The 57,671-nt window shown below is 34.2% G+C and carries 42 protein-coding genes and 1 tRNA gene (2 of these 43 only partly in view); 15 read left to right on the top strand and 28 right to left on the bottom strand.

The annotated features are described in order from the left end of the window. The 9 genes from BMX24_RS09530 to BMX24_RS09580 all read right to left on the bottom strand — a co-directional run. Positions 1-764: the 5' portion of a hypothetical protein gene (locus tag BMX24_RS09530; RefSeq protein ID WP_139176808.1), read on the bottom strand. Its footprint begins 10 nt before the window's first position; 764 of the gene's 774 nt are visible here — the first part of the coding sequence; the start codon lies at positions 762-764; its stop codon lies beyond the left edge, outside the window. Positions 765-928: 164 nt separating this feature from the next. Continuing rightward, on the bottom strand, positions 929-1,564 hold the full coding sequence (locus BMX24_RS09535) for a response regulator transcription factor (RefSeq protein ID WP_089791928.1): 636 nt from the start codon (positions 1,562-1,564) through the stop codon (positions 929-931). Further along, positions 1,561-3,648 (bottom strand): ATP-binding protein, encoded by a 2,088-nt coding sequence (locus tag BMX24_RS09540; protein WP_170835680.1) that lies wholly within the window; start codon positions 3,646-3,648, stop codon positions 1,561-1,563. The genes BMX24_RS09535 and BMX24_RS09540 overlap by 4 nt, the downstream gene beginning before the upstream one ends. Positions 3,649-3,745: 97 nt before the next feature. Then, entirely contained in the window at positions 3,746-3,970 is a 225-nt protein-coding gene (locus BMX24_RS09545; RefSeq protein ID WP_089791933.1) for a hypothetical protein, read from the bottom strand. A 298-nt stretch (positions 3,971-4,268) separates the two neighbouring features. Further along, entirely contained in the window at positions 4,269-4,484 is a 216-nt protein-coding gene (locus BMX24_RS09550) for a hypothetical protein (protein WP_089791935.1), read from the bottom strand. A 600-nt stretch (positions 4,485-5,084) separates the two neighbouring features. After that, a complete protein-coding gene (locus tag BMX24_RS09560; protein ID WP_170835681.1) occupies positions 5,085-6,284 on the bottom strand; it encodes a GIY-YIG nuclease family protein in 1,200 nt (399 codons plus the stop codon). Continuing rightward, on the bottom strand, positions 6,277-8,226 hold the full coding sequence (locus BMX24_RS09565) for a DEAD/DEAH box helicase (RefSeq protein ID WP_228404774.1): 1,950 nt from the start codon (positions 8,224-8,226) through the stop codon (positions 6,277-6,279). Before BMX24_RS09565 ends, BMX24_RS09560 begins: the two co-directional genes overlap by 8 nt. Before the next feature lie 76 nt (positions 8,227-8,302). Further along, entirely contained in the window at positions 8,303-11,023 is a 2,721-nt protein-coding gene (locus BMX24_RS09570) for a class I SAM-dependent DNA methyltransferase (RefSeq protein ID WP_089791942.1), read from the bottom strand. A gap of 330 nt (positions 11,024-11,353) precedes the next feature. Then, the gene (locus tag BMX24_RS09580; protein ID WP_228404776.1) at positions 11,354-11,719 is read right to left on the bottom strand and encodes a hypothetical protein; all 366 of its coding nucleotides are present in this window, start codon (positions 11,717-11,719) and stop codon (positions 11,354-11,356) included. Positions 11,720-13,846: 2,127 nt separating this feature from the next. Here BMX24_RS09580 and BMX24_RS09585 point away from each other — a divergent pair. Both BMX24_RS09585 and BMX24_RS09590 read left to right on the top strand, forming a co-directional pair. Beyond that, positions 13,847-14,662: a helix-turn-helix domain-containing protein gene (locus tag BMX24_RS09585; RefSeq protein ID WP_089791948.1), complete on the top strand. Its 816-nt coding sequence runs from the start codon at positions 13,847-13,849 to the stop codon at positions 14,660-14,662. 518 nt (positions 14,663-15,180) lie between these two features. Continuing rightward, positions 15,181-15,498, top strand: a complete 318-nt coding sequence (locus tag BMX24_RS09590) for a hypothetical protein (RefSeq protein ID WP_089791950.1) — start codon at positions 15,181-15,183, stop codon at positions 15,496-15,498. Between the two features lie 3 nt (positions 15,499-15,501). On the opposite strand, the gene BMX24_RS09595 is transcribed toward BMX24_RS09590, so the two are convergent. After that, positions 15,502-16,872 (bottom strand): TlpA family protein disulfide reductase, encoded by a 1,371-nt coding sequence (locus tag BMX24_RS09595; RefSeq protein WP_089791952.1) that lies wholly within the window; start codon positions 16,870-16,872, stop codon positions 15,502-15,504. A 716-nt stretch (positions 16,873-17,588) separates the two neighbouring features. Here BMX24_RS09595 and BMX24_RS09600 point away from each other — a divergent pair. Next, complete coding sequence (locus tag BMX24_RS09600; RefSeq protein ID WP_228404811.1) at positions 17,589-17,753, top strand: helix-turn-helix domain-containing protein; 165 nt, start codon at positions 17,589-17,591, stop codon at positions 17,751-17,753. 42 nt (positions 17,754-17,795) lie between these two features. Here the strand turns inward: BMX24_RS09600 and BMX24_RS09605 are convergent, their stop codons facing one another. The 6 genes from BMX24_RS09605 to BMX24_RS09635 form a co-directional block, all read right to left on the bottom strand. After that, positions 17,796-18,476 (bottom strand): IS1 family transposase, encoded by a 681-nt coding sequence (locus BMX24_RS09605; protein ID WP_089791956.1) that lies wholly within the window; start codon positions 18,474-18,476, stop codon positions 17,796-17,798. Between the two features lie 257 nt (positions 18,477-18,733). Beyond that, positions 18,734-18,934, bottom strand: coding sequence for a hypothetical protein (locus BMX24_RS09610; RefSeq protein ID WP_089791958.1), 201 nt, complete (start codon positions 18,932-18,934; stop codon positions 18,734-18,736). A 789-nt stretch (positions 18,935-19,723) separates the two neighbouring features. Next, entirely contained in the window at positions 19,724-20,074 is a 351-nt protein-coding gene (locus tag BMX24_RS09620) for a hypothetical protein (protein ID WP_089791962.1), read from the bottom strand. Between the two features lie 17 nt (positions 20,075-20,091). Beyond that, positions 20,092-20,469, bottom strand: coding sequence for a hypothetical protein (locus BMX24_RS09625; RefSeq protein ID WP_089791964.1), 378 nt, complete (start codon positions 20,467-20,469; stop codon positions 20,092-20,094). Continuing rightward, positions 20,469-30,683 carry a SpvB/TcaC N-terminal domain-containing protein gene (locus BMX24_RS09630; protein WP_089791966.1) on the bottom strand — a complete coding sequence of 3,405 codons (10,215 nt, stop codon included), beginning with the start codon at positions 30,681-30,683 and terminating at the stop codon, positions 20,469-20,471. Before BMX24_RS09630 ends, BMX24_RS09625 begins: the two co-directional genes overlap by 1 nt. 7 nt (positions 30,684-30,690) lie before the next feature. After that, entirely contained in the window at positions 30,691-32,058 is a 1,368-nt protein-coding gene (locus BMX24_RS09635; protein ID WP_089791968.1) for a T9SS type A sorting domain-containing protein, read from the bottom strand. A 457-nt stretch (positions 32,059-32,515) separates the two neighbouring features. Between BMX24_RS09635 and BMX24_RS09640 the strand changes: the two genes are divergently transcribed. Then, positions 32,516-34,165, top strand: a complete 1,650-nt coding sequence (locus BMX24_RS09640; RefSeq protein ID WP_089791969.1) for an NUMOD4 domain-containing protein — start codon at positions 32,516-32,518, stop codon at positions 34,163-34,165. Positions 34,166-34,328: 163 nt separating this feature from the next. On the opposite strand, the gene BMX24_RS09645 is transcribed toward BMX24_RS09640, so the two are convergent. The 4 genes from BMX24_RS09645 to holA all read right to left on the bottom strand — a co-directional run bounded on the left by BMX24_RS09645 (position 34,329) and on the right by holA (position 38,289). After that, the gene (locus BMX24_RS09645; protein ID WP_089791971.1) at positions 34,329-35,561 is read right to left on the bottom strand and encodes a site-specific integrase; all 1,233 of its coding nucleotides are present in this window, start codon (positions 35,559-35,561) and stop codon (positions 34,329-34,331) included. A 240-nt stretch (positions 35,562-35,801) separates the two neighbouring features. Then, positions 35,802-35,886 (bottom strand) — tRNA-Ser (locus BMX24_RS09650). Between the two features lie 215 nt (positions 35,887-36,101). Beyond that, entirely contained in the window at positions 36,102-37,043 is a 942-nt protein-coding gene (gene trxB / locus BMX24_RS09655; protein ID WP_089791973.1) for a thioredoxin-disulfide reductase, read from the bottom strand. Positions 37,044-37,251: 208 nt separating this feature from the next. Continuing rightward, on the bottom strand, positions 37,252-38,289 hold the full coding sequence (gene holA / locus BMX24_RS09660; RefSeq protein ID WP_089791975.1) for a DNA polymerase III subunit delta: 1,038 nt from the start codon (positions 38,287-38,289) through the stop codon (positions 37,252-37,254). A 10-nt stretch (positions 38,290-38,299) separates the two neighbouring features. Between holA and BMX24_RS09665 the strand changes: the two genes are divergently transcribed. The 3 genes from BMX24_RS09665 to BMX24_RS09675 all read left to right on the top strand — a co-directional run bounded on the left by BMX24_RS09665 (position 38,300) and on the right by BMX24_RS09675 (position 40,446). Continuing rightward, entirely contained in the window at positions 38,300-38,725 is a 426-nt protein-coding gene (locus BMX24_RS09665; protein WP_089791977.1) for a type I restriction enzyme HsdR N-terminal domain-containing protein, read from the top strand. A gap of 63 nt (positions 38,726-38,788) precedes the next feature. Further along, complete coding sequence (locus tag BMX24_RS09670) at positions 38,789-39,400, top strand: HAD family hydrolase (protein WP_089791979.1); 612 nt, start codon at positions 38,789-38,791, stop codon at positions 39,398-39,400. A gap of 302 nt (positions 39,401-39,702) precedes the next feature. Then, positions 39,703-40,446, top strand: coding sequence for a dienelactone hydrolase family protein (locus BMX24_RS09675; protein WP_089791981.1), 744 nt, complete (start codon positions 39,703-39,705; stop codon positions 40,444-40,446). 154 nt (positions 40,447-40,600) lie between these two features. On the opposite strand, the gene BMX24_RS09680 is transcribed toward BMX24_RS09675, so the two are convergent. The 5 genes from BMX24_RS09680 to BMX24_RS09700 all read right to left on the bottom strand — a co-directional run bounded on the left by BMX24_RS09680 (position 40,601) and on the right by BMX24_RS09700 (position 43,808). Then, positions 40,601-40,972, bottom strand: coding sequence for a cupin domain-containing protein (locus tag BMX24_RS09680; RefSeq protein ID WP_089791983.1), 372 nt, complete (start codon positions 40,970-40,972; stop codon positions 40,601-40,603). A gap of 236 nt (positions 40,973-41,208) precedes the next feature. Continuing rightward, positions 41,209-41,733 carry a GNAT family N-acetyltransferase gene (locus tag BMX24_RS09685; protein WP_089791985.1) on the bottom strand — a complete coding sequence of 175 codons (525 nt, stop codon included), beginning with the start codon at positions 41,731-41,733 and terminating at the stop codon, positions 41,209-41,211. Positions 41,734-41,736: 3 nt separating this feature from the next. Further along, positions 41,737-42,342, bottom strand: coding sequence for a DUF2911 domain-containing protein (locus BMX24_RS09690; RefSeq protein ID WP_089791987.1), 606 nt, complete (start codon positions 42,340-42,342; stop codon positions 41,737-41,739). Between the two features lie 28 nt (positions 42,343-42,370). Next, positions 42,371-42,880 carry a methylated-DNA--[protein]-cysteine S-methyltransferase gene (locus BMX24_RS09695; RefSeq protein ID WP_089791989.1) on the bottom strand — a complete coding sequence of 170 codons (510 nt, stop codon included), beginning with the start codon at positions 42,878-42,880 and terminating at the stop codon, positions 42,371-42,373. A 67-nt stretch (positions 42,881-42,947) separates the two neighbouring features. Further along, positions 42,948-43,808, bottom strand: a complete 861-nt coding sequence (locus BMX24_RS09700) for a hypothetical protein (RefSeq protein ID WP_089791990.1) — start codon at positions 43,806-43,808, stop codon at positions 42,948-42,950. 397 nt (positions 43,809-44,205) lie between these two features. Here BMX24_RS09700 and fucP point away from each other — a divergent pair, with 397 nt between their 5' ends. From fucP to BMX24_RS09740, 8 genes are all read left to right on the top strand, one after another. Then, positions 44,206-45,498 (top strand): L-fucose:H+ symporter permease, encoded by a 1,293-nt coding sequence (gene fucP, locus BMX24_RS09705; RefSeq protein WP_089791992.1) that lies wholly within the window; start codon positions 44,206-44,208, stop codon positions 45,496-45,498. Between the two features lies 1 nt (position 45,499). Further along, positions 45,500-47,140 carry a UxaA family hydrolase gene (locus tag BMX24_RS09710; RefSeq protein ID WP_089791994.1) on the top strand — a complete coding sequence of 547 codons (1,641 nt, stop codon included), beginning with the start codon at positions 45,500-45,502 and terminating at the stop codon, positions 47,138-47,140. A gap of 259 nt (positions 47,141-47,399) precedes the next feature. Beyond that, positions 47,400-48,164: an SDR family NAD(P)-dependent oxidoreductase gene (locus BMX24_RS09715; protein WP_089791996.1), complete on the top strand. Its 765-nt coding sequence runs from the start codon at positions 47,400-47,402 to the stop codon at positions 48,162-48,164. Between the two features lie 507 nt (positions 48,165-48,671). Continuing rightward, on the top strand, positions 48,672-49,523 hold the full coding sequence (locus BMX24_RS09720) for a fumarylacetoacetate hydrolase family protein (protein WP_089791997.1): 852 nt from the start codon (positions 48,672-48,674) through the stop codon (positions 49,521-49,523). Next, positions 49,520-49,849 carry an L-rhamnose mutarotase gene (locus BMX24_RS09725; protein ID WP_089791999.1) on the top strand — a complete coding sequence of 110 codons (330 nt, stop codon included), beginning with the start codon at positions 49,520-49,522 and terminating at the stop codon, positions 49,847-49,849. Before BMX24_RS09720 ends, BMX24_RS09725 begins: the two co-directional genes overlap by 4 nt. Positions 49,850-49,876: 27 nt before the next feature. Beyond that, the gene (locus BMX24_RS09730) at positions 49,877-50,701 is read left to right on the top strand and encodes an amidohydrolase family protein (protein WP_170835682.1); all 825 of its coding nucleotides are present in this window, start codon (positions 49,877-49,879) and stop codon (positions 50,699-50,701) included. Positions 50,702-50,918: 217 nt separating this feature from the next. Then, positions 50,919-51,701 (top strand): L-fucose dehydrogenase, encoded by a 783-nt coding sequence (locus tag BMX24_RS09735; RefSeq protein WP_089792001.1) that lies wholly within the window; start codon positions 50,919-50,921, stop codon positions 51,699-51,701. A 49-nt stretch (positions 51,702-51,750) separates the two neighbouring features. After that, positions 51,751-51,981 carry a hypothetical protein gene (locus BMX24_RS09740; RefSeq protein ID WP_089792004.1) on the top strand — a complete coding sequence of 77 codons (231 nt, stop codon included), beginning with the start codon at positions 51,751-51,753 and terminating at the stop codon, positions 51,979-51,981. Between the two features lie 822 nt (positions 51,982-52,803). Here BMX24_RS09740 and carB read toward each other — a convergent pair. From carB to BMX24_RS09755, 3 genes are all read right to left on the bottom strand, one after another. Then, positions 52,804-55,986, bottom strand: a complete 3,183-nt coding sequence (gene carB, locus BMX24_RS09745) for a carbamoyl-phosphate synthase large subunit (protein ID WP_089792006.1) — start codon at positions 55,984-55,986, stop codon at positions 52,804-52,806. Between the two features lie 252 nt (positions 55,987-56,238). Then, a complete protein-coding gene (locus BMX24_RS09750) occupies positions 56,239-57,324 on the bottom strand; it encodes a carbamoyl phosphate synthase small subunit (RefSeq protein ID WP_089792008.1) in 1,086 nt (361 codons plus the stop codon). Between the two features lie 235 nt (positions 57,325-57,559). Further along, positions 57,560-57,671, bottom strand: partial view of an aspartate carbamoyltransferase catalytic subunit gene (locus BMX24_RS09755; RefSeq protein WP_089792010.1) — the 3' end only. Its footprint extends 779 nt past the window's final position; 112 of the gene's 891 nt are visible here — the last part of the coding sequence; its start codon lies off the right edge, out of view — the gene reads right to left on this strand; the stop codon is at positions 57,560-57,562.

Raw genomic sequence — 57,671 nt, forward strand, 5'->3', positions numbered from 1 at the left:
AAACTATTAATATCAACAGGAGTAAGTCTCCCTTGAATCTGTTTGGGGTTTAAATTTCTATTGATAGCCTGAAAAATTTGTTTGTCAAACTTCATTAGTTCCATGAATATGCTTACATTATTTGACCAGTCTTTGATAAAAAAATCACCATTTTGACTTTTTATATTAAATTCAGCATCTGTTCCTATATTGGCTCCTGATGTTTTTATACCGTTAACATTTCCAGATAATGTTATTTCTGAATTTTTAGAACGTGATTGCATAATAAGAGCTTTTGAAGCGTAAGTCACCGAGGTAACTAAATAGGTATTCTCCCATATCAGCACTTGGCTTTTTGAAATAATTTCATTTTCAAGAGATGCGATATCATTAATTTGCGTCTTATAACAATCTAAAGCATGAAAATAAATCGAACCCTCTGAGGTAAACTGCAAAACAACTTCAATATCAGCATTAGGTAATGCATTTGATGAAAGTCCAACTTCAGAGTTTATAGACGAAGATCTACTTACCGAACTTTCACTTGAAAACTTGTAACTATGTTTCGCTTCCGGTTTGCTTTGAGTTGAATACTCAACATTTAAATTATTTAAAGAAGATATTTTAGTAAACACTCCTAACGGTGCTTCTTTAGAAAAAATCCCTCCTTTGCCGTTCGGAAATGTTATAATATCTCCAACCTCGATTAGTTCTCCTGGAAGATAAACGGCTACTTTTCCAAGCTCTTTTGCGATTTCTTTTGAATATTTAATTTGTAGTGACATTGTAAAAGAATTATAATGATAACCATTGGTGATCATATGATTGCAATGCAAATTTAGATAGGTTGTATAAGTTGTATTTCCTAGATTATAACGATTTTGTATCCTCAATTCTGAGGATATCTATAAAATAAAAGCAGTTAAATTGAAATTTAACTGCTTTTATTTTATAATGGCTTTGAATATCCATTTTGTATGGCAAATTTTATTAATGCCTTAGAATTTTTTACTCCTGTTTTTTCAAGAAGATTTCTCCTGTGGGTTTCTACTGTTGTTGATGCTATATTAAGCTTTTCGCTAATTTCTAATGTTGTGAGACCCTCTGCGATTAAATACAATACATCCTTTTCTCTATTGGTGAGCCGTATGTCACCCACAACATGATCAGATCTCAAATTAGCAATAATACTTTGAGTAACTTCATCCGAAAAATAATCCTTGCCGTCTAAAATTCTATAAATAGCAATCAGTAATTCTTCCTTACCCTTATTCTTCAAAATATATCCATTTGCCCTTGCTTGAATAATACTTCTTATAAAAGCAATTTCATCATGCATCGTGAGGATAAGAACCTTAATATTAGGATTCCTTTCCTTTAATAATTTTGTTGTTTCAATTCCATCCATAATTGGCATATTGATGTCTAATACAACAATATCAACCGGATAAGTATTTACTAAAGAAATTACTTCTTTACCATTAAACCCTCTTCCTACTATTTTTAAATTATCATCATTTTTTATGACAGATTCTAAACCTTCTAAAATCATCTCATGATCATCAGCAATTACAATATTTATCATATATATGAATTTATTGGGATTTCTATATTAACTGAAGTTCCACGACCTAGGGCTGAATCAATATCAATACTACCTGCCAGTGATTGTACTCTTGAATTAATATTATTAAGTCCAAGTCCCTTAGATCGTTTAGTTTTATCAAATCCTTCGCCATCATCTTCTACTTGTACATTTAAAATGGATGATAATTTAAGAATTTGAACTGTAACATTTTTTGCTTCAGAATATTTTAAAATGTTATTTAATAGTTCTTGAATAATTCTGTATACCTGAATTTCAACATTACTATCTAATCTATTTTCGATATCAGATGCAATGAATTCAACCTTCATTTTTTTTGTTTGTTGAATAACAATTAATAATTCCTCAACAGCGGCAATTAAACCAAACTTTGTAAGAACACCTGATGACATTTCATATGAAATTTTTCGAACTTCTTGGCAAGCTTCATCTAATAAAATGTTAGCTTTTTGAAATTGTTCAAAATCAAACTTTTTATTTTTTTTCATTTGCTCCTCTCCAGATTTATAATATACTTTTGCAACAGAAAGCATGCTCCCTAGTCGATCATGAAGATCCTGAGAAATTCTTTTTCTTTCTTCATCCTGAACTTTAATCATATCATTGATTGATTTAAGCTCTTGGTTTTTTATAAGTTCTTCCAATTTTTTTTCCTCAAGCTTTTTATCTTTCAATGCTAATTCAGCTTTTTGCTTTTCACCTTTCCACCGTAAAAAAATAAAAAATAATAATGCAGCAAGAGCAAAAATAGTAGATAAAGTATAAATTAGAATGTTTTTATTTTGATTTTCAAGAGATAACTTCTCAATATTTATTTTTGATATTTTCTGATTTTTAATTAAAAGTTCATTTTCTTTTTTCTTCTGTTCGTATTTTTGCTTTAAGTCAATAGCTTTTTTATAATCCGCATCAATATTGTTTCGTAAAGAATTATAATCTTTGTGATAGTACATTGCTGAATCATATTGCTTTTTATAGGAGTAAGATAAGTAAAGATTATATAAAGCATTTAAAGTCTCAATTCTATTCGGAGAGTTTTTTGATGTCTTAAGTGCCTTTTGGTAATATTTAATCGCACCATCATAATCTTGTTTTTGAAAAAACAAATTTCCTAAATTAATAGTTGCATCTTTTAGTTGATCTTTAGAAATATAGTTATTTTGAATACTTAAGCTTTTTTGAAAATTATTATTTGCTGTTTCAATGATACCTTTCCTATAATAAAATGCACCTAGATTATTGTAAATATCTGAATCAGTATTTTTTATACCAATTTTCTTTTTTAGTCCTAATGATTTTTCATAGTACCCTTTTGCTAAATTATCATTTCCGGTTTCAAAAAATATAACTCCTAAATTGTTATATATTTTAGAAAGTTCATAATCGTCCCGATATTTTATAAATATTTTTTCACTTTTAAAAAGATAGGTTTTTGCATTCTCATAATTTTTCATAGTTAGGTAAAGGACTCCAAGATTCATATAACTGTAACCACAATTGTTTTCTTCACCAAGTTTTTCTCTAATATCTAGACTTTGCAAAAGATACTTTGTCGCAATTTCATAAGAACCGATATTTTGATATATCAATCCTAAATTATTTAATATTAACGCCACAAGGGAAGACTTATTAAGCTCTTTAAAGATAATTAGTGCTCTAGTAGCATAGGATATGGCTTTTTTAAAATTCTTTTTATTCCTATAAATTTCGCTAAGCTGATTACTTGCTCTTCCTATACCGTATTTATTCCCAATTTTTGTTTCTAATTTTAAAACTTTTAGATATATATTTTCCGCTTGAGAATACTGTTTATTAAAAATATAAACAGTGCCAAGCCTGTTTAGACTTGTTATAAGCCCCGGTAAGTAATTACACTTCTGGCTTAGTACGTATGCTTCAAGAGCATATTTTTTAGCTAGTGTAAAATTCGTTTTTCGAAACTCCCATGCAAGTTCGTTATTTGCATTGATTTTTATCGTATCCGCTGATGTTGCAGATTGACTGACTAAAACAAGGCTGTCTATAATTTTGTGTTGAGCAGTCAAAACAGAAAAAAAAGACATTAATGGGAACAATATAAAGATCCTAATCATAATATAATAGACAAGGGTTTTACTATATAAATATAGTAAAACCCTATTTTAATTTTAGTTTAAAAAATTACCTTTTTTTAGGATTTTTTTCAATTCTTTCTGTAGGTTTAATAATTTCTCCTGCACCTTGTGGTGACGTTGTGGGAGGAGGATCTACAGGCGCTGTTGGTGTGGAACCATTATTTGAGATCAAATTTTCTGTTGATCCATTAGCATTTATTGGTTCATTAGTGTTTAAATCACCTTCCTGTGTTTGAACAGGTTCATTTGTTACATTGTCTTGTTCTTCCATTTTTTAATGTTTAATGTGAGAACAAAGTTCAAATATTATGATAACAAAAAAATCAACACAATACAGTATTTTCTTATCCTTACTTTTGAGGAGATTTCAAGAAGAATTAAAACAAGGTTATTTTCTTTTCTTACGTTTTACTTATTTTTTCTAACTTTTAAACAAATTTAAATTTTCAATCATTATACTTTCATTTTTCATTGTGAAAGTTTTTAGTTTTAGCGAAATTACAATTAATTTTTATTCTGATCAGAATATTGTATTTGTTATAAAATCTAGTGGTGAAATTTCAACTGAATCAAACATCATAATCTCTTCCTACGAAATACCCTAACATGAAGAAATCCAAAGGATTTATAGACTTTCCATCTTTTTTTGAAAATTCAATTGTTGAATCATAATATCCACGATTAATTTTTATATTATACAATTCACGAATTCCTCTACCTGTTAAAGATGTTTTCAAAGCAGAGATAATATGTAATATAAGTGAGTTTTGATGATGTATTTTCATATTACAAAAATTAGTAATTATTTATACATTTCAATATGGGAAACCGTAAATGATTAAAATAGTGAAAAGAGATATATAATGTTTTATCAATAGACCCAAATGATCCTTTCATAGGGCTTAAAAGTACTCTTTAGCAATTAATGAATAAATTTTTGTAAAGATTTCGTTTTGCTGTTCTTTCAGCTCAATAACTGTTTTCAAGTTTTTCATTAAAACCTTTCAAATCTTCGCTATAAATTTTTGAGTGTTGACTATTTTTGCTATTTGATTGATATTGCTTTCAATCTTTGCAAAAAGATTATCCTGCTTTTCAAGGAACGTCAGTACTTTTCTCCTTTCATCATCAAAAATTCTATTCTCTACGAATCTATAATTAAACTGCTCAAAGAAATTTGCCTTTTGGAACAGAGTTTCTTCCAATTCTCTTTCTTCTGTTTTTAAATCCTTATGAAAATACTATCCTCTTTTTCCATGCTTTTCATTTGCGCTTAGTAATTGGGTTGGAAATATTAGTACTAAAATAACAGCAAGTCAATAGTAATGAGTATGCTTAGCTCAAATAAGAGTATTCTTGAATTATATAGAATTTCCAAATATTATTTACTTCAAAGTTAACTTTTCATTATGAATATCATACTCATAATTAATAATTGATCCTATCATAAAAAGATTAATAGCTTCATCTAAGACACTTAAGGGAACAATAAACCATTCTCGTGGTGCTATTCTTATTCCACTGGTACTATATAAATCAATATTTAAACAAGATGCAGCAAAAAGCCGATGCAAAAGTTTTTCTAAATAATGGGTATTTATATTGTAACACCTATATTTTGCAACGATTTCAACATCACTATATAAATAAGTTGCTTCCTTTACTGCATTTTTTATTCTTTTTTCAACGGGAATAGTAGAAAAACCAATTTTAAACAGATTACCCATGTCTTTGATCTCTGGTCTTTGAGACTTTGACTTCAAAATATAAATCCATCCACTTTCAATATCTTCTTCTTTCATCATCCCTGCATTTACGGCTAAATCTTTCTCAATATCATCTAATGGTTGAGTAATTAACTTTCCACTTTTCTGAATAGCTTTTCCTAACGAACGAAAAAGCAGATTAGAAACTGTTCCGTTTTCAAAAATAGTTGTGGTAGGTCCATCTAAACGTATTCTATCACCAGTCTTATTCTCTTTAAGAGTTTTTTCTGCGTCAGATAATTCCAAATAAGCTAAAAGACCATCTACCAAATAGAAATTACCTTGCTTAAGATTAGTTTCAGCATCATTAAAAGGAAGCATCTTTCTTCTACCAGACTTTAAATCACGATGTACATTCTGAAACATCATTTCGTATTTTGCAAATTCCTCATCAGACAATGATTTTCTTTGTGCAATTGATTCTGCTTTCGCTCTTTTATCTATTTGAGGAGTATGCTTAAATTCGAAAATTGAGTTATCTCCATCGGAATCCAACAATCCTAATTTATCATCATTTAAAATTTCATCAATAGAAGGTATTTCATATTTTACTTCTCCGAGCAAATTAAACCTATCAAAGGGTTTTACAATTTTTATCTTATTTTCATTACTCCTAAATTCCTTTAGTCTAGCCAATAAAGAATACTCAGCAATTGATGCGGTTGATGGTTCTCTTTTATTTTTTTCGAAGAAACTATTGATTTCTTCAAAAGATTCTATGAGACGATCTTCATCAGTTTTGATGACAGATTTTTTTTCATTGGAATCTAATAATCCAAAGTCATCTTCATTAAATATATCATCTAAAGTTTTAGCCATTTTGCATCTTTTTTCTTTTAGCATCTTGAATAAACAGAAGTGCCTGTGCTAATCTCTGCTCAATCGGATTAGTAGACTGAATATTTGGTTTTTCACCAGTTTCTTTAACCCAAGCATTAATTTTAGGCCATAGAATAATGGCTTCCTGCTCTGTCATTTCAATCTTAGTGATATTGATTGTGTCTTGTATTGCTCTTAACACAGAAGTAGTGACACTTTTGGAAAGAATTTCAAAAGCTTTCTGGAAAGGATTTACACGATCAATTAATTCAATATTAATATCATCAATATTCACAAAACTTCCGGCCATTTTTATAAATTTCTTAGAACCTTGCTCTTCAACAGTGCTATTTTTTATTACCGAATCTACAACAACATATTGCCTTACGGCTTCTACATCATCTTCTGACAAATCTGGGTAAACTTCTCTGATTATTTTTGGAATCAAAACTGTATTGATAACTTCGGGTTCTAAATTTCCGGGCAATGCTTTCAGCATTGTATCATCTTGTAAAATACGTGCTTTTAAATCATTTAAATCACTTTCTATGATATCTTTTGCACGTTGAGAAGTGGGTGTTTTAAATCCTCTTATTTTGATAGTTGCTTTGTCATCTTCTTCTTCATTATCCAAATCATCATTGTCATTATCCATTGGCTTGAATTTGAAGTTAGGAGCAAGCACCTGTTCCATAAGTAATGATGCTGTAATGGCTTTCAGCATATTGTTTACTGCCAATTTTACATCATCATCTACCGCATCTGGCTGTGCAATCAAATTGGTAAATTGAGCATGTTTTTTGTTACTACTATCACGGGTTGCACGACCGATAATCTGAATAATTTCAGTTAACGAGCCTCTGTAACCTATTGTAAGTGCGTGTTGGCAAAAAGGCCAGTCAAAGCCTTCTTTAGCCATTCCTAACGCAATAATCATATCAATATCATCAGGCGAACTTACGCCACGCAGATAGGCTACAATCTTTTCTCTTTCTTTTTGATTGTCGTTTACCAGATCAGCAATTTTAAGAATCCTTCTGCTTCGTTTGCTTTTTACAAATAAAACGCCGGTCTCTGAATCCTGATATTCTAAATCGCCAATACAATCAATAACGTGATTTACTTCTTCATATTTTTCTTTAGATGATTCTGCCGAGTTGACGCTTGGAATATGGATAATCGTTTTTAAATCTTCATCCAAAATTTCTTCTAATGCAGACATATTACGCTCCGGCTGAACTTTGTAATATCTTCCCTGATAGAAATGATAACCAATTCCAAGAGACTTCAAATATTCGTAGCCATTAAGCTGGTCATAATAGTTATATGTAACTTTTACAAATTTCTCTTCGTCTTCAGGTAAAAGAACAGGAACACTATCGCCACGGAAATATGAACCCGTCATTGCCACAATATGAGCATTAGAATTAGCCATAATATTGCGCATTACATTTCCTAATTTGTTATCACCATCTGCGGAAACGTGGTGAAACTCGTCAATGGTTATCAAACAATCATTCAATTTTTTTTCATCTAATCCCTCAAATGCAAAACGCAATGTAGCGTGAGTACAAATCAAAACCTTTTCATCACTTTGCAGAAACTGATGAAATGCTTTCACTTTACCAGCGTCACTTCCCGGCGTGCAAAGATTGTATTTCTGATTAGGTTCCCAATTGGCATAAAACCCATATTTCTTCAATTCTGTAGGACTGAACGAATTTCCGATGGAACGTTCTGGAACCGCTACAATGACTTTTTTAATGCCTTGATTGATTAATTTATCTAAAGCAATAAACATCAAAGCCCGAGATTTTCCCGATGCTGGTGGTGCTTTTAACAAAAGGTACTTTGCCGTTCTCGCTTCATACACCTTTGCCTGCATTTCACGCATTCCCATTTCATTGGTCTTTTTGCTTTGCCCTGTTTGTGCGTACTCCACTTTTACCAAGTTGATGGGCTTTATGTAATCGCTATTGTTTTCTTTTTCCATTTTGTTCTCTGTTTATCTATATCAATTAAGATAAATCTGATTTTTTCTTTCTCGTTTTCTTTTGCTTGGCAAAAAGCGTGTCTTTTTTGGTCATTTCATCATAGCGTTTAAACAAATGTTCCAGACGTTCTGCATCAGAAGTAAAAGGATTTCCCATTCTGTAGATTTCTTCTATAGCTCTATCCAGATTTTGATGTGCATGTTTCAAATCTTTGGGCATCGTTTCAGGATTATAGAGCCAAGCCATTGTTTTTTCCGGATATTTTGCACGTTCATCTAAAATAGCAAATACATATTCATTGATGGTCAGTTTTTGTTTTTCGCTGACGTCAGGAAATGGAAAAGTATTGTAACACAATTTTGCTGAATATCTATATCTTGTTTCCAATTTTCCGCCTACTGCATCAACCCAAACCATATGCATTTTAGAATGTAGAATACCGAAGAGCCAAGGTTGAGCATCATATACAGCCATTGCCGAATCTAAAATGATTGAGTCTTTATCAAGAAAACCTAAAGGAATATAGCTTCTTCTTTCAGAAGAGACCCGAGGAACTATTATTGAATTTTCAAATGCTTCATTTCTATCTCTAAATTGATGAGGCCTAGTTGCTAACTTGTTTGTTCCCTTATCTCTACTATTCAGTCTATGAGTTTTACTTATTTCAATTTTGTTCTTAATAATTTCAAACTTTAAAGCATCTTCTAATTCTTCATCATCAATCCATAAACAATATCTATTAATACCATTTATAAATTCGGTAGAGCCTACCAGCTTACGAACAAATTTTATACTTAAAGGTAAATTAGAAATCAAATTGTTTCTTTCTTCTTCGCTTAAAATTAATCCACCTCCATCATTTGCCATATTACCAAAATTCATTTTTTTGAATCCGGATATTGAAGTCATTCGTTCTGGAATTATGATATTAGACGCATCTAATAGATAGGCATTAATATTTTTAGCAGGTTTTGAAACTCCATCAGTAAAAATATATTTCTGTTTATTAGTTACATTTCTTAAGCCAACAATAATTACTGTTACACCAGCATTTCCTTTTGCATTATTATTCCATTTAAATGATGTATGAGCAAACGAAATTTCTATGTTATTTCTTAAAATTTTGTCCCACAATAGAGCTATTTGTTGTCCTTGTGAAATTGAATTTGTTGAAACAAATGCTAACTGAGCATTATAACCATCAATGTATTTAGAGCCTTTATAAAACCAAATTGATATATAATCTAAGTCTTTATATTTTGTAAATGAATTAAAAATAAAATCCATATCGGATTTTTGTTCTTCGTCTTGAATTCTTGCGCCTAAATATGGTGGATTCCCAATAATATAAATTTCATCACCCTCATTTTTGGAGCAAACTTCTTCCCAATTTATGCGGGCTGCATTTCCTGATACAATATTTCCTGCTTCTTTTAATGGTAAAATTGGTTCAGATTTGCCAAAGCCTTCTAACTTTTCATCAAAGTACAAGTTCATCTGATGTTCTGCCAACCATAGAGAAAGAATTGCCATTTCGTGTGCAAAATCTTTTATTTCTATTCCATAGAATTGTGAAAGTTTGATATTGCTTACAAAGCTTTGTCCTCCAAATAAATTAGCTTTTTCTAAAGCAATAATTTGTTGGATGATTTTAATTTCTAAATTCCGTATTTCTTTGTAAGTAATAATGAGGAAATTACCACTTCCACAGGCGGGGTCAAAGAATTTGATTTTAGAAATTCTGTCAATCAATTTTCTTAACCCTTTTGGATTATCCATATTCTTATCAAACTCGTCTTCGAGCTCATCTAAAAATAAAGGCTTAATCAATTTCAAAATATTCTCAACAGAAGTATAATGCATTCCCAAATTGCTTCTTTGTTCAGGGTCTGCAACAGCCTGAATCATCGAACCAAAAATATCCGGATTGATTTCACTCCAATTCAGTTCGCCAGATTCTACCAATATATTTCTCGCCTTCTTACTGAACTTCGGACTTATGATATCATCTTTGAAAAGCCCGCCATTTACATACGGAAACGAATTTAGATATTCGGGAAAATCACCTGTTTTGCTATTTAGTTTTCTGAATAATGTATTTAAAAATTGGTCTACATCAGAACCATCTTCATTGGTATTGTTAACCAATGTTTCAGTAAAAATATTTTTAACGCTAAATATATCTGTATCTTCGGCAAAAAAGCAGAATAATAATCTTGAAAGAAATATATTGAGTTGATGGCTTCCTGCAGCAACCCAATCTGGATTATCTTGCACTAATATATCATAAAGCTGTCCTAATTTGTAAGCAGCATTTCTATCAGCTTCATTATTGGTAGAAACTTTGTAAATTTCTGCACCAGAAAGTGGAAGAAAAAAATCAGCTTGATCTGGTAACTCGGAAAAAGAAAAGCGCTTATTTATTTTTAGCTTAACATCAATAGCCACAATAGTTTCATAATCTGAAACTAATATGAAACGAGGATTATGCTTTAAAATTTTATCATCTTTTGCTGCTTCATCTATTACGTCTAAGAGATTCCCAGAGAATTCTTCTTTAAAAAATATCTTATTTTTATAGAGTAGTTCTCCCTCTTTTTTAGATAGATTTGAATCTCCTTTTTTCAATCTCGTAATTATATTCTTAGAGATACCAAAGGAAATTAGAAAATCAAAAATGAAATTCTCTTTATTAAAATTTTTGGTTAGGACTGTGAGTTTCTCTTTTAATTCCTGGATTTTCATTTACTAGTTTTCCAATTTTTTTTGATTTATTTTTTATCCCAAAACTCTCAATAACTTTAATAAGTATTTGATATATAATATTAGTATTTTCTTTTTTCCAAACAATTCTTATAATGTTTAGGAAATTTTTCCTTTTTCCAGTGAAAGAAAAAAATATTGTTCTCAAATTATTTAATAATTTAGAAATATGAATTTCTAATAAAAATTACATTTGAATTAACAAATGTAACTTAAAAAGTAATGATAGTCAAGATTTATCTGTTGCCTAGAAAATATTATCTTTATTATTAACTTCAATTAGGTAATATTTTTTTATAATAATTGATGCCGTTACCTAAATTGATTATCATTAGCAATTAACGAATAAATTTTTGTAAAGATCCCGTTTTGTTGTTCTTTCAGTTCAGTAATTGTTTTTAGTTTTTCATTAAAACCTTTCAAAGCTTCGATATTCATAAGTTTTTGAGTATTTACTATTCTTGCTACTTGATTGATATTATTTTCAATCCTTACAAAAATATTATCCTGTTTTTCAATGAATGCGAGTATTTTTCTCCTTTCATCATCAAAAACTCTATTCTCCACGGAGTCAATAATTAAGCTGCTCAAAGAAATTTGTTTTTTGAAACAGAGCTTTTTCCAGCTTTCTTTCCTGTATTTTTGAATCCTTATGAAAATACGTTCCTCTTTTTCCATGTTCCTCATTTGTATTTAGTAATTGGTTAAAATTCTGACCAAAATTAGTATTAAAAACACCAATAAGTCAATAGTAATGAGTATGTTTAGCTCATATAAGAATAATCTAGAATCATAAAGAATTTCCAAAGATTAAAAAAGAATATACTGGGCTAATTTGAATCCTTTTTAAGATTTCAAAAAACAAAAACTGAGTCCCGAAGTTTTTCACCCTTTTTGCAAAAAAGGCAAGAGAGTCTTTGTAGGTACAACTTGAAAAGTTTGTACGTACAAAGACACATCTTGCGTTACGAGCTTTCCATTTTTTCAGAGCTCTGAAAAACTGAGCTACAATAATTTAAAACAATGATAACCAGTATATTATATTTAATATGATTTTTTTTACTGTTGAAAGAAAAATGAGTCAATTGGCAGGCGAAGAAAAAATAGGCTGACCTGTATTTATTTTACTCACGTTAGAGCATAACCTGTATCTATTTTACGCACCCTTCACACGTAGGGTGCGTAAAATAGATACAGGTCAGAAGAAAACCTGCGTAATTTTTACGCAGGCTATGATTTTTCCATTCTGTTTTTAGTTTATTTCTGTTAAGGTTAACTTTTCCGATCAAATTGATTCGGTTTCGAGGACACTCGACTTTTTCTTTTCCTTTACAATTGTAAAGCAGAACTTTTTATTGATGAGTTTCTGATTAAGTTAGAGTAATTTTGATTGAATTGATTCGTATGACTGAGGTTCCGGCTTTTTCTTTGCCCATGACCATAGTACAGTATCAGCACGTAAAACCGGAATGGAAAGCATTGAAATGAGGGCTTGAAATCTTTTTGTCCGCAGGATTCAGGAGTTTCTGAAAAAATTATTGAAACCTAGTGGAAAGAATTTTTTGAGATACCCAAAAAGATTTTTTTATGTGCCTGATGCTGTACCAAATTTGCAAAAGTAAAAAGTAACAACAGTTAGAAAAAAAATTAAATAGTTTTACTTATTATTCAAAGCAAATCACAATACAGATTTCTAAAAATGAAACTACAAGCCAAAACAGTCTACAGAACTGCAAAACAAAATAATAGCACACTTTAAAACAAGAATTCTGTTGTCTTATCCAATGCTTATGGTGAAAGAAAAAAATATCCGGTTTATGCTTTAAGTACCCTCGAAAAGTCAATAAAGTATGAAAGACTTAAAAATCAAGATCTCAAAAGAGAGGCTTCAAAAAAACACTTTTATGAAGTGAATCCTTATTTGTAAAAAACAGCTTAGGAAAATAAAATTTCATTTTCAACTTTGAAAAAGTTTTTAAGAACAAAGAAAAGAATCAGTTTCCATTTTCTTTGTTAAAAGAGACACTCAAAGAACAAAATATTGGATATTTTCCAAGAAGAAAACCAACAAAAAAGCTGAAAAAGAGGGTCTGGGTAAGGGATGAAAACTAAAAAAAAGAAAACGAGTCTTGTAAAAACTTAAAATCCTTGTGAATAACGATTAACACGCTCTTTAGACGATATTTTTTGTTGATACGATTTATAAATTTTTAGGAGCATATTTATAAATCGTATCAACAACTATTTTTTTTATGCATGTATTCCTTATAGTTTTGAAAAGAAATCAAAAGAATTTAAAAAAATTATAAATCATGAAAAAGACAATTTTAAACAAATGTTTATTTTTCATCATGTTTTTGTCACCTCTGTACTGTTTTGGACAAAATATATTATGGGTGTATATATTATAAAATTCATAAAACTTTACAGAATGAAAATTAAAAAAAGAAAACGAGCCTTGTAAAAAAAAATAAATTTCTGTAAACGACTATTAACACACGCTTAGAAGAGATCTTTTAGTGGATCCTATTTATAAATAGGATCCTAAAAATTTATAAATAGGATCCACAAGTATTTTTTTTATGTATGTATTCCTTATAGTTTTGAAACAGAAATCAAGAACTTAAAAAAACTCATTAAAAGAAGTTAAATCCTTGTAAACAAGCTATTGACAGGAACTTATAATGTGCTTTTTATTGTCATTTTTCCTGAAAAAAGACGTCTTTTTTCGGGGAATTACACCCGGTAGTACTATTTTGTTTTCCATCCTCTTTCTATTTCTGAAAAGAATTGATTCATCATATTATGCATATTTTTTTAGTTTCACTTATTGACAAAAAAGTTCAGGAGGCTATGGTAAAATTTTCCAATCTTCCTATCCAGACATCGGTCTTAACGATAAGATCGCTCGAAGAGCTTTTGTATCATAGTGGAATTATGTTGAAGACTTATATAAAACTTCTTAAAACACTACATATCTTATCAAAAGACTACGATCATTATTATCGAAGACCATTACTTATAAAACATACATTAAATACTGTCGTTATAGAAAATAGTTCGGCAATTAATAAAGATTACCTTCAGGCAATCCAAAATAGGGTGCTGCCTTATTTACAGGATGACACCTCTGATCAGCCTACCATTATTCCGCTCCATATACATTTTACCACTATGAGGGAAACTTTTCTGTTTTCCGGAATTAGCATATGTAAAAGAGATAAGACTGTTGCATACAGCCTGCTCCATGAAACAGCTATGCCCAATTCTCAAATACAAGGCTACAATATTCCGAAATATTTAGAAGAACTATGGGATACTTACCTGCAAAACCCTTCTATCTCTCTTCGTGCTTTGTGTTCCCTGCATCGTAAAAGTTATACGGGTTTTCAAAAAGACAGCAAACATTATCTGGGAACTACCTTTTATCATTTCTATCAGCAATACAAAATGCTGGAAGTTCTGGATGATCTTATGCTTACAGATTTAAGTATCAAAGAAATTGCTTATAAGCATGAGTTTACAGATTATAGTCTGCTCTATAAGCTTTTTCACAGGAAATACAGTTTTCCTTTTAAAGATATTCCCAGGCTTGTTGTAGAAAATATTATGCTGCGTTAAGTACTATTTGCAATATTTTTGTAACTATTTGCACTGTTTTTATCACTATTTGCAATCTATTTAACCGATTTTATTTCAGAATTTTACATAACCAATCTCAAAATACTAATATCATGAAGAACTCAATTCAGTATCCGAAAGATCAGTAATAAGGACGTAGTGAAGGATGCGTTACTACAATAAAAGTCCATTCGGAAATTTTTCATATATCAATATATAAAAGAGTGTACACTTAGAAACAGTACCATAGCTTTATGATCATAGGCTATGGAAGAAGAGAATTTGCCTTAAGTATTCATTGTTTAACCCTAACATCAGACTGCCAATAGCATCTGAACCCTTTAATCTAGAGAGGATCAGAAATAAATTTCATATCAGAACCCTCTTTAAAGAGTTTTATCAAATGTATTTTTTTAACCAAAATTCGGCAGGAATATTTTTTATATTCTAAAAACCTAAGCTGCCGGATACTAAAGTTTTTAAGGTAATCTTTTTTGATCAAAAAAAAGACCAGTAAAATGAAAATCAAACAATTTTTAAAAACCAATGTAATGGCTATCGCTGCACTCGTATTATTTACAGGGAGTATTATGTCGTTTACATTAATGGAAAAGAAATCTGTTCTGGCGACAACCTATTTCTATAACAGTGCTGATATTTCAGCGGGAGCTTTCGCCAATCCTAGTCATTGGAACACGACCAATGCTTCGGATTGTGAGACCGATGGAGAGAGACCTTGTAGTATTGTGGTTCCTGACGGGCAGACACTGGGAAGTGTGCTTGCAGGAAAAACCAATGCTCAGGTACTATCCATGAGCCCTAACCGTAAACCTTAACGTTTAGTTGCTGGAAAAATTAGTTAATGGGAGGTCTGGCCAATGGCCAGACCTTTTCTTTGTATTCACCGTAGATTCTGCGGCATACTTATCCCTAATAACAAGCATATTAAGTCCCCGTTCTGCTTCCACAAGGTCAAGGTCATATTTTGAAAGTTCTTTTCTAATGGAGGCTGCATTTGAAATTGCTCCTATTTTTAAATCAATGTTTCCTGTGTATCCTGTTTCATCGATGATCGGTAATGAAACTGAAGGAATGGCATTTAAGCTGTTGACCAGTGCATATACCGATGTATTCTGCACATCTGTTTTGGATAAAGAAAATAAAAAGGTCATTTCAGAACCTTTGGTCTTTAACTTATCTACAGTCGATGTTCTTTTTAAAACCAGACACTTTACCTTTCTTTTTTCTATGTTTGCGCTATACTCGGCGAACTGGCTCAGGTTCTTCAGCATTAAAGGATAAAGGGAATCCGCCTTAGCCAAAGGGACAATATACTCGTAGTTATAAAGGTTATGGTCTTCTACACCTCCTTCAGCATTCTTGATATAATCTAAAGCCGCAGGATTTTTAACTTCAATCATTCTTCGTTTTTCACTAAAGGATTCTTTCTGTTTTTGGAAAATCTCATCGGCTAGAGTGGAAAAAATCTCTAAAAGGGAAAGATTGGTAAACTGTCTTCCATAGATGGTTTTTCCTTCTCTGTGAAAACCTGAACCAAAGCCCATCCCTCTTATTCGTCCTTTAGCAAAAAGAGAGTAATTCATCATGGATAATCCTTTCTCACGATCAAAGTCTTCCGAGAGCATAAGTGGTCTTTCTCTTCCTATTTGGACCACGGTTTGAAGGGAAGAATTTCCTCCGCCTAAAACTTCACCTATGGTCTTTTCACTCACCTGAGCGCCATCGGTGGTATTAAGCAGCTTTCCGTCTTTGATCCATATGATATAAGGAACACCTTTATGAGGAAATAGCCCATGAAACAGTTTGTCTCCTGTTACCGATACCACACCTTTATACCGCTGACCATTTTTAGTGGTAAAGAATTTTTCAAGAGTGGCACGATCCTGATTGCTGACCGCGAGTATCTTAATTTTGTCTCCGAATTTTTTCTGAAGTTCTTCCATTTTTGGGAATCCTTTAAGACAGGCACTGCACCATGTATTCCAAAAATCCAGAAGGATGAGCTTGTTTTTATCTGTGGACAGGTTTAAGGTATTCTCAGGGTGATTCACTACTTCCAGCGGTTTTGTCCATACTGATGAAGGAACGGGATCACCAATTTTTAGTTTCCTTTGTTGGCTAAAAGCAGGAAGAGTGAGCATAAGGGTAAAAACAAGGGACAGGAGTCCCCTGTAAAAGATATTTTTCATATTTTTACTTTGATTTTAAATGATAAACTATTTATAATCAGCTCTTCCGTGTGTAAAGTAAATTCGACAGTACTATAATACAGGAAGGGCTTTTCTTTTAATGCATAAACCGTGTTGGTAAATGATTAATAGTAATTTTCAATTCCTAAGTCCAATGTCCTGACTTTTGCTATAGCCAAGGAAAATATATCTCATAACTATATTCCCCTTTGCTACATGCAAAAAATTTGATTGATAAGGATGAGAAAAATTTCACGTGTAAGGATTGCTCCCGCAATGGTTGTACACCCATTGTAACCGTCATACAATGCGATACAATAATTAATTTGAAATAGCTTAGAAATTATATAGAGTATACGGACAGCATAGAAATAAAACGGCATGGGAAACTCTACAATATCTAACTTGAGGCACTGGTATACCTATGGAACAGATAAGAGAGAAACCCACGCCTAGGTCGTGAGCCTCATTACTTATCATCTCGTTCCATTAAAAATTACCAGTTTTCAAGTTGAGATTCTAAGCAATAGCTTCTATTTTTTCGTTGAAGTATCGCAAAATTACATTTTTATGTAACTTATTCTGCAAATATAATGAAAAAAATCAATATTCGGATTTAAATCCGAATATTTTTCATCATTAACCTTTTATTTTGTTTTATGAATCAAGTAAATAGGAGAATTGTTGAATATATCAGGGATGAATGGGTTATTCCTATGAATAACAATAGTCGCTTTGCAATTGAACATGATATTGATGAAAAAACCGTCCGCAGAATTCGTGAAGATGAAACTTATCAAATAAGTCTCAATACTATTATGAAAATTTGTGATACAAAAAATATTAAACTATCGGATTTTTTTAAAATGGTTGGGATATAGGTCTTAAATCTAAGTATTTTAGAATTATCGTAATTTAACCAGTTAATATTTCCAAAAATATATTTTTAAAATTGAGTTTAAAATTAAAAGGCTTCTACTAAAACAAATTGTCTTTCTGTTCAATCTTTTTAAATGAGTTCTGAGATTCAAGTTTTTTCTTTCAATTCCATTTGTTCCGAATCTTTTGGTGCTGTGAATTTCTTTTGGAATGAGATATTGATAGTTTCTAAGTCTATCGGTGTATATTATTCTAGCTTTGGAATTGAGTAAAGTTTTAACAACAGCATTTAGAGTTTTGTTGTTTCTTTTGCCAATATAAAATCCTGCAACATGCTTGGTCGTTTTATTAATGGCATATACCAACCACATCGGATTGGATTTCTTTCTTACAAAAAGTTTAAACTCATCTAGTTCGTAAGATTGATAATAACGAATAGCAGGTTGGAAAATATTGTTAGCAATTACAATAATCCTTTTAAGCAAAGTTGTTGCTGAGATTTTTAATATTCTGGCTGTACTGCGAATACCTAACCCTTCTTTGGTAAGTAAAATAATTTTTTGATTAATATCTTTTCTATAGGCATTATATCTATACTCAAAAACACTGGTTATTTTACAGGATTTACATTGATAACGCTGTTTCCCATAACTTGTTTTGCCATACTTTATTAGTCTCGAACTCATCCCAACACATCTGGAACACGAATAAACTTTTACTTGCATAAAGACTTTAAATTTCGATTAAAAATAAATAGAGCGATCAAAAGACCGCTCTATTTTATAAAGTTATTTATTAGCTATTCTTCGTTGAAGTTCATGAATAAAGAAAACCAACATGTCTGGAACATTACCGGATCTGCTGCTCTGCAAAGGTTTATCTACTATTATTTCAAGTTAAAACTCTCTTTTATCTTTTTAAAAAATATAGCACTAATTTCAGTGCTATATTTTGTTATTAACATGTTTGATATACAATCATATTATCCTACAATTTCGATACCAAGCAAAACACCATCTTCATTAAAATCTAAATATATAGGAACTCCTTCGTAATCAATAACATCTGATAAATTAATCGTTTTTTTTACTTTTTTCTTCTCCTCATCTAATTCATTCGGTAAATATACATATCCCACAGATTCATCATCTTCGCTTATTTTGACAATTATTTTATTTTGCATTTAAAACTGTTTTTAATTTAACTGTTCCATTTTTTCCTACTTGATATGCCGCTTTTCCGTTATTCCCAATTGGTACTAAAACTCTATCAGCATAGCTTGGATCTTTAATTGATCCACTTGGAAAATCTTTATTCTTAGTTATCCAATCTGAAGTTTCTTTTAAAGCTGTAGTAGCTTCTTGTTCAGTCTTAAAAATTCCTCTTTCTACAGCTCTTTCTACAGCATGTGGTAAATTAGAATTAACTGCCTTTGTTATTTTAAAACCAAAACAATCGTTGTGAACAAGAACTTGTTTATAAGATACATAATAATTATGGCAAGTCTATCAAAAACTTTATTCATAGGCTCTAATACAATTGCATTAAACCTTTTTAGCACTACAGCTTTAGTATCTTCCTTCAATCTACCATTCCTCGGTTGTATGAACAGGAAAAGGGGTATATATATTTCTCCTTTCTTTTAGACAACAATTGGTATTCCCGGTCTATAACCTTTAGTTGCTGAAGCTCTTGTTTGCTTACCATCAGGATCAATATATCAAATAGGGGTTTGATATTTATAAATATGATGATTTAAATTACCATGATAATATACTCCGGAATACTTTTACTATCAAATTTTCTACTTCCTTTTTTAAAAAAAATATAGCACTGGTTTTCAGTGCTATAATTTATTACCAGCATGTTTGATACATGATCTCTATTTGTAACACCTTGATGCAAAATTGTACCTTCACTTTCATCGATCCACATTTGATACTGTTACCCATGACCAAACAAAATCTGTTTTTCAGGTAATACTAAAAATTTCAGAATTTTTTTTGTCATCCTTATTTTGTTCTATAAATTCTTTTAGCTCACTCTTTAGTATGCTAAGAGACATTTGATCATCAGAAGATGAGCTAAACCTAATTATTGTTACCCAATTAGGACAATTTGTATGTTCATTATATTTTAGACCGTAAGCGTTGTTTTCAATTAAAAACTTATCGAACTTCACTCTAAAATGGAAATAGTCTAATTGTTTTCCCAAACAATAACTTTCTAAAAACAACCGATATTCTTCAACATTTCTAATTTGAAAAATTTCTGGTCTATTTAAAAAAAATACTGGTGGGCTAATTTTATTTGGTTCAATCATAATTATTTACAATAGCATTAACATTCATCAGCACCTAAAGGAGCAATATCTGAAGATAATTTCTTTAATTCAGCAACATCAATAAATTGCCAAAACTCCATTGTCTTAATTTCTTCACTATTTAGAAAATAATACATTTCATCTTTCAAAAAATCTAGTGTTACATCATCATAAACAGACATTGATTTAATGATTAAATTATATCGTGTCCCATCTTTGAAACCATATTTTCTTGATAAGTATTTTGAAAATTCATCCATGAAAACACCATATTCCTCTTTTTCTTTCCCAGCAATATAACCACTGATCATGAAGTAAAAGTCATCTACCTCTTGGATAAAAAACATCTTAGGTCTTCTTAAAAGATGAACAATAAAATTTACAAGCTCTATCATTATTTTATTTTTTTAGCATTTTTTAAAAGTTCTGCCCCCGAAATTGGTCTTCCTGGCGCATGAGCACCTTCCAGCATTTGTTCATATTCACTCTTTAAAACTCCTTTAGGGTTAATGTTATCAAATATATAAGATTCTCCATCAACAACTTTTTCGACAACTCTATGCATACCAGTTTGCGTAATTGGAATTTCTTTTCCATCCTTAATTAAACTCATATAGTTCGCTTTGATTTCCAATACTGTACCACCATAAGCTTTTTTAAATGCGCTTGCAAATTCCACACACATTCCATACTTAGCATACTTTGAGAGGTTAAACCCTGCTAATGCTGTTCCAGGAACAGCTGGTGATTTTCCTTTCATTAAAGCTAGAAGGCTTAAAGTAACTACAGTTTTATCCTTTAAAGAGCCATTTGTATAAATTTCTTTAATATTTGCAGGAGCATTTTTTAAATTATTCCAAGCTTCACCAAGAGTTTTAGGATCACTTGCAGTTGCTGGTCTAACCGGGGCAATATTATGTGCCACCTGCCCTAAAACGTCTCCTGCATCATTTGCAAACTCTTTAGCTTGATTCCAATATTTCTGCCAATCAACTTGCTTCCCATTTGGATCAATATATTTAACAGGATTCTGATACGTATAGATATAAGGATTTAAATTACCATGATAATATACACCGGCGTTATGGTCACCATCTCCGTAGAATTCATTTTCCATTACAGGATTCCAGATTGCGATAGGGTCGACACCGTACCAAATACTTAATCTAGGATTGAAGTATCTCGCACCATAATAGTATAAACTTGTCTCGCTGTCTAATTCTTTAGCATTAAACTTATATGGGTTCTCATACTTGCCCTGGATCTGCTGCTCTGCAAAGGTTTCCCCGAACGGTAAATTTAAGAAAAATTGCGTAGGTACAGCATTATCATCCGTAACAAATGAAGTTGTTCCCAAATGATCTCCGTGAAGATAATACAACCCGTTCTGGGCACTACTTTTGGCAAACTCTGTTTCTATTCCTTTAGCATCTACTCCCGCTTTTTCCAGATAATTTTTAAAATCAACTTGTGGATCAACAGTATTCTTTGTCGGCGCCACACCTTGTTTAAAAAATATACCCGGGTTATCACCTAATCGGCTCGCAAATCTTTTGCTTCCTTCATAATAATGCTTGGTGTATTTACCATCAGAGGTAATAACATTGTATGGGTTAGGATATACTTTATAACTTGTCATCAGCATAGATCCCGGATCTATTATTGTTCCGTTCTGGTAGAGTGCTGCATCGGCATCCAGATTGTATTTAATGGTTCTTTCTCCCTTATCGTCATACGCATAATACTGGAAAAAGCCCTGCTCCGCAGCATAATATGCCTTCATATTGTCTTCTTCGTCCCAGAACATATTTTTTGGTCCGTCTGTAGTGGTTAGATAAAGAGTTGGGTTTCCGTTTGCATCATACTCAAATTTTTCTTCATTTCCGGTAAATCCATCCTGTACCATCCCCACCTTATGAGTTCCATCGATGTACTCGTAGATGTTTTCATACGTGTTTACAGGATTTGTGCTTCCATCCAATACATGATTCTGTCTCTTTACATCTATTCCGTTGGCTGCACGATAAGATAATTCTGTCGAATAGCTGCTGGTCATGTTTCCGATATTCGTTCCTGCCTTGATATTTCCAAGGAAAGTTCCTGTGGAAGAAGTAAGACGATTAAACGCATCATAAGCATAAATATACTCATAACTTCCTCCCATAGAATTCGGCGTTGTTCCTCCCGTAGCACTGATATTGAGGATGTTCCCTACAAAATCATAACCATAGCTTGCATCTAAATAAGTAGCAAAGCTATCTTTTTGCAATTTGTGCGTAGCAAGTAATCTTCTTTCCGGCAGATACGTATAGGCTGAATAGGTATCATTTCCGTACTTTATCTTTGTTCTCTGCTCATATTCATCGTACTGAATGTCTTTTATATAGTCTCCATACTGGTTACTGCTGACCTTTTTAAGATTTCCCCCCAGATCATACAGGTAAGTTACCTGCTCAAAATCCGGATAATTGATTTTCTTTAAACGGTTCCAGCTGTCATACTCATAGAGTGTATTAAAGTTCATATTAGGAATATTGTATCCCGATACCTGTCTGCTTTCCTGGATCAGTTCTCCCATATTTCCATATGCATAGCCTGTAGTTCCCGTTCCATCCTGCTTAGTGATCAGTTTTGCAGTTTCGTTCCCTGTAGATCCGTATTCATAAAATACATCATTGGGATTTGGGCTTCCACTAGGTAGTGGAGGATAAGTGATTCTTACCAGCCTATTGCGATTATAATTGTAATGTATAAAAGGATCAGATAATCCTGCGCTTCCCAGATTGTCTGTTGTACGACTTATCATCTGTCCGGCTTTATCATACTCATATCTTGACATTCCATGGTCAGGATGCTCTTCCACTGTTCTTCTTCCTCCCATATCATACTGGTATTTGGTGATAATACCTTCAGCATCTTTAGTGCTCAAAAGTTCCCCTATACTGTTATAGTTATATGTGGTGACAAGTGGTGAAGATGCCCCAAGATAATTTCTGGTAAAAACCGTTTTGCCTTCGGCATTTGTTAACTGGTCAGATTTTAATTCTACAGATCCGTTTTGCATTTGGGCAGCAGTCTGCTTGTAGTAATCTCCTTCAATATCATATTTTACATTCGTTGCATGTCCTACTTCATCAATACTGGAAATCACTCTGTCTAACTCATCATACTCAGTACTTGTAAAATACTGAGCCAGCGTCAGTTTTAGTTTTTTATTAAGAACATCATCTTTGTTTTCAAAAGTGGGATGATATTGTTTAACAGGTCTTGCCAACAAGTCTGTTATAATCATTCCTGAAACAGACATCTTTTCTATACCGTCTATTTCAATATCTTTTTTTACCTGTACTGCATTTCCTGCAAAATCTGACAGGGTAATCGTCTCTATCGGATTGGAAGGATGCTGAGGATCAAAATTTTGTGTAACAGCGCCATAAAGATTTACTGTTATATTATTAACAATCATTGGTGACAGGAAATAGCTATACTTTACCGTATAAGGCGATACACCTACCTCCTTCGGTGCAAGAATAGAAGTCAATCTACCCATCGAGTCATAAGTATAGGTCATCTGATTTCCTGTAACATCAGTAGAAGTTAGCAGAGCATCCCATGATGGATCATAGGTAGATGAGGATTCTACATCAAAACTATCCGTTACTTTTGTTATATATTTATTCAGTGTCGTATCATAATCATAGGTCAGAGAATAATCATTAGGATAATGTATCGTCTTAATATTTCCATAGGTATCATAAGTCATTAATGTCTCTGCATTCGTACCAGAATTTAATTTAACAATAACTTTAGTAATGTCTCCTGTAGAAGTGTCTACTTCTGTATTTCTCTGGCGTTTCAGTTCATTGTTGCTATCAAAAACTTTTATTTCGGAAGGAATATTTAAAATATTCTTCGCCAGTAAGCTTGAAATAGTATGATACGATATTGAAGACGAATAGTTTCCTTCAGGGAGGTTACTAAAATATTTATACTTGGCAAGCTGTCCCTTATTATTATAATCCATTGTTGAATTAGTGACAATAGAACCGCTGCTTTCAATGGATGTATTTTCAGTTGCCGCTAACAATGTCGTAGCCATTTTTCTTCCTTCAGTTCCTCCCGAATCATACGACTCAAACTGAGAAGGAATTTCTTCAATCTGCGTATAATTATTAATAAATTTATAAAGTTTATAAGTATTTTCTGTTTTTGAGCTTAACAGCGAGCTTCCTCTATATACTTCATTTGTTCTTAAAAGACCATTATTATAATAATTACTGTTATAGAATGTTTGGATAACCTTCGAGGAAACATTACTTCCATTCATTCTCTCGATTGTCACCTTTGCGAATCCGTAATTGGTTCTTTCCCTTCTGTCATATTTAGAATTTTCATAACTGAAACGGGTTACCAGGTTTTTCGATGTGTTACTCATAGAATAAGAATAAGATTCTATATGCGGATCAGCAACTGTTATTTGGGTCATCACCAATCTGGAATGCGGATCTTGATAAGATGGCTTTGAAAAACCATAGTCTATTAAAAAAGTACCATTGGTACTTTTCTCTGTTACGGAAGCCAGTTTATTGGTACGTTTTATTTTCGAATAGTTGACGGTCATTCCTCCCCCCGTATTCATTACCAAGTCAGGGTATCCGTCACCATTAACATCTCTAAGTGCTTTATTAATTTCTGATACCGATAATCCTATATTGGCACTTGTATCAGCACCAGCTCTGAAATATAATATAGTAGCCCCAAAAATGGTAAGAATAGGAATATTTACATAGAAGCCTCCGTTTAGCCCCAAAGCTCCGTTATAAGTTTTGACTTCGTTCCTAAAATCAACTGGATTCCCAAATAAATTGGCACCTTTACGGATTTCAACAGGAGAGCTGAACTTATTCCCCAAATTGTAACGAACTGTCAAACCTGAATCAACCGTTAAAATATCTACCAAACCGTCTCCGTTAATATCCTGGAAAGTTTGTTTAGAAGTTCCTGATGATGAAGAAGCGCTTACACTTCCGGAAATCCCCCATCCTGCACTATAAGTAGATGTAGTATCCAACATTCCCGAAAGTCCGCCTCCGATGCTTACAGATGTTGATCCTACCGGAGCTGAAGAATTAGTGGCAAGATCTTTAAAGTCTTCATAAGGATTATTGACCAGACCTGTTCCATAGTTAAGCTTATATTGGTAAACTCCATTAATTTCTTTTACCCTATCTACTAATCCATCTCCATTGATATCAATCCAATATTCCAGTCCTTTGTCATAAGAGTCAGGATAATCTGAAAAGCTCAATCCTCCAGACCAGGAAGGTGAAGTATCCGGTTTAGCATCCGAATTATTGTTACTTGTGTTTCTGGCAATATCTTTTATAGCTGAAGGTGAGAAAGCAATGGTCTGTGTTTTCTGAAAACTATCATTATTTGATATTACCGAATCTCCACTATTTTCAAGGTTTCTTCCCTGCGCTCCCTTAAGACCTCCTAATGCATTAGAAAGCTGAGATTGTGTTCGATACAACATATCAGGATAACCATCACCATTAACGTCGAAGAAGTCCTGCGTATTGATATTTCCGTACCCACGCAGTTGTGTATATGAATTAGAAATAACAGGAATACCAAGCCCCCAGTTTGTTGTTTTTGATTTACTTTTTTGTTTTTTAGATATGGCAAACATTCGTGTATTGATATTTCCTGCCACCTCAATATTCGGCTGATCGGGATCATCATCTACAAAGAAAGGCATCATATTTTCTTCATCCCTGAAAGTTGTGGGCATAGAATATTGTTCTGTAAACTGGTTGTTAATCCATTTTTCAACAAACGTCCCACTCTCATCTTTCTTGTAGTAGGTGTTCATTGGAACAATCGGGGAATATGCCTGCAATATGTTATTGGACATATTCTGGAAATTTGCTTGCAAAATATCTCCTACACAATCCCCATACTCAGTTGCATTAGCAGATCCTGAACATGACGAATAATCATAATTAAACGAGCCAAAAAGAGTGTCTAAATAATCATTATTGATCAACATTCCGTACTGATCTTTTGGAGTCGTCGGGTTCAAGGTATAATCCGGTCCCGAAGTGGCAACAGGTCCTGTTGGTATATCTTTTGGACCGCCTGGAGGATTTAGAGGATTATTGCCGATCTTTACATCTTTATTTTCGTTATAAATAAACTGTCCCCAGTTATGGTAAACAGCACTGATTCCATTAAACTCTGCTGCATTTAACGATGTTTCTGTAGTTGCCCCTAACAATTGAGGACTTGTTCCATAATAAATATTGAAAATATTTCCCTGCAACTGATTTTTCAACGCTTCGTACGCTACCCGATCTGAATATGTGTTACAATACACTAAAATATTAATCCTTTGGTCTACAGAAACCCCTTGTGCAGGATTACCTGTATAAAAAAGGATAGGATTAATTCCCGATATTGGACTGCCACTCATATTTGACTCAGTAATTCCTGTAGTGGCTATCGAAACCTGTCTTTTCCCTAATACATGTCCGTTTCTTTTTATCACATACGTAAATGCTCCTGTCAACACCGGTGCAAAAGCAAAACTCTTGTTAACGGATATTGAATAATCATTACTGCCTGAAGGAATATTGCCAAGTGCAGACAGATTAAACTTCTTACTGAAATTTTTAACGTAATAAGAAGGATACTGTGCTACATCATTAACTATTTTATTGTAATAACTGTTGACTTCGATATTTTTCCATTCCAATTCTTTATTCATATAAGAATCTGACTGCACAATGAATTTTAAGCGCCAGTCATCATCTGTAGGAATAGAAAATCCGGTATCTACGGCAGCTATGCTGACTACACCTGCTGATTCATTGTATGTTTTCTTATAAACTTCAATAATATCAGTAGAAGGATCTGTAACAGTTGCCTTAGACAGGATAATTGAGAACGTAACATCATCATTAAGTCTTGAAACATCGAATTTTGGAATTTTTATTTTTGCTGATCCTGCTTTTGTATATTTTATGGATTTTATTAAATTATTTAATAAAAACTTGTCCTCATATTTAAGATCATTCGGCTGAAAACCATCCTGCTCCTCTTCCGCAGAATCAGGAATAAAAGCTCCGTTTGAGTCTGTATACCTTACAGATGGTCTTGTATTTACAATATAATTTATCCCCTTCTTTTTGTGTAATCTGAAAAAGATCTTCTCTCCCGAATTCACATATATCCTTGATGCATTAGTGATTCCCAGTGGAGTTGAAGGATAATCATTATAATGCTGTATCTGTACAGGAATATTAGAATTTCCACCCGCTAATGTTGTAAGATAAAGTCTTCCATTTTTAGGAAGGGCATCAGGATTTCTGATTTCGATAGAATAAACTGCTTTTGCATTACTATCAATTGTTCCGGAGATAGAAATATTATCTGCTATTTTAACATACCCCGATTTTGGAGCAATCCATACTTTTACTACATCATTTTTTGCTTTAACGGGTTCTTCATTTTCATCAGCGGGATCTTCAGGTTCTGTATAAGGTATAGGAGTATTTCCGGTAATAACCATATTTTCCGTAGCCTCACTGGTAGTTACCAATTCAGGCTGACCATTACTATTGAGTTTATTAAACCATACTTTTCCGTCATTTACCACATCTGGAAGTCCATCCGAATTGGCATCAATCAGGTAAATAGGTGTTTCACTTTCACTCTGAGCCCAGCTCTTGGTGAAATCGAATCCCATTTTCCACCAATTGAAAAGAACTGTTGCTCCTGCATTCCACGTTGTTCCAATTGTTCTTGAGAAATTACTTCTAAGGTTCAGTACATCTTTTTGTGCTGCATTAAACGTTAAATTTCCACTACTGTCCACACTTCCCGGAAAGAATTTCAGCCCTTCATCCCCGTTTCTCTTTCTGTACAGTATGTCTACAACACCGTCTCCGTTGAAATCTATAAGCTCCTGTGAACCTTTTACATTACTGTATGATTCACCTCCAAAACCATTGATCATAAAATTCTTATCCCCTGTACTATGAGGACGCAACAACCCTAAACCGGCACCAATTCTTAAAGACCAACCCCATTCCAGATTATTAGTTGCACTGATTTTGGAGGGTGTCAGCATAGAATTTACAGCTCCTGAAAAAGCATCTGTATTTGGAGCTGAAACATTTGTATCATTACCAAAAAGCATAGATCCACCAGATCCGGTATCATTATGGTAATTCAGATTATAGGAAACTCCATTGGTAGAAATAGTTTGCAGCAGCGATTTGTAGAATGCTCCTATCTTATAATCAAAAGTATAGTTTCGAATAGGTGAACCGTTATAATAGGTATTAATAGCTAATAATCTTGCAGGCTCAATTCTTTTCACACCCTGTTTTGCATCAATGATCATATCAGGGCGAAGAGATGTATTGGGAACCCCTCTTACCGGCTCAGGTCTGAATACAATTGAATATAAACCATCCTCATCATTTAAACCTGTGTACGTTATCTTATTGATATGAATACTTTTTCCTTGATTCAAATTAGCATTTTCGTCAACAAAATTGACATGCTTGACATTGTCATAGTAATATTTAATATTGTTATTATTGACATCAATCTCCTTGGTAATCTGCCACTGTACAATATTTCCATCTTCCGTAGTAAGAACAGCGGTGTTATTGACAGCAGATTCATCACCTCCATAATATCGTTTGGTGCCATCTGTACCGGTGATAACCCATCTATAGGTGGAAGGAGATGTTCCGTATCGTTCTATTTTGGTGAAGTTGTTTCCTTTTCTTAAAAAGAATCTTTTTACTCCCGAAGAATTTCTATTTTGCCTTGTCGTATTAAAGGTATTGTTAGCGGTATCGTCAATTTGCCTGTGAGGAAGGTAATCCCCATCATACATTAACATCTCACCATCCAAAACATATATTTCTGATTCTTCGTTTGAAGTGAATGTAGGAGTTCCCCATCGTGTATCAAGGGTAATCGAAGAAATTCCACTGATATCCCAACCTTCGCCCATCCATCCGTTTCCTTTGCTGCTATCATAGGAAATTGCTACCGAAGGCTGCATTCCGTTTCGTCCCGCAGGAATTTCTACAGGATAGGAAATTGCCGCGCTTCCGTTTTGATTAGCTACAGGTGGACTCATGAGCTGGATTCCGGCAGCAGGATCTCCGGCCTTCAGTCCGCTGATACTTGTCGGAGCAAAAGCATTAGTCTGAGGAGATTCAGGAACAGAAATAATCCCGTTGATATAATCTCCATCTCCTTTAGTTTCTATGGTGACAGTTTTTAATTTTTCATCAACAACTGCAGTGTTTTCAATCTTCCACTGTTTTTCATTATAATCAAAATAAAACGTTTTAATTTCTTTTGGAGAAACTAATCCTAAACGCTTTTCATCATAAGGAATGGTAAGTTTTACTTTTTTGTCTAATTTTCCTGAAACAACTGATAATCTGTACGCAGAGTTACCGACAGTCACATTTTTTAATCCCTGTGAAGTGGCAGGAAAATCTTTTCCCCTCAATTTCAAGACTTCTAGGTAAGCGGATTCTGAAGTTTCTTTTTCAACTTTAATATTAATCCCCTCATAGTCTATACTGACTTCCTTATCTTGGGAGATTTCAAGTCCTTTTGCATTAAAATAATTAGCATTTAATGTTTTGAAAGAATTAATTTCAGCCGGTATTTTATAATAAGTCGTACTTCCATTTTCAATAATTGAAAAACCTCCTTTCAGCTTATCATTTTCTGAAAGCTTTATTAGTTTCTCAAACTCTCCATTTTTTACGGAAATATTTTCACCATTAATAGTAAGATCTTTTGTAGCAACGCTATTTCCTGTTATGTATAACTGGTCTTTGGAAACAATCGGATTTACAATTAATCCTGAATATTTTGTATCCTTATCAAAAACAATTTTCAGGTTTTTAATTTTATACTTTACTCCTTCCGAAGGTGATGTAAACAAAATAGTGTTAATTCCATTTTTAATAAGATCAGCACTTATTGCTTCCCGCTGGCGACTCCATCTAGCATTTGGTATAATAACATTACCGCCAATCGCCACATTATGATTGATCGATCTTGGAACTGACTGATAAGAAGCTAAGCCAAAAAGGTCATACTCCAGATAGGCTGTTTTATTATCCTTGTTCACTCCGGATACATCAATAGTGAAAAAGTTATCAGAGATTTTGTCTTCTTCTTTATCCGAAAATGTACCTATGGTTCCTTCTTTTTCTTTAGATGGATAGGAAATAACATTTGACCAAACTTTATGATCACCGTTAAATGATAATTTATTTCTTTTTTCCGAATCGGAAAGATTATTTTTATCTAAAATATTCCGGGAAGCTTTTTCCGTATCATTTTTCGCCAAAGGTTCTTTCACGGATTCTTTAACAGAATCAGTATGGAGTGAATCGACATTTTTTTTATCTGTCAGCTTACTCACTAGATTTTCCTTGAATGCTCTTACTCTTAGTCTGTCTTCTTTGGTGAAGCTCGCAAAAACAAACATACACCCGAAGAAACATACCAATAGACACGACTTCTTTGTAACAGGAAGCCTTTTTAAATTTATTTTCATGATGTGTTTAATCAACAATTAGTTTAAAGGTTTTGATGAGTTTTCCATTTTGGGTAAGATTAATAAGGTATGAACCCTGAACAGGCAGATGGTTCATATAAGATCTCGCATTACTACTTACTTTATCCAGTGTAATTAATCTTCCACCACCATCATAGATGGATATAACAAGATTTTCCATTGGAGGAAAAATAACCGTGAAATTTTGCTCTTTTTTAACAGGGTTCGGGTACAAAACAATCTTACTCAAGTCTAATGAAATATCTTCTCCTTTAATAGAGCCACTATATGCTGTGCCTTCTGTTTTTTTATCCTTAGGACCTGTTGCAAATGTGAAATATACAGAATTGGTATTTTCAAAAGCGGTAATAAAATCTACTTTATTAAATATGACGTAATTTTCATCTTCAACCCCTTGAATTTTTTTAACTTCTCCATTGTCTTTTTTCAGCAACATCCAATAAACAATAGGAAGTGATTTTGGATTAATTTCCTTTTTTGATATTCTTACTTTATAATCCGTCTTTGGTATTTTAGATCCTATGAAATTAATTTTCCAATCTCTCTTTAGTACATCAAAATTTCCATTAGGTTCCAAAGTCATTTCTTTGTTGTCATCAGACCACATTACAAAATTATTGTTATCAATACTGGTGAGGTTTTCTGCATTAGTTCTTTTAATGTCATTCATTCCAATCGACAAAAATTGATCAGCCTGATTGGATGATTGTTTTTGATACAATTCATTTCCGTCATCTCTTCCTAATCCTGTTGGTCTATACTTATAATCTTTATGTTTTTCAGGATCCCAGATTACCTTTCCATCACTCCCGTAATATTTTCCTTTCTCTAAAGAAATTCCATATTTTATGGAAAGATAAGAATGAATTTTGTTCAGATCCATAGCCTTTGCTTTTTTTGGTATGAATATCAATTCATACAGATTTTGATCTTCAAATTGTATGGAAGGATTCTCTGTTTTTTCTCTATTAGAGTTTACTTTCTCTGTAAAAGAAAAAATACTTGGACGTTTGCTTATCTCCATCTTCTCTTTTCCTTTATTGTAAGTAGAATTGCTTAAAGAAATTTTTTGATCTGAATCTCTCCAGATCAACTCATCTTCTTTTGATGAATGAACTACACTAAGAGTATAATACTTACTCCTGCTGTATTCAATAGACTTCATCAAAAGTTTGCCTTTAATGCCACAGTGGAAGTTTAAAAGATTTTCATCCTTACATCGTACAGCTTCCTTCGAGGTAGGATTGGCTTTTTCCCACAACTGAATTTCTGACTTCGTAAGTTGAGAAGAGATTGGAATAGAAAAAAATAATATCAAAAATGAAAACATTTTCGAATGGATTTGTTTATTCATGGAATTAATTTTTGACTAAATGTTAATTGAATTTTTTGACATTAGGAATATAAATGTATTGAGAAATAAAATTCGAAATGGTTACCTTTTTAGCATTGAAGTAGTACAAATTCATCTTAATTTGTGTTTATTTTAATTTCTGCAAATCTAATTTTTTTAAAATTCACTTCAAAATGAATTTTTATATTTTCTTTCATAATAGATTGGTTTTTAATTTATAATACAAATATAACCCTCTAAAGCGACAGAACCTGTCGTATTATATTTTTATTGTTGTATTTTAAGTTAAAGATCTTCCATATTCGAAATGCCTAAAAATAAATATTTAGGTTTTTGATGGTATCATGGTTAGTGAGAAACTTGCCTACTAAAGCAAGTTTCTTTTTTATTTTAGGATTCTTATTTTTGTTTTAATCAGAAATAACAATTATATACGCCAAAAGAAATATTTCGACTTATGAAGTTACCTACAGAATTAGGAGATGAATATGTAAACAAAGTTCTTTCAAACCTATCCTTAAAAGATCTTCCAGATGAGGAGTGGAAGCTGATTGAAGGTTTTGAAAATTATGCTATTTCTAATTACGGCCGAGTAAAAAGTCTGGAACGAAGTATTGTAAATTCTTATGGAGGAGAGCATAGACTCCTGGACAGAATTATGAAATTACAAGTTTGTAAATATTTTAATAAATATTTAAAGGCTCATTTTTTTAGTGTGAGATGTAACCTTTGTCTTGAAGGAAGGTCATATGGAAAATCAGTAGCCCGCTTGGTATATTATCATTTTGTTGAAAAATTTAATATGGATGATCATTCATTTCTTATATCTTTTAAAGATGATAATCGGTTTAATGTACATTTTAATAATTTGGAGAAGTTAACGGTAGGCAAACTGCATAGTAAATCACTGAATACCGGTAGAGGAAAAAAAGGGAATTATCAACAGGCAGTGAGCCAATACACGGTTGACGGTGATTTTGTAGCCAGCTATGAAAATATTTATGCAGCAAGTGAAACTTTGGGAATTTATCCTCCTCATATCCTATCAGTACTCAATAAAAAAAATATTACCGCAGGAAAATTTCTGTGGTTTAAAAAAGAATATAAGCCCGGTAAAAAAGATTTTATACCGGAGGGAAAAAGTAAACCGGAAAAGATACTCAATACAAGTCTGTGGAAAAGGCTCGGGCAGCCCGTAATTGATGAAAGCAATCCTCCGGCCTGTATGAATTTATCGCTGAAAGATCTTCCCGGAGAATATTGGAAACCGTTTCCTGATCTTGAGCCGTATTTTGCCATTTCCAATAAAGGAAGAATAAAGAGGCTGAATACCTGGACGCAGAGTATAAGCCCAACTTTTTGGAAAGAGCATATTATCTCGCTCTTTGTACAAAAGTCTGGTAGTGAAAAATATTTTCTTTACACTAAATTAAGCTGTAATGGAAAAAGCTATAATATAGCCATTATCCGAATGCTTTATTATTGTTTTATTGAAAAGTTTGATCTTAAAGACAGGAATCTGGTGATTGTAAACAAAAGTGATCCACAATGGGATTTAGATATTTCTAAATTGACCTTACAGTCTGCTACTAACATCCTTACTCAAAGAAATAAGCTGTATGCTACTAAGGTAAGGACGGTACTTAATTCCAAAGAAATATTTAACAATTCTCTTTGGGAAAAGCTAGGTAAACCACGGATTAGTAAGAAGAAACCACCTGCCATTTTCGATTTATCTTTACGAGACTTACCGGATGAACGTTGGAAGCCATTACCTAGTTTTGATAGTAAATACGCTATTTCCAATAAAGGAAGAGTTAAACGATTGAGTGGATGGGGAGCCGGTATTCATTTTTATGGAGAGGAGCAGATTCTCTCTCTCAACGTAACGAAAGATAAATATCCTAAACTGTATTTTAATCTCCATAGGAAAGAAGATGTAAATCCAAAAATGCTTTTACGGCTGCTCTACTATCTCTTTGTTGAAGAATTTGATCTGAGTAACAGAACGCTAAGGATAGTTAATGAAAATAAATGGTTATGGGAGATAGATTTGTCAAAGCTGTCATTACGTCCTATGATAGATTCCTTCAAAAATAAAAAATAGGGTATAGGAGCTTTCAAAAGATTTCAAAAAAATGAGGCTGTTTCAAAAGTAAAATAATAGTCTGAGAATTTCCTAAGTGACAAAAGTTGCCAGACAGGAGATATTTTACCTTTTGAAACAGCCATTTATAGGTAATTTGCTCGAAATGGATAATGTAGATATGCTATAAAAACAACCGGGTATTGATTTTATTCTTTAATTGTTTTCGCAAAGAAAGCATATCCTCACTAATCTTTTTATCCTGAATTTTAGCATAATGCTGTGTCATTCTGATATTCGTATGACCAAGCATCTTGCTGACGGTCTCTAAAGGGACACCATTATTCAGTGTAACCGTAGTGGCAAAAGTATGTCTTGCCGTATGAAAAGTAATATCAAAATCAATTTCACATAAAGCACCTATTTCTTTTAAATATTCATTTGTCTTTTGATTGCTAAGCACAGGCAAAACAGTATTTTCGTCGACACATTTTGGATGATTTTCATATCTGCTTAAAATTTTCTGAGCATCGGCTAGTATTGGAATACTTGCCTCAACTTTTGTTTTGGTTCTTTTAATTTTTATCCATAATCCTCCGTCAATTCCTCTGGTAATTTTATGTTTTGTCAAATTCTTAACATCAATATAGGCAAGACCAGTATAACAGCAGAATACAAAAATATCACGTACAATTCTGAGTCGTTCAGAGATGAATTTTTTAGATTGAATTTTCTTTAACTGTAAATCGGTTAAAAATCTTACATCTATCGTTTCTATTTTGGATTTATAGTTTGCAAAAGGGTTTTTACTCACCCATTCGTTATCGAGACAAATATTGATTATTTTTTGGAAATTCTTGATGTATTTTACAGCGGAATTATTGGAACAATTTCTTACTGTTCTCAAATAAAACTCATAATCAGCAATAAACCCGGGATTAATATGGCGGACTTCAATATCACTGATAGTATATTTCCATTTCATAAATGCTTGTGTATGCCGTAAAGAAGTTTCATATCTTTCCCATGTACCTTTAGAGAATTCTTTTCCTATCAATTCTTTCATTTTTGAATTGTGATCTTTAAAGACTTCGATAAGGCTAACCTTTCTTTCTTCAATTCCCAGATATTTATTCCGCAGATTTTCGCAGGTTATCTCTCTTCCTTCATTAAATAGGGCATTATAGCATTTAAATAGTTTAGCTCGTGAACTTTCCAATAAGGAATTTAATTGTTGAGCTTTAGGAGTATTTCCTGTAACCTTTCTGGATTTTATACTCCATTGTGAAGTTTTTACCGTTTGCCCTGTTGAAATCTCTGTTCTTCTTCCAGCAACAGTGATTCGTAAATAAATGGTTGAAGTTTTAGGATTATTCTTTGCTTTTTTTGGATAGAACAGTAAGCTGTAGGTTTGCATAGCTTTAATTTTTAAAGGTTAGTAATATATTCTTGAACCTTTATACCTACAAGATGTTCAATCGATGAACAGGCTGTTTAATGAGAATTCGGTGAGTCAAAATGTTATCTGAAAACGACTCACCGAATGACTCACTTTCGTTTTGCATTTCTTTGATACAATTTGCTCACTCCAAACAACAAAAAAGCCTTTAAACACTATGATTTAAAGGCTTTTGATTTTATTTGTTTCTCCAACTAGCGGAGAGTGAGGGATTCGAACCCCCGGACCTGTTACAGTCAACAGTTTTCAAGACTGCCGCAATCGACCACTCTGCCAACTCTCCTGAATATCGACGCTACCGTCGTTTTCAGTGGTGCAAATATAGGACGTTTTTCATTACTGCCAAAATATTTTTAACACAAATTTCAGCAAAAATTAATAATCAACTAAAAATCAGATTCATTATTTTTATAAAGTCCGATCAATACAATGAATTTCATGGTTTAAAACAAAAAAACGCATCCCGAAAGATGCGTTCTATATTTTAATTAAATTGAATTAATGTAATTCCGCAAGATATTTTTCTGCATCCATCGCGGCCATGCAACCACTTCCGGCTGCTGTAATTGCTTGTCTGTAGATATGATCCTGAACATCTCCTGCAGCAAAAACTCCCGGAAGATTCGTTCTTGTAGAGCCTTTTTCTGTTAAGATATATCCGTTTTCATCAAGGTTGATTTGTCCTACGAAAATATCTGTATTCGGCTTGTGTCCGATGGCTATGAAAATTCCGTCAACATCCACTGTAGAAGTTTCCTTCGTTTGATTGTTGATTACTACTGCTCTTTCAACAAGGCTGTTTTCACCTTCAATTCCGATCAGCTCGTGGTGGAATTTCACTTCAATATTCGGAGTATTTTCAACTCTGTGGATCATCGCTTTTGATGCTCTGAAAACATCTTTTCTCACCAACATCGTCACTTTCTTACACAATTTTGCAAGATAAGTCGCCTCCTCTGCAGCCGTATCTCCTGCTCCCACTACCACTACATCTTTTCCTTTATAGAAGAAACCATCGCAGGTAGCACAAGCTGAAACACCTCCTCCGGCGTATTTTTTCTCATCATCAAGACCTAAATATTTTGCAGTAGCACCTGTAGAAATAATTACGGTCTTTGCCAAAATCTCTTTGTTTCCGGCATATAATTTATGTACTCCGCCCACTTCTTTAGAAAGCTCAACCTTAGTAATCATTTCGTAATGTACTTTGGTATCGAATCTTTCGGCTTGTTTCTGCAAATCCATCATCATTTCAGGACCTGTAATTCCTGCCGGATACCCTGGAAAGTTATCAACTTCAGTAGTTGTAGTTAATTGTCCGCCCGGCTCCAAACCTGTGTACAATTCAGGTTTTAAGTCTGCTCTTGCTGCATAAATTGCCGCTGTGAAACCAGAAGGTCCAGATCCAACGATCACACAATCTAAAATGTTTTGCTCCATAATTTGCTTTTCAAAAGATTTAAAAATTTCCGAGTGCTAATTTCGTAATTTTTACTATTTATTTAAAGTTATTTTAATGATACTTGTCAATATCTAATATGTCGATAGTCGATAGTTTATAGTTGCTTGTTGTTAGTTTATTAGTAGTATAATTATTTAAATACAACCAAAACAGCCAACAACTAGAAACCAGCAACCAGCAACAAAATCAAACCTTCATCTTAATCTTATCCACATTAATAATCTTGTAAACCAGTTCCTTAATCAGTTCCGCTTCACTCATATTGACTGCTCCCAACCCTTTTCCTTTCATGTCGAATTCTCTTAAAATAGAGATCACTCTCGTTGCATGTTTCAGAGGGTACAATCTCGCCGATTCTGCGTAATCTTTTATAAAATAAGGATTTACACCCATCTGAGAAGCAATCACTTGCGGTGGCTGTCCGATCATGGTATTGTAAATAATGACATTCGAAAAATAATTGTATAAACTCGACAACATCATTACAAAAGGATTATTTTTTGGATTTTTACCCATAAAATGAGCAATTTTAAATGCTACATTGGCATTTTTTGTTCCTAAAGCCTTCTGCAGTTCAAAAACGTTGTATTCTTTGCTGATCCCGATGTGATTTTCCACAATATTTCCGTCGAGAATTTCGCCTTCTTTTAAAATAATTTTTAATTTATTCAGCTCATTGGCAATCCTGGAAAGGTCGTTTCCAAGATATTCTGCCAATAAATGTGAAATATTCGGGGCGGTTTTTATGTTTAATTTAATGCATTCATCGGCGATCCATTTCGGAAGGTTATTTTCCTTGATAGATTCGCTTAAAAATAATGCATTGGATCTGTCTAAAGATTTCGTAACCTTTTTTCGGCTGTCTAACTTCTTGTGTTTGTGGGCAAAAACCAAAACCGTCGACGGAACAGGATTTTGAACATACATTTCCAAGGCGTTGCTTTCGCTTTCAGTTAGCTTTAAATCCTGGGCTTCTTTTACGATGATCACCTGCTTGTCTCCCATCATCGGAAACTGTCTCGCCAGGGAAAGAATCTCCTGATAAGACGTATCTTTTCCATACACAACAGTTTGGTTGAATGCTTTTTCGTCTTCATCCAGAAAGTCGTGTTCAAGGGCTTTTACAGCAAGGTCAATAAAGTAAGGTTCTTCTCCGTGGAAAAAATAAATCGGTAAAACTTCTTTATTTTTAATATTTTTGAGGATTAAATCTAATTCTTTCATCTTATATTAAATGGAACTTCCAAAACTGAATTTTCAGGAAACTTTTGATTTTAAATTCAAGAGAGACAAAGATAAGTTTTTTATTTATGATTTGGTTCGTAAAGCTTACCTTTTGCTCACTCCTGAAGAATGGGTGCGCCAACACTGGATTCACTATTACCTGACTGTGAAATCCTACTCTACCTCTGCTTTAATTACAGAAAAAAAGATTGTCCTGAATGGTTTAACAAAACGAATCGACCTTCTCATTACTGAAAAAACGGAACCCATAATTTTAATTGAATGTAAAGCTCCCCAGATTAAATTGACGGAAAAAACCTTTGAGCAGACCGCAAGGTACAACTCCATTATCGGGGCAAAAGAAATTATTTTAACCAATGGTTTGCAGCATATCAATGCTCATTATGAAAACGAGCAATATCGCTTTTATAAATAATATTTCAGGTTAAGGCTGAGACTGAAATTTTACACCAACCTTAACTTTAATCTTAGAAAAAGTATGAAAATTAAAAACATTATATTCGATTTTGGAGGCGTTTTAGTGGATTGGAATCCGAGATATTTCTTTAAGGAGTATTTTAATGATGATGAAAAAATGGAATACTTTCTTGAAAATATCGCTCAATCTGAGTGGAATGAAGAACAGGACAGAGGAAGATTACTATCCGAAGGTACGGAGATTCAGGTGAAAAAGTTCCCTGAGTGGGAAAAGGAAATTCGGGCGTATTACGACAACTGGACAATCATGCTGAGAAGCGACATCCCTCATAATGTAGAAGTTCTAAGAAAGCTCGGAAATACTGATTATCAACTATACGGATTAACCAACTGGTCGGAAGAAACTTTTCCTTACGCCCTCGAAAACTATGATTTTTTCCAATTATTTGATGGGAAGATCGTTGTTTCCGGAACGGAAAAATTAATAAAACCTGATCCGAAAATATGGCATGTTTTATTGGAAAGATATAACCTTCACGCTAATGAATCGGTTTTCATAGATGATAATCCGAAGAATATTGAAATGGCAAAGTCTTTAGGTTTCAATACCATTCATGTTACCCCGAAAACTGATTTGGAAAAGGAATTAATTGATTTAGGCCTTCAGTTCTAATGCACTGAAACTTTATAACATTCTATTAATCCTCATTGTAAGTTATTTTTATTAATTTAGATGAGGATTTTTTGTTTTCCACGAACAAAGCATTCAGTTTGTCATCCTGAAAGGATCTAGACTCATTTTTTGAATAACGTTGTTGAGATCCTTTCAGGATGACAAAAAGAGTGTTGAATATGTGATAAAAAATTGAAAATCCGACAAATACCCTAGCCCCGATTGTAGTGAAAATCCTTTTTTGGAAAAAAAGATTGTAACGGAAAGCGGGAAAAAGCTCCTAAAAAATTAAATTACAAAATATGATACGTTCAATCTTACTAACAGCTTTTTTTATGGCTTCAGGAACAGTTTTCAGTCAAAACCTTAAAACGGTTTCTTATCAGGACGGTTCACAAAAACTGAATGGCCTGGTAACTTCCAACGCAGGAAAAAAACTTCCGGGGGTGTTGATTCTCCCAGCCTGGAAAGGAATTGATGACGAAGCAAAAACGGCCGCCATAGAATTGGAAAAACAGGGGTATGTAGCTTTTATTGCCGATATTTATGGAGAAGGAAATATCCCAACTGACAGTGATTCTGCGGCGAAAACTTCCGGATATTACAAGAAAAATTATGACGCATACCAGAAAAGAATTTCGCTGGCTTTGGAACAATTGAAAAAAAACGGTGCCATTTCGGATAAAATTGCCGTGATCGGATATTGCTTCGGAGGAACCGGCGCCCTGGAATCTGCGAGAGGAAATCTGCCTGTAGTGGGTGTTGTCTCGATTCACGGAAGCATCGGGAAAGATCAGACCAGAAAAAACGGACTGATTTCGACGAAGATTTTAGTTGAAAATCCTGCGGATGATAAAGGGGTGACGCCAGAAGATTTTAATAATTTAATTAAAGAAATGAACGAAGGCAATGCAGACTGGCAGATCATTACATATGCACATTCCAAACATACTTTCACGGATCCAAAATCACCGGATTACAACCCAGTGATGGCCAAAAGAGCCTGGAATCATACACTGATGTTTTTGAAGGAGATTTTGAAATAAGGTTTAAATTTTAAAGATAAAAGATGCTTCGACCGGCTCAGCATGACATCGCTAAAAATATACTGTTTAATTAGACAATTAGTATTAGAATTGTCATGCTGAGCCAGCGGAAGCATTATTATTTTAACTATACACTGCCAAATCGGTGCATTTTTTAATCTACTCCTTCATCTTCCCTGTTGACCAACTCCATAGAAAACGCAGGAAGACAGATAGAAATATATTCGCACTGTTCCGGAAAAGGATTGCTGTAGCGTACCCGCGCACCTTTTTCTACCAGAATACTTTGTCCTTTTTCCAAAGTGACAATTTCCCCGTCGATTTCAAATTGTTTTTTGCCTGAAATAATGATGGTAAACTCATCAAATTCAGGAGTTTGATGCGGTTCGCTCCAGTCTGGCGGAGCAACCATGTGTGCAATTGAAATATTTGGATTTTCTGTTGAGTGCCCCCAATGCTCTTCAATCAGTTTTCCGTCCATTGTAGGAACAACAAATGGTGTTTTTTGGATTTTATATTTTTTCATAAATATTTTTTTCAATTAAGTTGTATTAAACTGAATATGTAATTTTAACCACAAAGTACACCGAGATTTTTTAACAATTAACTGCTTTTAAGAAACACAAAACCGTTTGACTACGTTGAATCTTCAATTTCACTTATAAAAACTCTCAAAGCCTTTCAGTTATGATTATATAGATACTTAAAGATTAAAAATCTACTAAATCAGCATAATCTGCGAGATAAATTTTTAATCTAAATCTAAATAGTTTTCTTTTTTATCTCATAAACAAAATTCGTTCTCGTCGGCTCTCCGAAATAGGCAACTTCCTCTTCCGCTACTTTTTTTCCACCAATCCTTTCCAATGCAATTTGTGAACGAAAATTTTCTTTTCCGATATGAAAATGAACCGTATCCACAAACTGAAAAATATAGTCGAGCATTAATTTTTTAATCTGAGGATTGATTCCCTTTCCCCACGATTGGGTTCCATAAAAAGTATATCCTATAAAGATACTGTTCTTTTTTTCATCAAAATCATAAAAACGGGTACTTCCCAAAACATTTCCCGTGCTTTTTTCAACAATTTTAAAGGCACCTTTGCTTTCCATCGCTCCTTTGAAAAAATTTTCGAAAACTTCTCTTTGGTAACGGTCTTTGTTGGGATGCTGTTCCCAGACTTTCGGGTCTGAAGCCACTTCATATAGAGACTCAAAATCCCCTTGCTGTAAGGGGATTAATTGGTATTCCTGATTTTCTAAAACAGTCTGAATAGAAAAATTCATTTCTTAGCTTTTTGTTTTATTAGCGTCAGCTTCTATTTTTTTGATCTCTTTTAATTTATCTGCAATCTTAGTTACAGCGTCCGGACTTGATGGTTTTAAAGCGACCTCAGCCTGAGCCATATCCCATTTCAATACTAAATTTGCAGAATTTTCTCCTGTCGGGTTTAAAGTAATTTCAAACCATTCCTGCTTGTCAGCCAGCTTATTTACAGGAACAGTAACATCTACCACATCCTGTTTTGGATCGTAGGTATAAGCGCCCCATTGCTGGAAATCTTTATTTAAGATCACTTTCCATTCCTTTTCTGTCGGAATGATGAATAATCCGTAAGTCCCTGCAGGAACTATTTTTCCTCCAAAGTTTACCGATTGTCCGAATGTAATTTTGGTTGATGAGTTGGCTCCTGCTCTCCAAACCTGTCCGTAAGGCACCAGTTCTCCGAAGATTTTGCGGCCTTTTACGCCCGGTCTTCCGTAATCAACGGTGATTTTAGACATTGAAAACTGCTGTTCCACTTTCTGACGCGGACTCGCTGCCGGTACCGAGTAATCCTGAGCAAAACTGAAAGCCGAAGCTGATATGCAAAGTGCAAATAGTAACTTTTTCACGTGTAAATTTTTGTTTAAAATTACAAAATCAAAACAGAATAGCCTTCTCCAATTCCAATAATTTTTGCTTTCTCCAGATTCCTCCCGCATAGCCCACCAATTCGCCATTGGAACCGATCACACGGTGACAGGGAATTAAAATCGCAATTTTATTAATTCCGTTTGCCGTTCCCACTGCGCGGATTGCCTTAAGGTTTCCTAATTTTTCCGACTGCTGCTTGTAAGTCCGAATCTCTCCCATCGGGATTTCTCTCAAAAGCTGCCAGACTTTCTCCTGAAACTCAGTCCCTTTGATGAATAACGGAACTTCAAACGAGCTTCTTTTCCCTTCAAAATATTCGTTTAATTCATTTTCCAGTTGTTTGAAATGCTCGTGTTCTTTTTCCGTAATTTCGGCATTTAAAGCTTTAGATAATGATTTGAACTGCTTTTCAATATTTTTCCGGTCGGTGAATTCCAGAAGACAAATTCCTTCGTCTACGGCACAGGCGATCATTTCTCCGAGCGGGGTTTGGATGGTTTTTTGGTGTATTTCCATTTTAATTTAAATAAAAAACCTCATAAGCATAAAAAACTTATGAGGTTTAAATTTATATAATTTTTTATTAATATCCGTAAATCGCAGAGACTTTCAGACCTGTATTGCCCGGATAGTCATACTGAAGATAAATAGTTCCCGGAAGATCGTTGTTTTGATAATTATAATGAAAATTTGTTGTCTCAAGAAGAATTTCTGAAGGATATATCCAATAAGATTTTTTCACAACAACATTATTTTTCGAAATTTGCGAATAATCCTGCAACATAAAAACATTAAATGCATATTCCGGAAGAGCCAGGATTCTGTTTCTGTCTATTAAAGAATTTGGATTATTTTTCTGATCATATTCATACCTTACTTCTTTAGTAAAAACAGGTGAATTATCATAAGCAAACTGTACTTTCGTTACATTTCCATTATTTAAAAATATCTTTGAAGTTTCTTTTAAAACCCCAGGATTATTTAAGTATTTATTATAATATTTTGCAATGATAATATCGGATGAAGGGTATTCAAACAGTGTATAAGTCGTATTTCCTGAAAAGTCTGCAATAGGATTTTCAGAAGAAATTATTTTGTTATTGGCGTCACAGACAATATTTCTTTTAACATTAAGAGGTTGATGACTAGCCAAATCAGGATAAATATATCCGCTAATAGTAATCGCACTTAATGAATTGTTGTTATAGGTTAAATTTTCCGTGTAGTTATTGTGCAAATCCCAGACTTTTACAAGTTTGTTTTGATTATATTCAAATTGAAAATCCAGTTTCTCAGAAAGCGAAGCATTTCCGTTTGTAATATTCTCATCCTGAATAGTAAGGGTCTGAATTTTTGAAGAATTGAAGGTCTGATTATCCGAATCACCAGAATCTCCACAAGATAAAAAAGAAAGAAAGCAAATTCCCAGCAGATATTTTTTCATACATGATTATTAATTTTGCAAAAGTATAAAAATTGGTATCTAAATAAAAGTTTCATTTAAAAGCAAAGTAATTTCTCCTTTTTTAAATATTTGAAAGCTTTGGCTAAGTCATATTCTCTACTTCTAAATAAGAAATCAATGATAAATTATCAATAAATCTGCAGTTTTTCAAACTATCTTGTACCATCCTGTACTAATAATTTTTTATTCAGAAAATTTTTATACTTTTAAAAAATGATAAAATACCCGGGCTGAAAAATCAATGATAAATTAAAAAAATTATGCAATCGATTAACCCATCTTTAATTTTTTCTGAAAGAGCGATTAATTGATTAAAAGTCATAATATATTCCGGGCAAATCATGTAATAAAATATTTCACAAAATAATATAAGCCAATGAATAATACCCAACCCGGAAACTCGTTTTCTTCTTCAAAAAAGAAAAATTATTACTTTCCACTCATCCTGATAACGAGTTTATTTTTCTTCTGGGGATTTATCCATAATCTCGATCCGATCTTGATTAAACATCTGCGAAGTGCTTTTCAACTGAGTCATTTCCAGGCTTCATTAGTCGATTCATCTGTTTTTGCAGCGTACTTTTTACTGGCCATTCCTGCCGGACTGATTATTCAAAAATATGGCTACAAAACTGGGATTTTGGTAGGTTTATTCTTCTTCGCCGCCGGATGTTTTCTGTTTGTTCCTGCAGCCAATACCATCAGTTATCCATTTTTTCTAGCCGCACTTTTCATTTTGTCTTGCGGACTTGCAATTCTGGAAACCGCAGCCAATCCTTATATTACCATTTTAGGCGAACCCGAAAAAGCAACACAAAGACTCAACTTCGCCCAGTCTTTCAATGGTTTGGCAGCTTCTATTGCTCCTATTATTGGTGGGATTTTCATTCTAGGTGAAGAACCCAAATCTCAGGAAGAACTTGCCGGACTTGATCAGGCCGCCAAACTAGCCTATATTCAAGCCGAAACTTCACTGGTAAAAGGACCCTACATCATATTAGGGCTGATCATTCTTTTGGTTATGTTTTTATTTTTATTGATAAAACTACCGGAGGTGGCGGAAAATAAAGAAAAATCAACAAAGAACTTCCTGCAGGTTTTAGGCGTAAAAAATGTCGGATGGGGTGTTCTTGCCCAGTTTTTTTATGTCGGTGCCCAAATTTACGTTTTCAGTTTCCTTCTTGTTTTTGCAGAAGATGCAATCGACATGAAAGGTCAGGAAGCGAAGTATTATGCGGGTGTAGCAGGATTTTTATTCATGATAGGGCGTTTTATCGGTACTTTTTTCATGAAATATATCTCACCTCAAAAATTGCTGAGCATTTACAGTATCATCAGTATCGTTCTCAGCATCTGGGTTATTGTGGGATCAGGAATTTCAACGTTATATGCATTGGTTTCAATAACATTTTTTATGTCAATCATGTTTCCGACAATTTTTGCGTTGGGAATAGAAGGAGCCGGTTCGGAAACAAAACCTGCTTCCAGCTTGCTAATCATGTCAATCGTCGGAGGGGCAATCATACCTCCCATTGCAAGTAAAATCACCGATATTTCAGGGAACATTCATTTCTCTTATGTCGTACCTTTAGTCTGTTTTATCATCGTATTTTTATTTTCATTAAGATTTAGAAATAAAAAAATCTCATCAATAAATGTAGAAGCTTAAAATGAGCAATTTAATTTTAAAAATAAATCAAAAAGACAATGTTTTAGTAGCCTTACAGGATATCCATGCAGGTACCGAAATCATTTTCGAAGGAGTAACTTACACCACTTTAGAAGCCATCCCCGCCAAACATAAATTCTTTATGAATGATATGAAACAGGGTGATGAGATCTTCATGTATGGCGTTTTGGTAGGCAAGGTACAATACGATCTGTCAGCGGGAACCCGAATGACGACAGATAATACAAAACACGCTGCCGAACCTTACTACTACCGCGATATTGATTATCACTGGACAAAACCCGACGTGTCAAGATTTTTACATAAAACTTTTAAAGGGTATCACCGCTCAAACGGCGATGTAGGTACGGCAAATTATTGGTTGTTTATCCCAACTGTTTTTTGTGAAAACCGCAATCTTGATATTATTAAAGAATCTCTGTATAATGAACTGGGATACGCGGTTGACGCAAAATACAAAAACTATACGCATCAATTGGTAGAAGCCATTTTAAAAGGAGAAAACATTGATGATATTGATTTTTCGCCGTCAAGTATTCCTGCAAAAGACAGAATTTTTAAAAATGTAGACGGGATCAAATTCCTCAATCACACAGGCGGATGCGGCGGAACAAGACAAGATGCGGATACGCTCAGTAAACTTTTGGCGTCTTATGCGGATCATCCCAATGTGGCTGGAGTTACGTTGTTAAGTTTGGGCTGTCAACACCTTCAGATTGACAATTTTAAAAAAGATTTATACAATCGCAATCCTGATTTTGATAAACCTTTACTCGTTTTTGAACAACAAAAAGCGGTAAGTGAAGAAACCATGATCAAAAATGCCATTTTCGAAACTTTGAAAGGGCTTTTGGAAATCAATAAAATTGAACGTAAAGATGCTCCCCTCAGCAAACTTTGTGTAGGGGTAAAATGTGGCGGAAGTGACGGATTCAGTGGTATTTCAGCTAACCCGGCGGTGGGACATCTTGCGGATATCCTTTCGGTTTTGGGTGCTAAAGTTCTACTAGCCGAGTTCCCGGAATTGTGTGGTGTCGAACAGGAGTTAATAGATCGCGCTGCAGACAAAGAAACCGCTGAAAAATTCATTAAACTGATGACGGAATATGATGAACTCGCTCATGCAGTGGGTTCAGGATTTTACATGAATCCCTCTCCGGGAAATATTAAGGACGGATTGATCACAGATGCCATAAAATCTGCTGGAGCCGCTAAAAAAGGAGGTTCCTCCCCTGTTGTCGATGTGTTGGATTACACTGAACCCGCAAAAAAACCGGGATTGAGCCTTGTCTGCACACCGGGAAATGACGTAGAAGCTACCACAGGAAAAGCTGCTTCAGGAGCTACTTTAATTCTGTTTACGACAGGTCTTGGAACCCCAACAGGAAATCCGGTTTGTCCAGTCATCAAAGTGGCGACCAATACAGCTTTAGCAACGAAAATGTCGGATATTATCGATATTGATACGGGAGCGATTGTACGCGGCGAAAAAACCATTCAGCAAATGGGTGAAGATATTTTAGATTTCTGCATCGAAGTGGCCAGCGGAAATATTATCCCTAAAGCTGTGGCATTGAATCAGGATGACTTTATTCCTTGGAAGAGAGGAGTGAGTCTTTAAAAATTCAATTTTAAGTAAAAGGTAAAAAGTAAAAAGAGCCAAGGTTACGACAAGTCGCATTAAGCTTGAAAATAATAAAATCATAATTGCATTAGGATTAATATTAATAATCAACTGCAAGCCTTTGCTGAGTGAAATCGAAGATTCGACGTAGTCAAACGCCTTTACGAACGAAAAATATGCAGAAGAATATTAAAAAAAAACTTTGCGCCCTTTGCGTTAAAAAAATATGAGTAAAATTTAATAATTAATATAAAAAATGTTTTCTTTAAAAAATAAAAAAGCAGTTGTAACAGGCGGCGGAAGCGGAATCGGACAAGCCATTGCGGTTCAGCTTGCAGCTAATGGTGCTGAAGTTCACATTCTGGAAATAACCGAGCAAAACGGACAGGAAACACTGGAAAAAATACAATCTTCCGGAGGCAATGCGAAAGTGTATGCCTGTGATGTTTCAAAACAAAAAGATGTTTTGGCAGTTTTTGATCAAATTGGAGCGATTAATATTCTCATCAATAATGCAGGAATTGCACACATTGGAAAAGCTGACACGACTTCAGAAGAAGATTTCGAAAGAATCTATAATGTCAATATTAAAGGGGTCTACAACTGCCTATTCGCAGGTATTCCACAAATTAGAAAATCAGGAGGTGGCGTGATCATTAATATGGCTTCCATTGCAGCATTGGTCGGCATTCCAGACCGTTTTGCATACAGTACGGCGAAAGGTGCCGTAAAAGCAATGACCATGAGTGTTGCCAAAGATTATATTCATGAAAATATCAGATGTAATTCTATTTCTCCGGCACGAGTTCATACTCCTTTTGTGGATGGATTTTTACAAAAAAATTATCCTGACAATATCGAAGAAATGTTTGCAAAATTATCGAGAACACAACCAATCGGAAGAATGGCTCAACCTGAGGAAATTGCTTCTTTAGCGTTGTATTTATGCAGTGATGAAGCTTCATTCATTACAGGTGTAGATTATCCTATCGATGGTGGTTTTACCACTTTGAATAATTAAAAAAAAATTATTAATTATTTCTTTAATGCAAAGAGAGTAAAGATTATTAAATTAAATTTCAAAAAATTTCGTTCGCAAAGGCATTTCACTCAGCAAATGATAGCATAGTCTTTTGTTAAAATTTTAACAATGTAATTAAAGCAAATATTAAAAATCAGTTATCATTTGCTGAGTGAAATGCCTTTGCGAACGAAAAATATACAGAAAACATTAAAAAAATATTAGCGCCCTTGCGTTAATTTTAAAAGCGTAATTAAAACAAATATAAGATTCAGTTATCATTTGCTGAGTGAAACGCCCTTGCGAACGAAAAATATACAGAACAACATTAAAAAAATATTAGCGCCTTTGCGTTAATTTTAAAAGCGTAATTAAAACAAATATAAGATTCAGTTATCATTTGCTGAGTGAAACGTCCTTGCGAACGAAAAATATACAGAACAACATCAAAAAAATCTTAGCGCCCTTCGCGTTTAAATTAAACATTCAAAAAAATCAAAATTAAAAATGAAATTAATAAAATTCGGAAAACCGGGACAAGAAAAACCGGGAGTGATTATTAACGAAAAAAGATACGATGTCTCCCATTTAGTGAAAGATTATGATGAAAACTTCTTTTCCGGGGATGCTATTGAAAATTTAAAAGCAGAAATAAACACACAGAATTTACCCGAAATTTCCCTTGACGAAAGATTAGGTTCACCTTTGGCAAGACCCTCCAAAATCATCTGTGTTGGATTGAATTATAAAGATCACGCTGCTGAAACCAACGCCCCGATTCCGCAGGAACCTATTTTGTTTTTTAAGGCTACGACTGCTATCGTGGGTCCTAATGATGATTTAATTATTCCTAAAAACAGTACAAAAACCGACTGGGAAGTTGAATTGGGCATCGTCATCGGAAAAAAAGCAAGCTATATTTCTGAGGAAAATGCGCTTGAACACGTTGCTGGTTATGTTTTGCACAACGATTATAGTGAAAGAGCCTTTCAGCTGGAAAGAAATGGACAGTGGGTAAAAGGAAAAAGCTGCGATACCTTCGCGCCGATTGGGCCTTTCATTGCGACGCCTGACGAAATTGAGGATGTTCACAACCTGCGTTTATGGCTTAAAGTGAATGGACAAATGCTGCAGAACGGAAATACTTCTAATCTGATCTTTAATATTCCTTTTCTGATAAGCTATATCAGTCAGTTTATGACTTTGCTACCGGGGGATGTGATCAGTACGGGAACGCCTGCGGGTGTCGGTTTAGGTCAAAAACCAGAGCCTTGGTATCTGAAACCGGGGGATGTGGTGGAATTGGGAATTGACGGTTTAGGAAGCAGCGCACAAAAAGTAAAAGCTTACGACGAATGAAAAGATACTGTCTCGCCCTCGACTTGATCGATGACCCTGAATTGATCGCGGAATACGAAAAATATCACCAAAACGTTTGGCCTGAAATCAAGCAAAGTATCTTGGATTCCGGAATTATGAATATGGAGATTTATCGTCTTCAAAATCGTTTATTTATGATAGTGGAAGCCGATGAATATTTCTCTTTTGAAGCCAAAAATGAAGCTGATAAAAACAATCCGAAAGTTCAGGAATGGGAACAATTGATGTGGAAATTTCAACAACAGCTGCCCCACTCGAAACCGGGAGAAAAATGGCAATTGATGGATAAAATATTTTCATTATAAATTTAATTTCATAGAAAATTATTAAAAATGATTATTGATTCTCACGTACATTTTTGGAAATTTGATCCGGTTCGGGATGCCTGGATTACGGAAGATATGACCACCATCCGGAAAGACTTTCTGCCGGAAGATTTTTCATTATATTTAAAAGAAAAAAGTACTGAAGGCTGCATCGCTGTCCAGGCTGATCAAAGTGATGAAGAGACCACCTTTCTGATTAATCTTGCTAAAGAAAATTCGTTTATTAAAGGGGTTGTCGGATGGATTGATTTGACTTCTGAAAAACTGGAAGAATCCCTTCAAAATTATCAGTCAGAAAAACTCATTAAAGGATTCAGGCATATCGCGGAAGGAGAAGAAATCGGATTTTTACTGCAAAAAAATGTACTCAACGGAATTGCTACACTCCATCAGTATGGTTATACTTTCGATATTTTATTGAGACAGAACCAGCTTTCTGACGCCGTAAAACTTTCAGAAAAATTACCTGATCAACCCTTTATTTTGGATCATTGCGGAAAACCGGATTTGAAAACAAATGACTTGAAAGATTGGAAATCAAATATTTCAGAGCTCGCTAAAAACTCCAACATTTATTGTAAAGTTTCAGGACTTTTAACGCAGGGAAATTGGGATACTATTGATGAAAAGTCAATTTTTAAAGTTTTGGATTTTATTTTTTCACAATTCGGAATTAAGCATACGGTTTTCGGGAGCGACTGGCCAGTGATGTTATTGGGAGGAAATTATGCTTTGTGGCTGGAATTGATTACAAAATATTTGACACAGTTTTCCAAAGAAGAACAGCAACTTTTTTTCGCTGGAAATGCTGTGGAATTCTACAATTTATGATTTTTTTCACCACAAAAGTCACAAAAGATTTTAACACATGAGTCACATTAGATTTAAGTTTAAAACTTTGAGAATATTTAGAACACATCAGTTTAAAATGAATGTATTAAAACCTTTTTGGTCTTGGCTAAGTAAAACGCCTTTGCAAACTTAAAAGCATTTAGTAATTAGAAAAAACCTTAGCGCACTTTGCGTTTAAAACAATTATAATCAAAACATGAACTTAAATCTCGACCATAAAATAATCATCGTAAGCGGCGGTGCAAAAGGCATCGGAAACGCCATTACAAAAATCTTAGCCGAAGAAAAAGCATTGCCCATCATCATCGGCAGAAACAAAAATGACAACAAAAAAGCGGTTCAGGAAATCGTTGATCAAGGCGGAAAAGTTGATTGTGTTACCGCCGAACTTTCCCAACCCGATGAATGCAAAAAAGCGATCGAAGAAGTCATAAAAAAATACGGAAAGATCGATGGTATCGTGAATAATGCCGGTGTCAACGATGGTGTAGGTCTGGAGAATGGTTCATACGAAAAATTCATAGAATCCTATCATAAAAATGTGGTGCATTATTACCTTTTGGTGCATCATGCACTTCCCTATCTTAAGGAAAGCAAAGGTTCAATTGTGAATATCGGCAGCAAAACTGCAGAAACCGGGCAAGGAGGAACGTCGGGTTATGCCGCTGCGAATGGCGCCAGAAACGCCCTGACAAGAGAATGGGCGGTCGAACTTTTGCCTTACAGCATTCGTGTCAATGCCATTATCGTCGCTGAAGCCTGGACACCGCTCTATCAATCGTGGATTTCTACCTTTGAAAATCCGGAGGAAAAATTAAGCAGCATTACTTCAAAAATACCGTTGGAAAACAGAATGACAACTTCCGAGGAAATTGCGAATATGGCAGCGTTTCTGTTATCGGAAAGATCTTCGCATACAACAGGACAGTTGATTCATGTGGATGGTGGGTATGTGCATTTGGATAGGAGTTTGGGGTAATAATTTTATCAAATAAAAAGAAATTAATAAATTTGTTTAAAACAAAAAGATGGAATCTGCTACATTAAAAAACATTAACAAAATTCTTAAAGATGCTCCGGAAAGTATTTTGGAAAGAATTTTAGGTTATATTGAAGGAATTTTAGAAGAAGAAAATACTGATTTTAAACTTTCTGATGAGCAAAAAGAAAGTCTTCGGCAAATTAAAAAACGATCCTACGAACAACACACAGAAATTGATGCTTTTTTAAATGAAATGAGCTCAAAATATGGCATTTAAAATTATCATTTCTGATGAAGCAAAAACAGATCTAGAACATTCCTATCTTTATTATCAAACCAAAGTCAATAAAAAAGTCGCTGATAATTTTTTCAAAGATTTTAAATATTATTTCTAAAAATCCATATTTTAAAATTTGGTTTGAAGATTTTCATGGAAAGTTAATGAAAAAATATCCTTTTCTTATATTTTACACAATTGATAGAGATGCTGAAATCATTGTTATAGCTAGGGTATTTCATACTTCACAAAATCCTAGAAGATATCCATAAATTTCTTTTGTCTTGAAACAAAAGAATCAAAAATTCAAGACTTGGAAACTTTCGCTAAAAATTAAAACTTAATCCTAAAATTCCCAAAACTTGCGCGAAATTTAATGTTGGTTCTTCGGTTGAACACTTGTCTCGCGCTTCGGACAGTGGGAATTTTTTAACGGATTAAGTTTTAATTTTCTTAACGCTCCATTTTCCTATGTCATTTAAACAAAAAAACGCACCTTAAAAAAAGATACGTTTTAAAAATATTTTAAATCCGAAATTACATCGTCTCCATTTTGAAGCTTATGCTTTCGGAAACAAAGAATCAAAAATTCAAGACTTGGAAACTTCCGCTAAAAATTAAAACTTAATCCTAAAATTCCCAAAACTTGCGCGAAATTTAATGTTGGTTCTTCGGTTCAACGTTTGTCTCGCGCTTCAAACAGTGGGAATTTCTTAACGGCTTAATTTTTAATTTTCTTTACGCTCCACTTTCCTATGTCGTTTAAACAAAAAAAAACGCACCTTAAAAAAGATACGTTTTAAAAATATTTTAAATCCGAAATTACATCGTCTCCATTTTGAAGCTCATGCTTTCGATTACTTTCAGAATTGCTTCAACCGTATCCATTGATGTTAAACAAGGAACTCCGTTTTCTACACTCATTCTTCTGATCTGGAAACCGTCTCTTTCAGACTGTTTTCCTTTTGTCATGGTGTTGACAACGTACTGAACTTTTCCTTTCTGGATCAGGTCGATCAGGTTTACACTTTCTTCTCCGATTTTGTATCCTATTTTGCAAGGAATTCCCTGTTCTCCAAAGAATTTTGCCGTTCCTTCCGTTGCCCAGATTCTGAAACCAACTTCATGGAATCTCGCGGCCAGATCAGCCGCTTCCTGCTTATGTTTATCAGCTACCGTGAACAAGATCGAACCGTGCATCGGAACTTTTCTTCCTGCTGCGATCAATCCTTTGTAAAGCGCTTTTTCCAGCGTCGTATCTTTCCCCATCACTTCTCCCGTAGACTTCATTTCCGGGCCTAAAGAGATATCAACTTTCGTTAATTTTGAGAAAGAGAATACAGGAACTTTAACAAAGACTCCTTCTTTATTTGGAACCAAGCCGCTTTGGTAGCCTAGATCTTTCAGTTTCTGACCCAAGATAGCTTTTGTGGCCAGGTTTGCCATCGGAACTTCCGTGATTTTAGATAAGAAAGGAACTGTTCTCGATGATCTTGGATTCACCTCGATGACATATACATTTCCTTCGAAAAGGACGTATTGGATATTCATTAGTCCGATTACGTTTAATCCTTTTGCTAATCTTTTTGTATAATCAACCAAAGTATCGATTTCGCTTTGTGAAATATTCTGTGGAGGATACACCGCAATCGAGTCTCCGGAGTGAACTCCCGCTCTTTCAATGTGCTCCATAATTCCCGGAATCACGACTGTTTCGCCGTCGCAGATCGCATCGATTTCCACTTCTTTCCCCACCATATATTTGTCAACCAAGACAGGATGTTCAGGGCTTGCTTCCACCGCATTTTCCATGTAGTGTGCCAATTCTGTTTCCGTGTATACAATTTCCATTGCTCTACCTCCTAAAACGTAGCTCGGACGAACCAATACCGGATACCCGATTTCGTTGGCAATTTTTATCGCTTCTTCTTTCGAAGTGGAAGTTTTTCCTAAAGGCTGAGGAATCTGCATTTCCTGAAGCGCTTTTTCAAATTTGTCTCTGTTTTCAGCTCTGTCAAGATCTTCCAGAGAAGTTCCTAAGATCTGAACGCCGTGAGAAGCCAGTTTGTCGGCTAAGTTGATGGCTGTTTGTCCACCGAACTGTACCACAACACCTTTTGGTTTTTCCAATTCGATGATATTCATTACATCTTCTTCCGTTAAAGGCTCGAAGTATAATTTATCTGAAATTGAGAAGTCTGTAGAAACTGTTTCAGGGTTGTTATTAATGATAATCGCCTCGTAACCCATTTCTTTGATGGCCCAAACCGAGTGAACTGTTGCGTAATCAAACTCAACACCCTGCCCGATTCTGATGGGTCCTGAACCCAAAACGATGATTTTTTCCTTATCTGTAACTACACTTTCGTTTTCTTCTTCGTACGTTCCGTAGAAATATGGTGTTTCAGACTCGAATTCTGCGGCGCAGGTATCTACCATTTTGTAAACCGGCATTAATCCGTTTTCTTTTCTGAAATTGAAAACCTCGCGCTCTGTTACATTCCAAAGAGTTGCAATATTAATATCAGCAAAACCTAATTTTTTGGCTTCTAATAAAGTTTCTTTGTTGAATTTATTTTCAGCGATTGCTTTTTCGAAATCAATTAATTTCTTGATTTTCCAGATGAAGAATTTATCGATTTTACTCCATTCTACGATCTGTTCCCAGTCGTACCCTCTTCTTAAAGCATCCCCGATGATGAACAATCTTTCGTCATCACAAACTCTGATTCTTCTTTCGATTTCTTCTTCCGTAAGTGCTGCTGCCTGTTTGGTTTTTAAACCAATATGTTTAATTCCGGTTTCCAAAGAACGGATGGCTTTTTGTAAAGACTCTTCGAAGTTTCTTCCGATGGCCATTACTTCCCCCGTTGCTTTCATCTGTGTCGATAATCTTCTGTCTGCCGTTTCGAACTTATCGAACGGGAATCTTGGAAATTTGGTTACCACGTAATCTAAAGCCGGCTCGAAGCAAGCGTATGTCTTTCCTGTAACCGGGTTCATGATTTCATCAAGCGTTAATCCTACCGCGATTTTTGCAGCAATTTTTGCAATCGGATACCCTGTTGCTTTTGATGCTAAAGCTGATGAACGGGAAACTCTTGGGTTTACCTCGATGATATAATAGTTGAATGAATGCGGGTCTAATGCCAACTGTACGTTACATCCCCCTTCGATTCCTAATGCTCTGATGATTTTTAGTGAAGCATTTCTCAATAACTGATACTCTCTGTCTGAAAGTGTCTGAGAAGGCGCCACAACGATCGAGTCACCTGTGTGAACACCTACCGGATCTATATTTTCCATGTTACAAACCACAATCGCGTTGTCGTTTGCATCACGCATTACTTCATATTCAATTTCTTTGAAACCTGCGATTGATTTTTCGATAAGACACTGAGTAACCGGACTGTATTTTAGCCCTAATTCAGCGATTTCTTTCAATTCAACCTCGTTGGAAGCGATACCACCTCCTGTTCCACCCATCGTGAAGGCAGGACGAACAATGACAGGATATCCGATGTCATCAGCAAAATTTAATGCTCCTTCCACCGTGTTTACGATGTCTGATTCAGGAACGGGTTCGTTCAGTTCTCTCATCAATTCACGGAACAAATCTCTGTCTTCCGCTCTGTTGATGGCTGAAAGTTTTGTTCCCAATACCTCAACCTTGCATTCTTCAAGAATTCCTGATTTTTCCAATTCTACCGCCATATTCAGTCCAGTCTGACCTCCCAAAGTCGGTAAAAGCGCATCCGGACGCTCTTTTCTGATGATATGACTTACAAACTGAAGTGAAATAGGCTCGATATATACTTTATCTGCGATTTCAACATCCGTCATAATCGTTGCAGGGTTTGAATTAATCAAAATTACCTTGTAGCCTTCTTCCTTCAAAGACAAACAAGCCTGCGTTCCTGCGTAATCAAATTCCGCCGCCTGACCAATAATGATAGGTCCTGAACCGATTACTAAAATTGTTTTTATATCTGTACGTTTTGCCATTTTATATTTTAGATTAAAGAATCAAAAGCAAGAGCCAAGATTCTAAACTTTGTATTTTTACTTTTTATCTGACTTATTTTTCCATGCTTTGTCATTCCGTAGGAATCTAAGCAGTGTCTCTAAATCGCTTTGTTGAGATCCTTTCAGGATGACAAACTGAGCGTTTATTTTTTATCTGTTGTCATTTCGAGGAATCTTTTTTATAGATTCTTCACTGCGCTTTCGCTTCGTTCTGAATGACAACCAACTGCCTTATTGATTCTTCTTATTCTTAAAATCCTCCATCAAGTGGATGAAATCATCGAATAAGTAGTTTGCATCTTCAGGACCCGGGCTCGCTTCAGGATGGTACTGAACTGAGAAACAAGGGTAAATTTTGTGCTTCAGACCTTCGTTTGTTCTGTCGTTCAATGCGATGTGTGTTTCAATTAAATCTGTTCCTTTCAAACTTTCCTGGTCAACTGCATAACCGTGATTCTGAGAAGTGATTGCTACTTTATTTTTCTCTAAATCCAATACCGGGTGATTTCCTCCTCTGTGACCGAATTTTAACTTGAAAGTTTTCGCTCCGCAAGCCAATCCGATTAATTGATGCCCCAGACAGATTCCGAAAATTGGAACTTTTCCTAATAATCCACGGATCATTTCTAGAGCGTGCTGATTGTCTTCCGGGTCACCAGGACCGTTTGACAGCATGACTCCGTCAGGATTCATTAGCAAAATCTCTTCTGCCGTTACATCATGGGAAACTACTATGATATCACAGTTTCTTTGAGATAATTCTCTGATAATCCCTAATTTAGAACCAAAATCGACCAATACTACTTTAAAACCTCTTCCTGGATTTGCGTAAGGTGTTTTTGTAGAAACCATTTCCACCTGATTGGTAGGGAAAGTTGTTGATTTTAATTCTGAAACTACTGCATTATCATCAACATCTTCGTTTACGATTTTTCCTTTCACTACTCCGTGGTTACGAAGAATTCTTGTCAGTCTTCTTGTATCGATTCCTGAAATTCCTGAAAGGTGTTTCTTTTTAAATAATTCATCTAAAGTAATCTGAGTACGGAAATTGGAAGGCAGATCACAAATTTCTTTTACGATAAGACCTTTGATAGCCGGTTCAATACTCTCATAATCATCTCTATTAATCCCATAGTTTCCGATAAGCGGATAGGTCATACAAACAATCTGACCGCAATAGGAAGGATCAGAAATTAGTTCCTGATACCCTGTCATTCCGGTATTGAAAACCACCTCTCCTGCAGTTTCCAATTCTGCTCCGAAACCTTCTCCATGAAACACTTCACCGGACTCCAGTATTAACTTTTTCTTCATTTTCTTTATTTAGATTTTCTTTTTTTTATTAACAGGTCGCCTCTACGAGGCTCAAATTCTTTATCCTTTGTTTTCCACAGGTTCTATCCGTGGCTATTAACAGGTCGCCCCTCCGGGGCTTGGATGATTTTTCTGCCATGGATTTCACCCAATGGCTATTCATATTTCGCCCTTCAGGGTTCTCCAACTTTTACCTTTAATCTTTTCCCTTGGCTCTTTTTATTTTCCTTGGCTCTTATTTAAAGGTATACCCTTCTTTTTCCAAGGCTTCTTTTAAAATCGCCATTCTTGCAAAAACGCCGTTTTCCATTTGTTTGAAAACTCTTGAGCGTTCGCATTCTACCAAG

It is taken from the genome of Chryseobacterium wanjuense, assembly GCF_900111495.1.
Lineage (GTDB): Bacteria > Bacteroidota > Bacteroidia > Flavobacteriales > Weeksellaceae > Chryseobacterium > Chryseobacterium wanjuense.

Coding starts and splice junctions, on each gene's coding strand:
- BMX24_RS09715 (WP_089791996.1), top strand. CDS start 47,400: ATGTTTTCTTTAAAAAATAAAAAAGCAGTTGTAACAGGCGGCGGAAGC.
- BMX24_RS09700 (WP_089791990.1), bottom strand. CDS start 43,808: ATGAAAAAATATCTGCTGGGAATTTGCTTTCTTTCTTTTTTATCTTGT.
- BMX24_RS09570 (WP_089791942.1), bottom strand. CDS start 11,023: ATGAAAATCCAGGAATTAAAAGAGAAACTCACAGTCCTAACCAAAAAT.
- BMX24_RS09685 (WP_089791985.1), bottom strand. CDS start 41,733: ATGAATTTTTCTATTCAGACTGTTTTAGAAAATCAGGAATACCAATTA.
- BMX24_RS09625 (WP_089791964.1), bottom strand. CDS start 20,469: ATGATAGAGCTTGTAAATTTTATTGTTCATCTTTTAAGAAGACCTAAG.
- BMX24_RS09630 (WP_089791966.1), bottom strand. CDS start 30,683: ATGAAAATAAATTTAAAAAGGCTTCCTGTTACAAAGAAGTCGTGTCTA.
- BMX24_RS09550 (WP_089791935.1), bottom strand. CDS start 4,484: ATGAAAATACATCATCAAAACTCACTTATATTACATATTATCTCTGCT.
- BMX24_RS09585 (WP_089791948.1), top strand. CDS start 13,847: ATGCATATTTTTTTAGTTTCACTTATTGACAAAAAAGTTCAGGAGGCT.
- BMX24_RS09645 (WP_089791971.1), bottom strand. CDS start 35,561: ATGCAAACCTACAGCTTACTGTTCTATCCAAAAAAAGCAAAGAATAAT.
- BMX24_RS09680 (WP_089791983.1), bottom strand. CDS start 40,972: ATGAAAAAATATAAAATCCAAAAAACACCATTTGTTGTTCCTACAATG.
- BMX24_RS09735 (WP_089792001.1), top strand. CDS start 50,919: ATGAACTTAAATCTCGACCATAAAATAATCATCGTAAGCGGCGGTGCA.
- holA (WP_089791975.1), bottom strand. CDS start 38,289: ATGAAAGAATTAGATTTAATCCTCAAAAATATTAAAAATAAAGAAGTT.
- BMX24_RS09590 (WP_089791950.1), top strand. CDS start 15,181: ATGAAAATCAAACAATTTTTAAAAACCAATGTAATGGCTATCGCTGCA.
- BMX24_RS09545 (WP_089791933.1), bottom strand. CDS start 3,970: ATGGAAGAACAAGACAATGTAACAAATGAACCTGTTCAAACACAGGAA.
- BMX24_RS09740 (WP_089792004.1), top strand. CDS start 51,751: ATGGAATCTGCTACATTAAAAAACATTAACAAAATTCTTAAAGATGCT.
- BMX24_RS09720 (WP_089791997.1), top strand. CDS start 48,672: ATGAAATTAATAAAATTCGGAAAACCGGGACAAGAAAAACCGGGAGTG.
- BMX24_RS09730 (WP_170835682.1), top strand. CDS start 49,877: ATGATTATTGATTCTCACGTACATTTTTGGAAATTTGATCCGGTTCGG.
- BMX24_RS09595 (WP_089791952.1), bottom strand. CDS start 16,872: ATGAAAAATATCTTTTACAGGGGACTCCTGTCCCTTGTTTTTACCCTT.
- BMX24_RS09675 (WP_089791981.1), top strand. CDS start 39,703: ATGATACGTTCAATCTTACTAACAGCTTTTTTTATGGCTTCAGGAACA.
- BMX24_RS09750 (WP_089792008.1), bottom strand. CDS start 57,324: ATGAAGAAAAAGTTAATACTGGAGTCCGGTGAAGTGTTTCATGGAGAA.
- BMX24_RS09670 (WP_089791979.1), top strand. CDS start 38,789: ATGAAAATTAAAAACATTATATTCGATTTTGGAGGCGTTTTAGTGGAT.
- BMX24_RS09535 (WP_089791928.1), bottom strand. CDS start 1,564: ATGATAAATATTGTAATTGCTGATGATCATGAGATGATTTTAGAAGGT.
- BMX24_RS09605 (WP_089791956.1), bottom strand. CDS start 18,476: ATGCAAGTAAAAGTTTATTCGTGTTCCAGATGTGTTGGGATGAGTTCG.
- BMX24_RS09725 (WP_089791999.1), top strand. CDS start 49,520: ATGAAAAGATACTGTCTCGCCCTCGACTTGATCGATGACCCTGAATTG.
- fucP (WP_089791992.1), top strand. CDS start 44,206: ATGAATAATACCCAACCCGGAAACTCGTTTTCTTCTTCAAAAAAGAAA.
- BMX24_RS09665 (WP_089791977.1), top strand. CDS start 38,300: ATGGAACTTCCAAAACTGAATTTTCAGGAAACTTTTGATTTTAAATTC.
- BMX24_RS09580 (WP_228404776.1), bottom strand. CDS start 11,719: ATGGAAAAAGAGGAACGTATTTTCATAAGGATTCAAAAATACAGGAAA.
- BMX24_RS09635 (WP_089791968.1), bottom strand. CDS start 32,058: ATGAATAAACAAATCCATTCGAAAATGTTTTCATTTTTGATATTATTT.
- BMX24_RS09540 (WP_170835680.1), bottom strand. CDS start 3,648: ATGTCTTTTTTTTCTGTTTTGACTGCTCAACACAAAATTATAGACAGC.
- BMX24_RS09695 (WP_089791989.1), bottom strand. CDS start 42,880: ATGGAAATACACCAAAAAACCATCCAAACCCCGCTCGGAGAAATGATC.
- BMX24_RS09560 (WP_170835681.1), bottom strand. CDS start 6,284: ATGGCTAAAACTTTAGATGATATATTTAATGAAGATGACTTTGGATTA.
- trxB (WP_089791973.1), bottom strand. CDS start 37,043: ATGGAGCAAAACATTTTAGATTGTGTGATCGTTGGATCTGGACCTTCT.
- BMX24_RS09600 (WP_228404811.1), top strand. CDS start 17,589: ATGAATAACAATAGTCGCTTTGCAATTGAACATGATATTGATGAAAAA.
- BMX24_RS09640 (WP_089791969.1), top strand. CDS start 32,516: ATGAAGTTACCTACAGAATTAGGAGATGAATATGTAAACAAAGTTCTT.
- carB (WP_089792006.1), bottom strand. CDS start 55,986: ATGGCAAAACGTACAGATATAAAAACAATTTTAGTAATCGGTTCAGGA.
- BMX24_RS09710 (WP_089791994.1), top strand. CDS start 45,500: ATGAGCAATTTAATTTTAAAAATAAATCAAAAAGACAATGTTTTAGTA.
- BMX24_RS09620 (WP_089791962.1), bottom strand. CDS start 20,074: ATGATTGAACCAAATAAAATTAGCCCACCAGTATTTTTTTTAAATAGA.
- BMX24_RS09610 (WP_089791958.1), bottom strand. CDS start 18,934: ATGCAAAATAAAATAATTGTCAAAATAAGCGAAGATGATGAATCTGTG.